The following is a 57,671-nucleotide window of genomic DNA, read 5'->3' as shown; positions in this document are numbered from 1 at the left end:
AAAGGTCATGGAGTTGCGGGGACTTGCAGAACTGGTTGCCGAAACCAAGACCGCAGGCTCGATGAGAGCAATGGCCAAAGCAGCTAATACCGTTTTCGATTACGTGCATGACGATGAAGATGATGATGAAGCGGAACGTACACGGACTGCTCCATTCGCCTTCGTGATCGCGTACAAAGCTGATTACGAAGGTTCAGCTTCTGCACATTTTGTTGAGAGCGCCGTTGCCTCCATGGGGCGACCTACCGCCATATTCGTAGTAGAGCGCGGGTATTCGGTGCGCATGCGCAACCGACAAGCGAACCACGACATCACCGTCGCAGCGCGCGCTCTCATCACCGGCCTCCCGAAAAGCATAGTCGGACAGAGTACGGAGCATTTTAACGCCCTCGAATGGGAGGTCGCGGCACCTCATCTGGACCACGAATATGTGAACTTCGAGTGCTCGGCGGATAGATGCATCCTGTCGTTCATCACGTTGGCAAGCGATGCTTGTCGCGCGCAGGTTCTCGAGGAGTACGACCTGACCAGCCTGATCGGAGGGTGGGCCAATCATGCCTCTAAGCCGAACAAGAAGTGATGAGGCGAAACAAATTGACGTGTGGAATCACGCAAGTCGTGTAGCTTCCGCTCATTGCGCCCGTTGAAGCATAGTAAAAGGGTTGCATCATGAAGCGTCGGGGACGCTGGCCGAACCTCGGCCATCTAGGTGGTGAGGGCGGAGATTGGAGTAAGGCCGCACGGACATCGGCGCAGCTCTTCGAATCCAGGATTCCTATGTCTACAAACATTGATTGAAGGCAGGGCGGTCGTGGCCATCCGTTCGGGATAGCCGGACCTCATTTTTCTATCCGCAGATCATCCGTCTTCGCGGCCTTTCGTCGAATCACGGCCGGTAAAAGCCGCTTCCAAACTCTTGTTGACAGGGTGAACCGATACGACAGGGTTGGTCGTCAGGATCATTCCCAACTTCATCTAAGGATTGCCATTGCGCGCTGTAAGCATGGAGCACTTTCGGTCGACGCTCGCCCGTATGTCGGGTACGCCGATACAGGCAGGAGATGCCGGCGAGGACCTTACCCGCCGGTTGCTTGATCAATGTGACGTCTCCTGGTTCTTCGTCGAGCAGGACCGCGCGACCAAGTCCACGAGGCTCAGGGCGCTTGGCGCAAAGCGCGTTGACCTAGTCGTGGCGTTTCAAGGTACCAGTCTGTTACTCGACTCCAAGTGTCAGCATCCAAGTAAGCGGGCGCCGGACGGCTCTCTGACGTTCGGTTTGGAGCGGACCGAAATCGCGAGACTTGAGGCAACGGCGAAAGAGTTCGGTTTACCTCTCGCAGTGATCTTCTGGGATCGCGGAGTGCAGTCCGCAACATACGTCATCGAATACCTGGATCGTCTCGATCGCGAGGTCGAGATCGCCGGAAAGCCTGGGTTGGCGGCTTGCTTCGAACGTCATGAGACTTGCGACGTCATGTTGTTCGACTGACGTCAACGTGGTCCCGGGGACTTCCTTGAGCGCTAACCGTCCCGGCGAATGATTTCGAAATGTATTCTTCCTTCGATCGCGTCGACCGGCTCTCTTGCTGTGATGATGTATGTCGCATCGAACGGCGCGATATCGGCGGCGGTTACGAATGACAGCAGAACGGGGTCCAGCGCGGCGCTGTGGTGGTGCTTGAGCAAATCCGTCGAGAAGTGGATCCGCCGCTCCCCAGAATGCACGTGCGTCGATCGAGGGAGCCACATGCGGGCGGCAGGGCTTTCAAACTCGACGGGCAGTTGTCGGACGATGGCAGTCCCTGGAGCCAACGGCCGCAAGGGCGGCGCCTCAGGGGGTGTCGGAACCAAAGGCGCCTCGTCGTTCTCGTAAAGGATAATCCCAGCTGGGAAGGTCACGTCCACATCGATCGCCGTTGCTGGCAACGATCCCGTGTTCTCGACCTTCAACTGTACCTGAAAGCTCCGGAGTAGCAGGCGCGCGTAGTCCTCACGGAGTTCCAGATAACGCTCGTAAGACGAATGATAATGCCGGACAAACGAGTTGTAGCCCTCGGTCTCCTCGATGGTCCATTGGCTGACAGGCTTCGCGCGTGCAAGTCCGGCGAGTATGCTCGACTGTCCCATTCGCGGCGACGTCGCAGTTCCCAATATCCCGTTTCGGGACCTCGGAAGAGGAAGGATCGGCGTATCCGAGCGGATTTGGTCGAGCGTCTTCACTCCAAGTGACACTACCGTTTGCGACACCTCACGTGGTGCGTCACCCTCGCCATCGATGGTGACGCTTAGCTCCGGAGCCCTGTTCCTACTGCGGTCATCCTCGCGCTGAGCGGCTTCGGCAATCCTGAGACCGGGCGCGATCCGTGTGCGAAGCGCGGACTTCAGTTCGCTCGCTACCTCGCGCCTCTGTTCATCCGTCGCGTCCTTGTGCAACTTATAGACGATCGGTGCCCTCCAATGACGGAGATCGAAGGGCAGGTGTCGCAGCGCGGCATCCTGCGCCCCATTCATGAGCAGAACGATCCGCTCATTGCCGAGAACGTGCACCGCATAGCCAAGTTCGAGCATGACGTTGGGGTTCGGGACGCGCTTTCCCGCAGGGGTGCTGATGATCGGGGTGACATCCGCGACGAGCACGGCGCAGTCGCGGATTTTTCGGAGAATGGTCTCGGCGATCGGAGGCGATCCGCCGACACCTCGCGTGTCATGGTCAACCTCGATGCTTCCATCGTCGGCGAACGGCGGGTCTCCTTCGTCCTCCTCGCTGTCCGGACGCTCGGCGTCCTCCGTTCCATCGATACCGTTCAGGTCTCTTGCGAGTTCGGCTAGAACGTCACGGACAAAATGGCGTCCGGCAGACTGCGGCGTGTCGCTTTGCCAAGACCAGAATATCTTCATTCATCGGCGATAGGCGTTTCGGCGAATGTTCGGAAGGCGTGTTCACCACGAATCGCAGGTTGAGGACCATCTTCCGTCGGCTCCGATGATCGGCATCGTCTACATTCGGATCAAAACCTCGGCGGGGCGTTCCCTGCCCGGGCCGGCGAGCACCAGTACGCATGGACCGCCGTGCGGTCGCATCTCGCATCCTATCGTTCGCTGACCGGAGGCAGTCGTCGGCAACGGGTTCAACAATTCCGTCCGCTGTCGAACTCCGACAATAGCGGAGGCGCCTTCCGACATCGATCGGGGACGATCCAAACGTTCAGTCGCCAATCTGCAAGGCAGCGCGTCGTGTGGCCTTCGGATCTGCATTGTACGTTGCGCACTCCAACGGTAAGCAACAACGTCACATCCCCCAAACAGCGATGGTCGTCATGCAACGCTCCAGGATGCGCCTACCAAACGGATTCGCAGCGCTGCGGGATGATCTGGGCGACATCGTCGCGGCACGACGGCGCATTCGCTTTGGGGGGCAGCAGGCCCTCGCCGACCGTATCGGGATCGCGCGGGAGACCCTGTGCAGGATCGAGCGAGGCCGGGCGTGGCCTCAGCCGGGGACGATGGATCAGCTTCTCGGCGCCCTAGACCTCGGATGGGACGATGTTGCCATCCGGGGCCGATCGCCAAACCGCTGCCGAACCGGCGGCGCGATGCGTGACGGCGATCCGCGGATGGAGCTTTGCCGCGCGCTTCGGATCGGGCGTCTTCATGCTGGCCTTCGCCTCCGCGCGCTTGCAGCGACCTGTGGCGCATCAGCGTCGCAGCTCTCCCGCGTGGAGCGAGGAGAGGTCCTGTGTAGCAGCCTCTTCGTGGAGGATTCCGACGCCAGCGGTTGCCGCAGGGTGACCTTCTCGCATCCGCACTTGGCCGAGCTCGCCAAGCTAGGTTTTGGAGAGAGCGTGGACGGACTGCATGTCCGCACCGTTTTCGAAGATAGATTTCTCGAGCCCGTCGGGCGGTTGAACCGCTTGGAAGGGAAAAACGATGAGTAACAGTTACAGCTTCGCCGCCATCCGCGGCGTGCAGGCGGGCCGCGCCTACTACGTGGCGATGGTCCCGCTCAGGATGGTCGAGCGGCTCTTCCGCTTCGACGAGGAGGAGCTGCCGACGGCGCTTCGCGCGCAACGGGGATTGAACAAGGGCCGCGTACCCGCGATCGCACGCTACATCGCGACGAACGCCGGCGAGTACGTCCTGTCGGCACTGTCGGCCACGGTCGATGGCGGCATGAAGTTCGAAGCCGCCGTCGGCGAGAGGTCGATCGGAACGCTCGTCGTCGAAATGACCGCGACCATCGTCATCAACGATGGCCAGCACCGTCGCGCCGGCATTGTCGAGGCTTTGAAGGAGCGTCCCCATCTCGGCGACGAGACGATCGCCGTCACTCTGTTTCCAGACGGCGGGCTCGCCAGGTCGCAGCAGATGTTCGTCGATCTGAATCAGCATGGGGTGAAGCCGTCCAGATCGCTACGGCTCTTCTACGATGCCCGTGACGACGCGGCGCGGCTCACCAGGGCGGTCGTCGAGGCCATACCGCTCTTCCGTGATCTAACCGATCTCACGCGCACCAATCTCTCCGGAACCTCGCGAAAGCTGTTCGCCTTCAGCAACCTGCACACGGCGACGGCTACGCTGGTCGACGAGGCCGGATTGGAAGCGACCGCCGAGCAACCCGGGCCAGCCATCGAGTTCTGGCGGCATGTCGTTGGCGCGATGCCGGAATGGAGACTGGCCGGCGAGGGGAAGGTCTCGGCGGGCGAGTTGCGGCGAGACCGGGTACATGCGCATGGGGTCGCGATGGAGGCGATGGCGATCGCGGGCGCCCGGATGATCGCCGAGCGCCCCGCCTCCTGGCAGGATGCACTTCTCGCCCTCGGCACGATCGACTGGTCCCGTGGGAACACGGGCCTCTGGGAGGGTAGGGCGCTTCTGGGTGGCCGGGTCAACCGGTCGCGCACCAGCGTCATGCTCACCGCGGACGTCATCCACAGGGCGCTACGCGGATGCGACGAAAAGTGAACAAATCGACTGACTGTCGCCGGTACTTGGACTAGGATTCAGACGTGCAAAAAGACAACAAGCAAACCGCCAAGCCGCAGCTCACGGGTCCCGAATCGATCGCCCGCCTGATGGAGGACGTGCGTGAGATCTATCTCTCCGATAGCCGTCCGTGGGTGGTGGGCTACTCCGGTGGCAAGGATTCCACCACCGCGCTTCAGATCATCTGGACCGCGATCACCGCACTGCCGAAGGAGCAGCGGACCAAGACGATCTACGTGATCAGCTCCGATACGCTGGTCGAAACGCCGGTCGTATCCCGCTACATCGACGTCACGCTTGAACGGATCGCCGCCGCGGCCATCGAACAGGGCATGCCGATCATCACGCAGAAGGTGGTCCCCGACGTCGACCGCAGCTTCTGGGTGAACCTCATCGGTCGAGGCTATCCCGCCCCATCGCGCCGGTTCCGCTGGTGCACGGAGCGGCTGAAGATCGAGCCGGCCAACGAGTTCATCAAAAGCCGCGTCGCGGAGTTCGGCGAGGTGGTGATGGTTCTCGGCGTACGATCGCAGGAGTCGTCGACCCGCGCACAGGTGATGTCGCTTCACAAGATCGAAGGATCGCGGCTGTCGCGGCACTCGTCACTCCTGAACGCCTTCGTATACGCGCCGATCGCCGCCTTCTCGACCGACGACGTATGGACCTACCTGCTCCAGAACCCGTCACCTTGGGGCAACGACAACCGCGACCTCGTCGCGATGTATCGCAACGCCTCTTCCGGAGAGTGCCCTCTGGTGGTCGACACGACCACCCCGTCCTGCGGCAACTCGCGCTTCGGATGCTGGGTCTGCACCGTCGTGGAACGCGACAGGGCGATGGAGGCCATGATCGATTCCGGTGAGGAATGGCTGACGCCTCTGCTGGAGTTCCGTGATCTGCTCTCAGGTACACAGGTGCCCGAACGCAAGCGCGAGTTCCGGGACTTCCGGCGCCGGACCGGACAGATCAACTTCATTCCCAATACTGACCGGGTCATGCCCGGGCCGTACACCCTCGACTTCTGCCGTACGCTTCTTCGTCGGCTGCTCGAGACGCAGAACGAGGTGGCGCGCGAAGCCCCGATCGGGGAGGCTCCCACGCTGATCGGTGAGAACGAGCTTCACGAGATCCGGCGCCTATGGCGCACCGAGCGCGGGGATTGGCCCGACAGCGTGCCCCGCATCGTCCGCGAGACGCTGGGCAAGGATCTGGACTGGGTCGCGGAGGACACCGTCTCGTTCACGGCCGACGACGGAGATCTGCTCGACGAGATCTGCGCGGGAAACGATGTGCCGACCGACCTCGTCATGCGTCTTCTCGACATCGAGCGTGCATCGCATGGCCTCAAACGGCGGCACGCGGTCCACACGCGCATCGAGGACGCGTTCCGTCTCGAGTGGCGGGACCTGGACATCGTGGTCGACGAGCAGCGTCGGAAGCTCGGTCTTTCCGACGACGTGCTCGTCGCGGATGATGAAGCCGAAGTCGAGGAGGCCTTCGACGCTGAGGGCGGCGCGCGATGATCCTTCGGGCAATCGAGCTCGAGAACTTCGGGCTATATGCGGGTCGCCAGCGCATCGACCTCGTTCCAACACGGGGTCGACCGGTCGTTCTCATCGGCGGACGCAATGGCGCCGGCAAGACGACGCTCCTCGAGGCGGTTCGTCTGGCACTGTACGGACGACGCGCCCTCGGGCTGCGCGTCGCCCAATCCGAGTACGAGGTCCATCTACGGAACCGCGTGCACGTCGGCGCCCAAGGCGAGCCCGCGAAGGTCGCGTCCGTCGGGTTGGAGTTCGACTACGCCGAAGCGGGTGTGGTGCAGCGGTACCGCGTGTCACGCCGATGGACGGTTCGGGGCGCCAAGGCCGTGGAGACGCTAACCCTCGAAAAGGACGGAGCCCCGGTCGACACCGTGCCTCGTGACGAGTGGCACGCGTTCCTTCAGGAACTCATTCCACCCGGCGTCTCGCAGCTCTTCTTCTTCGACGGCGAGAAGATCGCGGACATCGCGAGGGATGATCCCGATGAGGGCCTCGCCGATGCGGTCCGCGGCCTGCTCGGCATCGAACTAGTCGGACGTCTGCGGACCGACATCGGCCTGTATCTCGCCCGACGCAGCCGCCGGGAGGACGGTGCGGCCGCCGGCCGCCTGGAGACCGTCGTCCGCGACATAGCGGCTCTGGAGCGACGGATCGGAGACATGTCGGAGGACGTCGCGGAGCTGAGCACACGTCATCTCTCCCAGACCGGCGCCGCCAACAAGGTCCGACAGCGATTCATCGCCGAGGGAGGCGACGCGGCCAACCAGCGCGCGTCGCTCGAAGCGAGCCGGAAGGAAGTAAAGGAGCAGATCGGCAGGCGGGAGCACGAGCTGCGCGATCTCGCCGGTAGCCTGCTGCCATTCGCCATGGCCCCGAAGCTACTGGCAAGGTACTCGGCTGCCCTTTCGAAATCCGGGAGCGCTGGCGCGGCAGAGGAGGCCGACGCACTTCGGCGCCGCCTGCTCGCGTGGCGCGACGGCGGCGATCCGCAGCGGGGCGCTACTTGGAAGGATGCGCACTGGAAGGATCTGGAAGGCTTCCTCAAGGCCGACGCCGACAGTCCCGGTGTCGCCGATCCCACGCTGGACGGCCTCGATGCCGCCGAACGGCGGAGGCTCACGGCCCGGATCGCGGAAGCGCGGGACACGGTGCCCGCCAAGGCGTCGGTGCTCGTGTCCGACCTCGATGCCCTGACGAAGCGCCTTCGGAGCTTCGATGCGGAGATCGTGCGGGCATCCGGTCACGCGGCGGGCGTCGTGCTCGACGAACTTCTGCTCGCGGAGAAGGACGTTGGGGTAATCGAGGCCCAGTTCAAAGCCCGGACCGAGGAACTCCGCAGTCTCGAGTACCAGCGCGCAACCCTGATCCGCGAGAAGGAGCGGGCGATCGAGGCACAGACCGAGGCTGCCGCCACCGAGGAGCGCGCCGCGCTGGCGGGTCGGGTCGGCCGAGCCCTGCAGCAGTACGAGGAAAGGCTACTGGATCTCAAGATCGAGCAGCTGCGCAAGGAGTTCGTGGAGCGGTTCAACCATCTCGCGCGTAAGGGCGATTTCGTGGCCGACGTTCGCATCGATCGCTCGACGTTCGATGCGACGCTTATCGACAAGTCCGGTGGCGAGATCCGAAAGTCCAGCCTGTCGGCCGGGGAGAAGCAGGTCTACGCGATCGCCATGCTGTGGGCCCTGGCCCGCACGAGTGGACGCGCACTGCCCATGATCATCGACACGCCGTTGGCGCGACTGGACTCGGAACATCGATCGACCATCGTCGAACGCTACTTCCCGGAGGCGAGCCACCAAGTGATCGTCCTCTCGACCGACACGGAGGTCGACGGACGCCTGCTCGAGCAGTTGTCGCCCAGCATCAGCCATTCCTACCGCCTCGAATACGACCACGAGCTGCGTTCTACGCATGCGATACCGGGTTACTTCGGGGACGGCGACACGGAGGTCGTTCATGCGCTACAGCAAGCTTAAGATCTCGGCGGACGCGACGAGCCGCCTACGATCGATCAGGCAGAGGACGGGGGTCACCCCCAACCTGCTCTGCAGAGCCGCGCTCATGCTATCTCTGGAAGAGGGCCCCGTCACCTCACTCGCGCCCGATGACAAGGGGCAGGAGTTCAACGCCTACACTCTAACCGGCGAGCATACGGGCATGGTGGGCGCACTGCTCCGCTTCGTCGAACAGGAGGACGGCGGTCCCGAACTCGCGGACGAGGAACTGCTCGATCGTCTCCGCGCCCATATTCATAGGGGCGTGGGCACGCTTGCGGTACGCGCCAAGTCTCCGGCCGATCTCGGCCGTCTGGCCATGACCTCGTGACGAACGGCGCGAAGGGGCCGGTCTATCTGGACAACAACGCGACCACCGCGGTCGACCCGCGCGTCGTCGCCGCCATGACGCCCTACCTGACGGAGATCTTCGGCAATCCGTCCAGCGTCGAGCATGTGCACGGCAACCGCGCCCAGGCGGCCGTAGCGAAGGCCCGACAGCAGATCGCCGCCTCGCTTAACGCTCGCGACAACGAGATCATCCTCACTGGGAGCTGCACCGAAGCCGACAACATCGCGATCCTCGGAGCCGCACGCGCACGTCCGGAACGCAAGCATCTGGTGACGACCGCCATCGAGCACCCCGGCGTCATGGAGCCGTTCCGGCAACTGGAACGTGAAGGCTTCGAGCTGACCGTCCTCGGGGTCGATGAGCATGGTCGCGTTGACCCCGCCGCCGTTGAGTCCGCCCTTAGGGAGGACACCGGTCTCGTCTCGGTCATGGGTGCGAACAACGAGGTCGGCACCATCCAGCCGATCGGTGAGATCGGTGAGATCTGCGAGCGTCGCGGCGTGCTCTTCCACACCGACCTCGCTCAGCTGATGGCGCACCGGAAGGTGGACGTCGCCGCCGAGCACATCCACCTCGCCAGCGTATCGGGCCACAAGGCCTACGGGCCGAAGGGCGTGGGCGCGCTGTATGTGCGTTCCCGTTCGCCGCGGGCGCGCGTTCAGCCGATCATGTTCGGCGGTGGGCAGGAAAAGGGGCTTCGACCGGGCACCGTGGCTGTCCATCTCGTCGTCGGGCTCGGCGAGGCGCTTGAGGTAGCTGGACGGCAGGCGGCAGCTGACGACCAGCGGCTCCGCGCGATGACGGCGAAGTTCCTGGAGGTCGCCCGGGGCGCGATCGACGGCGTCGAACTCAACGGCCACCCCACCGAACGGATCGCGACCAACATCTCGCTCTCGATCCCAGGGGTCGAACCGCTTGCGTTGATGCACAGGTTGAATCCCTTCTTCAGCTTCTCTGCATCGAGCGCCTGCGCGACGGAGAAGGTGCAAACTAGTTCCGTCCTTCTTGCGATGTTCGGCGACACGGCCCGAGCGCGGCAGGCGTTCCGGGTATCGCCGGGTAGGTTCACGGAAGCGGAGGACATGAGGAACTTCGCTCACCTTCTGGTTGAAACCGCAGCGGATCTGCGGCGCTACGCAGCCTGAGCGCCGTCGCGACGAGGCAACCACAGGACATTCGTGACGATGCCAAATGATAGCCGTAAGGGGAACGACTTCACCGAAAAGACGAGAGCGATCATCGGCCATCGGGCAGGTTTTCGTTGTTCGCATCCGGCATGCCGCGCGCCAACGGCTGGCCCTTCCGCCGAAAGCGAAGCAGCACGGTCCGATACCGCGACGGCGAGTCACATCATTTCGGCGTCGCCCAATCCCCCGGCCAGACGTCGTCGTCCAGTCGGTGATAAAACGGAACTTCACGGTCCGGACAACGGCATCTGGATGTGTGGCACCGACGGCAGACTCATCGATACCGACGAATCGACGTATACTGTCGAGACCCTCCGACACTGGAAGCGGCTGGCAGAGCGGAGGGCGCATCTCGCTCAGATCCTGAAGAGGGATAGTGTCGTTCTCGCTGACGACGACACAATCAGCCATCCCCTGGCCCCTCTGTATCTTCCCGTCGGTCCAACTCGCGATCTGGTCGATCGCATCGATACGGTACTCATCGAAGCGTGCAGCTATGAGGTATGGGGAGCCGCGCCCACGCATGTGATCCGCGAGCTTCTGGCCGAAATCGTCCGCAATGCAGCTTCGTACGGGGGTGCGACCGAGGCCCTGCTCACGGTGGAGCCCACTCGAATACACCTGACGGACAACGGCGCGGCGTTCGACCTGCTGAGTCTTGTCGGGCACCAAAACGGAAGAGGGGGGCAGGCGGCACTCTCGACAGTCCTCCGCGACTGGTCGGGTTCAATCTTCGTTGAATCAGAGGTAACGAGCGAAGGGAATCGCTACACCGTCGCGCTCATTAGAACCATCAAGCAGCTCCAGGCGGTAACGCCCTGCACATTCACGCTCAACTACGAGGCCGTGATGGGACATGCAGAGCCTGTACCGTCCGACTACGATCAATGCAGCGTCGTTCATCTCATTTGGGACATCGGGATCACCTATTCCGATGTCGACGAAGCTCATGCATGGGTGGCCTGGCTCAGAGAGCTTGGTAAGGCGGTCGTGCTAGTTGCCCCGCCGATGTCCGACGGACTTCAAGAGTTTATTCGGGCGAAATTTCCTGAGGAGCGGCTGCTCATTCTACGGAGGGATGTCGCCTAGCTTCGTTCTCGGTGCATCCTGCTAGGCGGAAATCCGCCGTCGGTGGCATGCCGGCTTCGATAATCTTAGTTTACGCTGACAGTTCCGACTTGGAAGGTCCGAGGGCTCTCATAGGCAAGGTGTTTCCAGATGTTCAACGTCGATGCCCCCGCCGAGAACATCGGTGCACTCACCGCGTGGCTCAAGAAGGAACATCGGTCCGACTTCCTCTATCGCGGGCAGACGAAGGACTATCCGGTGATGGTGCCGTCCGTTTATCGGCATCTCGTCCCCGACATGTCTGATCCCTCGCCCATGGCGAAGGTGGATCCCGACCGACTCGACGGATTGTCCCTGCAGGCTCTCGCCCGTCTGGACATGCTGCAGCTTCTGATCAGGCTGGCCGGCGTCGGTCTCGGAAACATCATCGCCCAGCAGTACGGCCTAACCTCAGAGTCGCTCGACGTGACAGAGAGTATCGATGTCGCGAGCTTCTTCGCAACCAGGCGCTACCCACACTATGATCAGGTTGTAGACGGCATCGGCGTCATCTACCGGTTCGACTCCAGTGCGGATCGACGCCTTTCCCCTCCCTTCCGGATGCGCGACCTCGATGATCTCTTCGAGCGTGGAAAATCCGATATCGGGTTCTTCGACTTCTTCGTTCAAAAGCGCAGCCTCGATCGCGTATTCGATCGCGACCGATGGTTCGGCTTGGAGGAAGCAGAGGAAAGGGTGGTCTCTACGATACCCTTCGCGACCAGTTGGAGAGACCTTCGTGAATCCCTCGATGCACAGCGGGCCGAGCGCCCCCTTCAGCCTCGCGGGAAGCATGATCGCCTTGCGAAGGCCATCGACGGGCTCGATTGGGGGAAGACCCGCTTTGCGGAGCAGCACGGCGGTTTCCTGCGCCCGGCGATCTTCTGGAATTCGGCGGTGCCGAAGAGACATAGCGTCGTTCGTACACGTACGGATATGGCGCTTGCATACGGCGGAGTTGGCCTGCCGGGCGATCTAGATCTTCCGGACGATCCCGGACCGATCCGTGCGCTTCCGCTGGTCATTCCCTCGTCCGCGATCAAGCAGACGGCGATCGGTGTCGAAAACATTCGAGCCCGGCCAGACTGCCAACCGTTCTTCTTTCGGCATGGGCCAACCCGCGCCGCACCTATCTTGCGGCGCAGTCTCTGGCCTGAGCCCTCCGAGGATTCACTCTACGGCGCGCTTTGGCATGAGGCCATCGAGGCGTTGGCCCGCCGGCACTATCCCAATCACATCCCGCCTGTCGATGATCCGGAACAGGGGCTGCTCGATCGCGGCTATCGGGTCGTCGGCGAAGCGAAGACCAGGGATGCACGGAACCTTGACGATCTGTACCGGGGGCAGCTCGAGGACGTGGACGAGGTCATTTGCGCCTTCGGCGCCACTCCCGACCTCCTGGCGGCGAAGGGCGACGCTCTGGCGGAACTGGGGCGATCGCGGGCCGCGCTGGGCACCTTCGCTAACGGCTTGCGTACAGACCGGACGAACGTGAACCTGCTGGTGGGGCTTGTAGGTCTGCTCCGCGGACGGGGCCGGAAGAGGTGGGAACGACGGCTCGTCGACTACGCTCGCACCATTCACGCCGACGATCTGCGATTGATCGAGGCGGATACCGCCCTTTGTCTCGATGCCTTCGATCTCGAGCGCGCCGTTCCTGTCGTGGACCGAGGGTTGACGCTGACGGTCGAAGGGTCGCGCGAATGGGGTAGGCTCGTCTTCTACCGGATCATTGTCGCCGAGCTCCTCGGTGATCGGGTGCTGTCGACGGAGTTGCGCGCTGCTGCGGAAAGATTCGAGGTCGGCTATGCGGAACTCGACCACGTGGTAGAGACAGTTCGACATCGCTACGAGCGGCAGCGCTGATCACTTCGAAGTGCCCGGGACCGAACCCGTCGAGCGTCCGATATCCGTACCCTTGACAGGGATCAGATCGCGACCGATCGCAAGGGATCGATCACCGCAGGATCCCAGTCTTCGGGCGTTTGGATCAAAGAGGAGAGGGCTGCCATTGGGGTGCCGGAGCGCATGTAGGCGCAGAGAGTGCGGCCCGCCTCGCCCCGATTATCTTTGGGGGGACGTCAACGGTACTACCCGCCTCATTCCAAATCATCTGTTTGATCCGAACTTAGGAAATCTGACTGTGTTGCTGCCAGCCGGGCGGCCGTTCCGGAACACCATGCTTCGCCGACGAAGTCATCACGCTTTGCGAGCGTATCCGACCATCCTATGAGCACAAGGGGGCTTTGAGTTCCTCCTTGACGGAGGCTGCCCAAATGACTGTTGCCGATTTAACCTCTTACCATTCTTTCGCAGCGAGGGAGCGTCGAATAGCGGCGCTGATCGAATGTCGTCTGGCAACGCTCCGTTCCGGCGACTTCCCTAGGTTCGCCGGAGCCACGGCATCCATGCTAAAGGAGTGCACCGAGGACGCAGACTACGTCATCGAGATAGCACTGAGAGTTACGATGCTCGCGGACTTGTTTCCAACGATAGGGGACCATCAAGTCGCCGGGAATGAGAGCCGCGTCGCGAACCGTGTATGCGACTACGCGATGCGGGCCTCGTACGTCGCGGCAGACCTCGCTCCCCGCTTCCAGTCCATGGCAAAGAGCGCGCAACTGCTAGTTGAGAATGGCGAGCGGCGCGGGCTGCCAGTTAAGCTGGTCAGCGTACACCTCGCACAGTTCGGATTCTGGGAACAACCTGATGATGCGCAGTTCGTGGTCACGATTGAGACGCTGGGGCAGAACCTGCGGAGTCGTCACATGCCCATGACGACCGGAAGCGAAGAGGCTCTGGGAAGACTGTTCGTCACGGCGATGGAAACACTTGAACGGCGTGCTGTCGCCCGGGCCCGTTTGGACGATGCGAACGCCGACGGAACGATCGATCTCCTGTCGCTCAATGCGATTGCCCGAGTGGGGAACGCCATGGCGATCCTACAGACGATGATGACGCGGAACGATTTGACCCTCGGAAACGATTTCGAGCTCTGCTGGGAGGAAGGCGCGATATATTCGATCGCTGATGGCACCGACCGTGTGGCCTGGACGGGCTCCATTCTGACCGTCAGTGACTACGTTCTTCCGGAGACTACCTGCATCAACGCCATCGGACGTCCTGTTACTGACGTGATCGCCCACCCTGCGCTCGATGAACGCATTCTCGTCGGCACGGTCACGAGCCACGAGGGCGAAGGAGCCAATTTCGTGATCGCGTGTCTCGAAATCCCGGACCTCTACTTCAATGTGGAGTCGGGTCAGATCTGGTCAGCATGATAGCCGCGAAAGCCGGCCACGCTCGGGACGAAGCGCCGTCACGAGGTCAGTACCGGGTCGGCCGCAAGAACAGGCACTACCATCATGGAGCGCGCGGTCACTAAGAAGAACTGGCAACCGAGGTCATCTTCCAAGTCCGATCTCTTCCTCGATGGCGCGCCGGATGATGCTGCGACCGGAGCCCGAAGCGTTGCGGAAACGATCTTCCGTGAAATCAAGGTCCTCGGCAGGTTTCAGGATCGATCGGAAGTGGTCAACCGAGATCACCTTCGTCTCGTAGGCCGCCGGTGCCAACTTGCGCAGAATGTCGAACAGCGCTTGGACGCCAACGGTCTTGTAGATGAACGAGTCGACGGGCGCGAGCGCCCAGAACAGCTCGTTGCACGCCGTCAGGTAGTTCAGGACCATCGTATAGATAACGACGTCCTGCCCGTTGAAGTATGCCTCCCGAAGCGGCGACCTGTCCTTACGGCGGTCACGAATGTCCACTCGCCGGACCTTCCTAGGGGTCTGGAGACTATTCGCATCGCTCTTCGGGTTACTAGTAAGGAGCCTTGCGATCCCCTCGACGATGACGGCCGTCGACACCTTCCAGCCCGTCGTTCCCGTCAAGGCCGCCAACGCTGCGTCCTTCTTCGGCGCAATGACGATGCGTCCCTTCAATGGCGAGCCCTCGTCGCTTCCCAATCGGCGGGTGAGGAACACGGCCAGCTTATCCGGACTCCAGAACGATGGATCCTCGTCGTCGATGTTGTAGCCGAACATCTCGTACGTCAGACTCTTGTCGACCGGCTTCTGGTTCGAGTTGATCGTGGCGAATATCTGGGCCTGGAACGACTTGGGCAGGTCCAGGTAGATCGTGCAGATCATGTCCATGTCGAGGCGTTCAAGCACCTCGGCCTTGGTGAAACCGAACAGGCGATGCTGACCGTCGACCACTGCCGCCAACTTGCTTTCGCTGGGGATTACCAGCTCATGGCAGCCGTCATCGCCAACCTCGATCCGCCACCGCCGGTCGATGCCAGCCGGGTTGCGATCTTCCGGGCCAACTTCGGACTCTCCCGTCTCCTCCTCCTCGGCGTCCTCGTCGGCCTGATCGTCCGGAGCATCCTCGGTCGTCCCGTCGCTGGGACGTGAGTTCGCCGCCAGAATGATCGAGTTTGGAAAGGCGGTGTCATCACGATCGATGTACCTGCCGACCTCCTGGAGCCGCTTCTCGCGTTGCTCGCGCTGCGTGCCGCCGAGAACGTATGGCTTCTTCGTGTCGTCGGTGTGCTCCGCCGTCAGCACGTCGCTGAAGCAGACGTCGAGGAGCAGCCGGGCGGGCAGGGCGGCCACGAAGCATTCTGCGAGCTCCTGACGGATCCGCAGCGCCTTGGTGCGGTATGGGAACCGGGTTGCCGTCTCAGTCATGCGTCGAACCCATCCAAGTTGCCGTCCAAGGGACGGGCCGTATCACCGCCGACAGCGGCGAGGGGGAGTGTCTCATCGAAGAAGTCCGGGTTGTCGGCGTTTGCGATCCACCAGAACCAAAGCGACACGATCGTAGCCAGGATTGCGATTGTGATGGCCTTGTGCGCGGTGAGTCCGCGATCGAAGATCAGCCAGAAGCCGACCACCGCGAGCGCGATCGATGCGGGGAACGTGACGGCCTTCAGCGCCTTCAGATACCGCCCGAGGATGATCTGAAAGCATGTCGAGCCGACGAGCGCGGGGAAGAACGTCGCCAACGCGGTTCTCAGTGAGGCCAGATCGACTGGACTGTCGCCTCTGCCGAGATTGATCAATTCGACCCAGATGCCCAGCCCGCCGATGCCGACGACGCTACCGATGAAGAACGAAACAAATGTGGCGTGTCGCAGCGGGCGCTTCGTCCGCCGCCACAGGTCATGGCCGAGCTCACCCCAACCACCTTCAGTAGCCGCCATCAGTCCTCCCCCCCGGTCCATACGCCCGCATATCGGACCAACATCTCCTCCACGGTCGCCGGTGGAAGCATCACTTCGTCGAGCTTGGCGAAACCGGCCACGGCGTACCGGTTCAGAAGCTCGACCCCGATTTCGCTGAGGCCTGTGGTCTTCTGTGGATCCAGCAGCAGGATCATCTCGCGCTCGACCGATGCCTTGTCGGCCACGTTGATGCCCTTACGATCCAACTCGGCGTCAATCAGCAAGCCGGCGATGAAGTCCGCCTGGGGCTTGTAATCGTCGGGATAGATGGGATTGAACTCGGCGTCCTCGAGATCATCCTTCGCACCTAGGGTCCGCGCGCGGACGCCAACGAGCATGCATACGTACCAACTGTCGAACATCAGCCACCGTGGCGATCGTTGGTCACCGATAGTCTTAAAGAACGGCCGCGCCTTGGCGGGTAGCGTGAAGTTCACTGTACGGTCCCCGGTTCTGCTGCGTGGAAGCGCTTGAACTCGTCGAGTCCCTCCCGCATCTGCGACACGTCCCCGTCATCCTTCCAGATCGTGACGTAGCGGACATCCTGCCGCGGGTAGAACGCATCGGCAAAACCGTCCTTCTCACTCGAAATCACGAACATGATCATCTGATCGAACAGCTCCGGAATGACCTCGCCGACCTCCCGCCGCACGCGGGTGTCGAGCGAGACCGCAGGACTGTCGACGATGAAGGGTAGCTTGTGCGGAGCGGCGCTCAGCAATGACGTGATGAAGGCGTAGGCAACCGACAGGCTCTGGCCTTCGCTGACGCCGCCCTTTGCGCTCACACCGCTGGATTCAAGTTCCAAGGCTGATCCGATACGCGCGACCCGGAGGGGTTCACCCTTGACCAGCCGAGCGAGCTTCTCGTTGGTCGCCAAGCGAACACTCTCGCGCAGCTTGTCCAGCGCACTCTCCGCGACGAGATCAACCAAGGCAGTGATCTTGTCCGCCGACCGCGTGAACTCGACGGTCTTGGTGGCCGCGGCGTACTTCCGCTGGCAGGATTCTACCTCTGCACGACAGAGCGCCACGTTCGTCTTCCAGTCCAACCTCGAGAGCAGTTGGGTCTGCCGGTCGGTCGTGCTGAGATGACCGGCCTCCCGACTGATCCGTTCCAGGTCGACCTCGATCTGCTTCTGCTCGATCAGGAGGGACTTGAGCTCCTCATCGCCTGCCTCGACCTGCTCGCGTTGCAGCTGTTCGAGCTGCTGATCAAGCGAGCGCCGCTCGCGCAGTTTCGTCTGCAACTCCTTCGACGCCTCGGCGAACTCGTCACCCGTCGCGACGCTTTCGCGGACGCTGCGCTTCATCCGGTTGATGATCGTGATCTGGTCCTCGGCGAGATATTTGTCAGCGCCAGCGAGAATGGCGTCGTGCTCCTTCGGCCCAATCTTCGTCTCGCACACGCAGAATTCGGCGTGCGCCAGTTCGTGGAAGAACTCCTGCGATATGGTCTTCGGAAGCTGCAGCGTCGTGAGCCGCGTGCCCAAGCCACGGAGGCTGACGAGAAGGTCCGGACTGATCTTCGTCGGCGAGCGCATCGCCGCAAGCGATGTCGCGGAAAGTTCTGCGATCCGGCTCGATACCGAGGACAGCTCGGCGTCGAGCTTGGCCCGACGCGCCGCGAACTTCTCATCCTGCGCCGTTCGCTCGGAGATCCGACCCTTGATCTCGGCTTGGCGCGCGTCGCGCGTCTTCTTCTCCGACTGCAGGGTCTTCAGCCTCGACCGCAGCGTCGACAACGTGCGCTCCGCTTCGCTCAGCGCATTCTGCAGCCTGGTGACGCCCTTCTGCTCGCGTGCCGTCGTGATCGATGCCGCCTTTGCCTGCTCCAGGGCAACCAGCTTGGAGATGTCGCTCTTCAGCTGATCCAGCTGATCCAGTCGGTACAGGGTCCTAATGGCCCGCGTCGTGCGATCACGTCCCTCCGCTCGTATCTCCTTCGCGAATTCGCCGTCGAAGACGAAGAGTCGCGTGAACTCGGGCGTAAGCAGCTTGCGGAGGAGGGGAGGGAGGTTCCATCCTTCTTCCCTCCCGCCGGCTAGAAGGGCGGCGCGGGTCGTCCAATAGGTGGCGCGGCGGGCCACGAAGTCCAGTTCCAGCTCGACGCGGTACGGTTTGTCATCGATCGAGAGGCGCAATTCGAACAGACCGTGTTCCGTGTCGTCGTCGGCTCGCAATCCTACCACCTCGTCAGGCGTAAGATCGGCACCTGTCAGCACCGCACGAAGAAGCGTCATCGTCGTTGTCTTGCCGGTGCCGTTCGGCATCTGGACAAGCGTCCAGCGCGGCTCGCCGTCGAGTGAAACGGTGACGTCGCGGATTCCGCCGCGGACGTTTTCATAGCGCCAGCCGACGACCCTAAGCTCCACCTGGCGTGCCTCTGTTGTCGGTCGTCTCGACGCCGAGTTCGATCATGGCGAGGACGTCGCTCTGATCGTAATTGTCAGCGAGGCAATTCTCGATCAACCTCCGCAACCGGCCGAGGAGGGCTGGATCACAAGCACCCGGCACGAGGACCTCGTCCAAGGCCGCCGTGATGTTCGGATCAAGGCTGTCGTCACTGTCAACGGCCACTCTATTCCTCCCTCGTCACGGCGCTGAGCGCGCGGAACCAGTCCCGCCTGCCGATGTCAGCTGACGCCTCACCCCCAACGTCGTCATGACCCACATCGTCGGTGCGGATGAAGTCGACGACCAACGCCCGCTTTCCCGGATCGTTAGGATCGACCCGCAGGCAGCGACCTAGCCGCTGGACGGTCTCCAATTGGGCCTTCGCCGAGGCGAACAGGACGATTGCGCCGACCGAACGGATATCGATCCCCTCGGAGATGCGGTGGCACGTGATCAGACATGACAGCTCGCCACGCGCGAAGCGTCCGAGGTTCGCGCGGTCGTCGCCAGCATAGTAGGTGTGGTAGTCGATCCCGGCTCGCATCAGGGTGTCCTGGACCTCCAACCCATACTCCGCGGTCTCCACGAAGATCAGGCTGCGTTCCAGGATCTCCGGCCTCTCTGCTATCAGTGCGGCGAACGGCGGCAGCTTCTCGCGCGACAGTTTACGGATACGCGCGATCTCCTGATACAGGCTCTCGATGGGAGGCGCATCGGCCATCCGCGCCCGCGCGTGATAGCGCCGGATGGCCTGCCTCACCGCGTCCTTGTCGACGGCGGAGAACTCATACTCGAGCTCGAGATAATCGAACTCGCACAGAATGCCGCGTCGGATCGCCTTCTCCAATCCGAACTTGAAGATGGTCGGACCGATCTCCTCTTCGATGAACGTGTTTCCGTCAGCGTCGTATTCCCGTTCCGGTGTCGCGCTGAGACCGAGGCGCCAGCCGAAGGGCTTGATCTGCCCGGGTAGGTCGCGGACCATTGCCGGAGCCCCCATGCCATGGACCTCGTCGCAGACGATCAGACCGTTGGCGGTCAGCCGTTTCGCAAGACGAGGTAGGACCGCACCGAGATTCGTCCGGGAGGTGAGCAGCACGGAACCCTCAGCGTCGTTCAGATAGCCCTGCGCCTCGTGATACCGCTCGAAGGCCCGGTAGACCGGCCGTCCCTCCGCCGCGAGGACAGCATACCATTGGTCTAGCAGATCCGTGCCCGCCGCGGCTACGATCGCGGTCTTCGCCACGTTGCGCTCGAACAGTTCGTTCATGATGTTGACGGCCGTCCTGGTCTTGCCGGTGCCGGTGGCCATCTCCAGGACGCCGTTCCGCTCCTCGAGAAACCGCGCCAGTGCCTGCTTCTGATGGCGCCAGCGGCTATCCTGAGGCTTCGTCTTCTGTGCCTGGTACGGACGCGGCGTCCGATCGCGGAACTCGATGAGGTTGCGTCTGATCGCTTCCGGCATGTCGTAGATCCGGACGTTCGGGTCGGCATTCTCCCAGAGAAGCTCGAACCGTCGTGTCTCAGCGGCGACACGCTGCGCTTCGCGCTCATCCACCCACGAGTAAAAGGCGCTCACGGACTCGTAGTTGCGGAATGCATGGGCGCTGTCGTTTGGTGATCCGTGGAACGCCACGGCGTTGCCTGTTGCGTCCGAGAATATTCCGAACTTGTCGTGAAAGTCGCCGTCGAGCGCGTTGGCTGGCGTCGCGACCCTGAATTCTAGGATGCCGTCGGCGACCATCCACGCGATCGCGGCGAGCGTCTCCGTTTCCAGCGCTCCCTCCAATTCGTCCAGGCTTCGCTGCAGCGTGGCGCGGAGGGCTTCGTCCCGGATCGCATCGCTTCCCTCGGCGAGTGCGGCGACATCCCCCGGCTCGAGCTTCGGGCTGGCGATGATCCTGGCCTTGCCGCCGTTCTCTGCGAGACCCGCCAGGCCCGCGGCAGCCATCCGCATCCATCCGGACGTGAAGAAGCCCACGCCTCGGTCATATGTGACCGACCGGGCGAGGGCGGGGACGTAGAACAGCTCCATGACCTTATGGGTCGAGGTGTCGAACTTCGTTGAGGTCGAAAGCTCGCGGAGGGATCTCGCCTCCGGCGTGCTGTTGTTCTGCGTAGGCAAACTGCTCCCCTTGCATCGAGACTGCTACGTCTGCCGTCCCGACGCAACCGGCTTCTCTGCCGAGAAGTGTTAACGATCCGCGTCGTGCGCGACAGATAATGGCCCGCGATGATCCGAAGCGGAGGTTGAAGCGAACCTGTCTCCTTTGAATTGTCATTCTGCATGTCGAACCGGCTGTCGGTAAATTGAGGTAAAACGTGCCGCCGCTTCAGGGCCGGCACTAATTCCCGTTAACGGTTGGAAGGATAGGTTCTCGCATGGTGCGGAAAAGACCTGACTAAAGGTTCAAGGATAGACAGATGGATGATGAAACTGCCCAGCAGGTGATCGAACTCATTTCGTCGATGCTCCGGTGGGAGATGCGCAAGCGTGCGCTGAGTTGGGATTGCGACGTCCATTCGCTTTCCATTCGAAGCGGACAGCAGCTTGTCTGGGCTGCACAGCCCAGCGCCGGCGGGCCGGTCTGCGTTAGTCACGAACTGAAATGGTCTGACTGCTCGACCCTCGCAGATCTCACGGCTGCAGCCGAGCTTCTATGTGACACGGCGGAACAGATCGAGCGAGGGGCGGCAGAACGTACGGCATCCGCAGCGGTATGCACGGCGGCCATCAACGGACTCCTACCCTCGAGCGCCAACGCAAGCTTCCGAACTGACGCACTTCTGTTCCGAACGTGCAGGGTGCGCAGCGGATACGAGGCCGCGGCGAAGGTAGAGCTGCACTTCGAGGACGGCAGCACCGTGCAGCGGGGCTAGGTGACGTCAAGTAGTGCCCGTCGAGCGCTATGAGTTCTTAAAGTTCACGAGGGCATCCACGCGGCTCCGACCCATCTCGGGCAGGTGACCTCCATCACGTCACGACGCTTGATCACAGCTCGAGAGCTTCCGTCTGTCACCTTGCATCCTGCGTCATTCTTGCAGCCGGTCCGCACTAGCTGCCGGAGCTCCCGGCGCAGGGAGATAGTTGGCGGGTGGAGGTCCGCGATGTCGGAAAATCTCAGTTCGAAATCCAATAGATAGGAAGCTACAATGGAAGACACGAAGTTCCAGCACGCATTCGAAGTACTGTCTGTCCTGCTCAAATGGGAGATGAAGGACCGTCCGCTCGATTGGGATCATAGCGTCGAAACCCTGTCGCATAGCGGTGAAGGATGCGTCATCTGGCGCGCCAATCCCGCTGTAGGTGGCTCCGTCCGGATCGTTCGTGACTCACGATTTCTCGAGTGCGCCGGCGGTTATGAGTTGGCCGACATCGCGAAGGACCTTTGCGACACGGGCGAGCAGATCGTCGATCACAGCTTCGAACGTGCCGAGGGCGAGCGCGAGATGACCGCGACGGCGAAGACGCTTCTGCGTCGGAAAGTCGCTCGTGGCATTCGCCTAGCACGCGTCGAGTGCGCCCCGATCCCTGTGGACTATTACTACAACATCGGTACCGAAGTGACGTTCGAATACGAACTAGGGGGCGACAGCCAGCAGTACATGATCACGGCCGACTGCGTGGAGGACCTGAAAGATCGGTTCGAAAGGATGATCATCGAGCTACATTCGCAGTCATTCCGGATCGCGGCTTAGGGGGACATGGAAGTCGTGCGAACCGGTCGGGCAGTGACACCAGCGAAGCGCATCGTCGCGTAAGGTGGCGGGTGCGCGACAACATTTGCACCGCACTTCCACCATCCTCTTCGACGACTACGCGCCGCGTTGCGCTTCCACGCGCTACCTCGGCGACATTGAGATCGAAGACCGGAGCGATCCGGTTGAGGAGAAAAAGAATGTTTATGCAGAATGACATTACCGCCCCATCGAAGGCACCGCATTTTCGAAAGGCTCACATCGATTCCGTCAAAAGGGCAGACCAGCTGAATGCCGTCGTTAATGGTGCGAATGCCTCGCGTACCGGGATCAAGCGTTTGTCAGAATTCTCGATTGCGCCCGTGCGGGACGATGACGACTTCAAGTATTTTACCCAGATCCGCGCGAAACCCATATTCGGTTTTGGCGGCTGCGAATTTCGATCCGACGTGCCGGTACGCGACAGTCATGATCTAGACGTCGATGAGGTTGCGGAAAGGATACTCGAAGAAGCACGGATGTTTATGGGCCTCCGCGGTTTGGGAGGCGCCATGAAACGGATGCGCGGCATGATCGACGGCATCCTCGCGCCGGCGACGACGGGACTTTGTCCAATGCGCTTCGTCGCGCTCGGGTTAACGGTCGCGGACGGCCGGTTCGTCGTCGACGTCGAAACGCTAGGCCACGATCTCATGAGCGGAATCGAGCGCGTTCATCACCATGACTATGATGGCCTTCGGAAATGCCTCGAATCGCTCGTAGCGACCCATGTCATCAGGCAGGGGCTAAAGATCGCAGCAATGGCTTCACGCGCGATTGGTTGGATCGACGAGGCCGCGCTTCGAATTCTGGATGGGTCGGGCATGGAGCGCAGCGACGCCATCGCACGCCTCCGTAACGCGCGCTCACTGGAATTTGATTTCGGTGGGGACAAGGGGCTCGATCTGAATGCCGAACTTTTCTGGGAAGACGGCGTCATCAAAGGCTACGTGGGCTGCTTCGCGGAAGATTGGCGATTCTCGACGAACAGGCTCATCGCTCGCGCGAAGGATGTTCCCGAGACCGTATTGGCCGCGTGGGTCGGCCGTAGGTTCGGCGATCTGATGGAACATTCCTTCGTGCCGGCTGACGCAGTCGTCACCGGCGTCGACAGCACGGCGGAGGAATTGCTCTACGTCGACTTGGTGATCGGCACCCTGCTTGTCGATGAGCGCACCGGCGTACACCTTGATATGCGCATCAGCTGATCGGCGAACCGCACGCAGAGGCATCTCGGCGGCGAGCCAAGGCCGGAAGGACCGGGGGATTTTCGGCGTTCCGACGTGCCCGGAGCCTTCTAGCGATGCGAGGTTCCTCACCGGAGGAATCCGTCACCGAATATAACTGCGAAATCCAGTTCGAGCGCCCTCCGCTCGTCCCCCTCGATCGCGATGGCGACCTTCTCAGTAAATCTCGCGGCCACAGACCCTCCCTGTTCCAGGGTGTGGAAATCGCTGTGAGAGATCGGCCGCGCAACGCGCGTGACTTCAGCGCATGGCCGGAGGCCACGCTAGTTCCCATGCACAAGGGTTTCCACACCCTCCCGCCGGCCGGCGCCGGTAGGTCTGCGAAGGTGACTCAGGATGCCGCGGAGAGCAAGTGTCGGAGAGGACGGCCAGTGCCCCAGCTCGAGAAGGGAGGGAGCGGGTGTTGGAACCTCTGTGCAAGGTCCGCTAGTTGCGCCAAGCCCACGTCGACACTCGATCGAGCATCCCCCGACACCAAGGACATGGCCCTATTTCACGGCACCCGCCTCCCGTTGATAGCGGATCGGTCGGTACTGACAATCGCTACCCGCGCGCTTCGCACTCAATTCCGCATCCGATCCTCTCGAAGCCTCAGAAGGGCTCTCCGCTCGGCCGTGCCACGCTCATCCGCGGTGCAAGCGACGTCGACCTCCTCGTGCTCGGAGGCGTGTATAGGTACGATCCCGGTGGCGCACCTGCTTTGGCTGGGCAATACACCCCCTGGTACGGCTCGGTCGTCGTTGACGTGGGCGAGCTGCGCGAGGAGTGCGAAGGCATTCTCGAACGCCGTTACTACGCAGCGACCGTCGATACCTCGAAGCCCAAGTCCATCGGGCTGAGCGAGGGCTCGCTGGCACGCGACATTGACCTCGTGCCGGCGCACTGGTCGGAAAACGTCACATACCAGTCCACGCTGTGCCAACGCGACCGTGGCGTCTGCATCCTTGACCGTTCGGTGCCGAAGACGCTCATGAACCTGTCGTTCCTGCACATCGACCGGCTCGACGTGGGGGACCGTCCCACCTTCGGCGGCCTGAAGATGTCGATCGCCTGCTGAAGAACCTGAAGGCCGACAGCACCTGCGAAATCGGGCTCTCCAGCTATGACATGGCCGGCGTGATGTGGAACTGCGATGCCGCCATGCTGCGGTATCGGACGGGCCACGAGCTGTCGGTCCTGCTCGGCACCGACCAGTGGCTCGAATGGGTAGTCGCGGATCCAATGCACGCCGCCGGCTTGATGACACCTGATGGCATCCGGCACGTGCTCGACGAACCGAGCAAGTTCGCCGCGCTGGCCGTTTTGGCGAGCGAAGTGGCGGCGTTGCGGGCCACCGTCGCATCGGAATGGCTGCCGATGCTCAAGTCGCACACGACGAACTTCGCTGCGGACCGGCGGTCGCTGCTCGAAGATGTCCTGATATCAGGATGAGCCTGCTTTGCCGGTCGGCTTGCACATCGTGGCCGACCGGCACAGCTACTTTCAGTCGTTTGCAGCCCGTTTGGGCGGCGGCGCTGCAGACCGTTGAGATGGACAGATGTCTGACGGTGGCACTCTCGGAAGGTCCGGTGAGTGTCGGCTTTGGGTTATGCCTGCGGCGGTAATCGACCAGAGCCGGTCGTCCAGTTTCGCTCTAGTGAACGTCCGGTGCTGACGATACCTGCCGATCAGTTTGTGCGAAGCGGACCATCGGCAACGCGGTCGAACGACCCCATTGAGTTGCTACTCTCCGGACGCAAGCCGCCTTTCGTTCATCGCCTCGTAAAGGCGCATACTATACACTTTTCAGCCCTATAGACTTTCTATCAGTCAATTAAAACCGAAAGAAACCAGCTACATAATAGTGCCTATGAGCGACCTATGAGAGTCTCTCATAGGCGGGCAACAAACCTCTATTGAAAAGGTAGGGATTAACCGGGCAACTGATGGCGATCCGAACGGCGGGTCGCAGGAAGGGCGCTCATGGCATCGACGCAGTTTCCAAGCTGGCTTAAGCGATTGAAGCGTGCGCGCTGGGTGTCGCCGGTCATATTGATCCTGATATGGGAGGCGGCGTCGCGCAGCGGGCTGATCCCGGACCGCACGCTGGCCGCGCCGTCGCTGGTGATCGGAACCCTCTGGAGCATGCTCGTATCGGGCGAGCTGGCGGGCAATCTGCTCGTGTCGCTCGGTCGCGCCGCCTGCGGGCTGGCGATCGGCGTCAGCCTGGGCGTGGCGCTCGCGCTGATCGCCGGGCTGACGCGCGAGGGTGAGGCGGCGGTCGATTCGCCGGTACAAATGCTGCGGACGCTGCCCGCGCTGGCGCTGTCGCCGCTGTTCATCGTCTGGTTCGGGATCGGCGAGACCCCAAAGATCGCGCTGATAGCGTTCGCGACGCTGTTTCCCGTCTACCTCAACCTCTACAACGGCATCCGCGCGGTCGATGTCCGCCTGATCGACGCCGGGCGCAGCTTCGGGCTGAGCCGGCTGCAGATCGTCACCGAGATCGTCCTGCCGAGCGCACTGCCGCAGCTGCTGGTCGGCCTGCGCTACGCCTTCTCGGTCGCGGTGCTGATCCTGGTGGTGGCCGAACAGATCAACGCCTCGGCCGGGCTCGGCTTCCTGATCAACAACGCCCGCGATTTCATGCGCACCGACATCATCGTCGTGTGCCTGCTGGTCTATGCCGGGCTCGGCCTCGCCGCCGACCAGACCGTGCGCTTCATCGAGACCCGCGCGCTCGCCTGGCGTCCCAAACTGGTGGAGGGCTGATCATGACATTCCAGGTGATTTCGAAGTATCGCGCGGGGGAGGTGCCGGTGCCAGTGCCAGTGTCCCGGGTCCGTACAGCGCCGGTAGTCCGGCTGCACGGGTTCGATCGCCGGTTTGGCCAGACCAGCGTCATCGAGAACCTCGATCTGGAGATCGACGACGGCGAGTTCGTTGCGCTGCTCGGGCGCTCTGGTTCGGGCAAGACGACGCTGCTGCGCACGCTGGCAGGGCTCGACGATGCAGGCGACCAGGACGTGACGATCCCCAATGCCCGCGCGGTGGTGTTCCAGGACGCGCGGCTGCTGCCGTGGAAGCGGGTGTGGGCCAATGTGGGGCTGGGCCTGCGCGGCCCCGACGTCCGCGCCCGCGCCGAAGCGGCGCTGCACGAGGTCGGGCTCGGCCACCGGCTGGACGCGTGGCCGCTGACGCTGTCGGGTGGCGAGGCGCAGCGGGTCGCGCTGGCGCGTGCGCTGGTGCGTGCGCCGAAATTGCTGCTGCTCGACGAGCCGTTCGCGGCGCTGGACGCGCTGACGCGGATGCGGATGCATGGGCTGGTGATGGCGTTGTGGCGCGCGCATGGCCCTGCCGTCCTGCTCGTCACGCACGATGTCGACGAGGCGATGGCGCTCGCCGACCGCGTGCTGGTGCTCGATCATGGCCGCATCGTCGCCGAGGAGGTCATCACCGCCGAACGCGGCGAGCGTACGCAAGTGATCCGCCCGCTGCGCCGCAGGCTGCTCGCGGCGCTGGGGGTCGAGGCGGTCGAGGGCGCCTATGCCGACAGCATCGATTTCGGGGCCGCACGGTGAGCGCGCCCGCCAATACGGCACGGTTGCGCGACTTCGTCACGGGTTTCAGCAGCCTGCTCGCGCGCGTGACCGATGAGCGGCTGATCCTGGAAGAAGGCGGCGCGCTGCTGGAAAGACTGGTGGCGCACGACGACTGGCTGCCCGATGCCTATGCCGCGCCCGATCCGACCCGGTACCGCCAGTACCTGCTCCACTGCGACAGCCGCGAGCGCTTCTCGGTGGTGAGCTTCGTGTGGGGTCCGGGCCAGGCGACGCCGATCCACGATCACCGCGTCTGGGGTCTGGTCGGCGTGCTGCGCGGCGCCGAGACGTCCGAACCGTTCGCGCACGACGCTGGCGGCGCGGTCCGCAGCGCCGGGCCACCCGAGCTGTTGTCGGCGGGCAAGGTCGAGGCGGTCTCGCCCAGCATCGGCGACATTCACCGCGTCGCCAATGCGCACGCGGACGCGGTGTCGATCAGCATCCATGTCTACGGCGCCAATATCGGCGCGGTCGAGCGCGCGACCTACGGCGTCGACGGCACCGCGAAACGCTTCGTGTCGGGCTATGCCAACGCGACGCTGCCGAACCTCTGGGACCGATCGGGAGCGACCCAATGACGACACCGCAAGCCATCCGCCGCGCGCTGCTGCTGGGGGACGAGATCGCGCTGCTCGATGTCCGCCACGAAGCGGACTTCGCGACCGGTCATCCGCTGTTCGCGTCCAACCTGGCGCATGACCGGATCGCGGTCGAGGCGGAGGTCCGGTTGCCGCGCAACGATGTGGCGGTGGTCCTCTACGACGATGGCGAGGGTCTTGCCGCACCTGCCGCGGCCGCGCTCGCGGCGATCGGCTACACCCGGGTCTCGTTGCTCGACGGCGGGCTGAGGGGGTGGGCGGATGCCGGCTACGAGCTGTTCGAGGACGTCAATTCCTACTCGAAGGCGTTCGGCGAGCTGGTCGAGGCGCAGCGGCATACGCCGTCGCTGGCCGCCGAGGACGTCGCTGCGCTGATCGAGGAAAAGGCGGATATCGCGATCCTCGACGCCCGCCGGTTCGAGGAATACGCGACCATGAGCCTGCCCGGCGGCACCAGCGTGCCCGGCGCCGAGCTGGTGCTGCGCGCGCGCGACGTCGCGCCCGATCCGGACACGACGATTATCGTCAATTGTGCCGGCCGCACGCGGTCGATCATCGGCACGCAGTCGCTGATCAATGCCGGTGTTCCGAACAAGGTCGTCGCGCTGCGTAACGGCACGATTGGCTGGACGCTCGCCGGGCAGACGCTCGCGCATGGCAGCGCTAAGGTCGCGCCCGATGTCGCGAACGACACCGAAGCGCGAGCGAAGGCCCGCGCGGTCGCCTACCGCGCCGGAGTCAGGCGGATCACGCCGGACGATCTCGCCGCGCTGGTCGCCGACACGACGCGCACGCTCTACCGCTTCGATGTGCGGCGGCCGCAGGAGTATGCCGCGAGGCATATCCCCGGCTTCCGCTCCTATCCGGGTGGGCAGCTGGTCCAGGAAACCGACATGGCGGCCCCCGTCCGAGGTGCGCGCATCGTGCTCGCCGACGATATCGGTGCGCGTGCCGACATGACCGGGTCGTGGCTCGCGCAGATGGGCTGGGCGGTGTTCGTGCTCGACGGCGGTTTCGACAGCATACTCGAGACCGGCGCAGGACCGACCGTCCCGCCGCTCGATCCGGCGCATCGCTACAAGCGGCCGTACGAGGGCACCGACAACGCCGCGGCGGCGATGCAGGCCTATCTCGACTGGGAATACGGTCTGGTCGACCAGCTCGCGCGCGACGGCACGCACGGCTTCCGCGTCCTTTGAATTCCACCCGAGGAGACAGTTCATGCCCGTCAAGTTCATCGGCTATATCGGCTTCAACGACCGCTCCGAGATCCACGACAGTTCGAAGTCGCGCGCGCTCGACCGCGACTATGTCGAGGCTGCGGCGATCGCGCAGGAGAAGGGCGGCTTCGATCGTGTCCTGATCCCGTTCGGATCGGACAGCCCCGAGAGCCAGATCGTAGCTGCGCACGCCGCTGCCCGAACGACCACGCTCGGCTTCCTGATCGCGCATCGCCCCGGCTTTACCCAGCCGACGCTCGCCGCGCGGCAGCTGGCGACGCTCGACCAGTTGTCGGGCGGGCGCATCGCGGTCCACATCATCACCGGCGGCGCGGACAGCGAAATGGCGCGCGACGGCGATCGCTCGACCAAGGACGAGCGCTATGCCCGCACCGACGAGTATCTCGGGATCCTGAAGGCCGAATGGTCGTCAACGACGCCGTTCGACCATGACGGCCGGTTCTACAATGTCCGCCAGGCGTTCAGCCAGATCAAGCCGACCAACCTCCCGGTGTTCTTCGGTGGATCGTCGCCGGCCGCGATCGACGTCGCCGGGCGCCACGCCGATGTCTATGCGCTGTGGGGCGAAACCCAGGCGCAGGTGCGCGAGGCGGTCTCGACAATCCGCACCGCGGCGGCGAAATATGGCCGGCGGCCCGGCTTCTCGCTGTCGCTGCGCCCGGTGATCGCCGATACCGAGGAAGCGGCGTGGAAGAAGGCGGATCAGATCGTCGAGCGCGTCCGCGACCTGCGCAGCGCGGCGGGCGCACCGCTGACCGGCCACGCGCCGGTCAATGCCGGATCACAGCGGCTGCTAGACGCGGCGAACCAGGGTTATCGCATCGACAAGCGGCTTTGGACCGGCGTCGCTGCGCTCGGTGGTGCGGCGGGCAACTCGACCGGGCTGGTCGGCACCCCCGAACAGGTCGCCGACGCGATGCTCGATTACTACGACCTCGGCATCGACCATTTCCTGATTCGCGGGTTCGAGCCGCTGCAGGACGCGATCGACTATGGCCGCGACCTGTTGCCGCACGTCCATGCGCTGGTCGCGGCCCGGGATGCCGAACCGTTGCGGGCGGCGGGCTGATGGCCGATTACTGGGCAGAGACCGGCGGGGAGGCACCCGTCGTGCCGCCGCCAGCCGAGCCCCGGCGGCGTTGGTGGCCGCTGGCTGTGGTCGTGCTGCTGCTCGTGGCGGGACTCTGGGTCTGGCTCAACCGGACGGTGGCGCAGGGCGACGTGCTCCATGTCGGCAGCCAGCGCGGCGGGACCAAGGCCCTGATGCTGGCATCGGGTGCGCTCGACGGCGCGCCCTACCGCATCGAATGGTCCGAATTCCCGGCCGCGCAGACCTTGCTCGAAGCAATCGGTGCCGGGGCGGTCGATGTCGGCGTGGTTGGCGATGCGCCGTTCCAGTTCGCCTATCAGTCGGGTAGCTCGATCAAGGCTGTCGGAGCGCAGGCCGCGCGGGTGCGCCCCACCGGCGGGCTCGCGCTGCTGGTGCCGGCGAAGTCCGGGATCCGCACGGTGCAGGAACTGCGCGGCAGGTCGATCGCGACCACGCGCGGCTCCATCGGCCACTATCTCGTGCTGCGCGCGCTGGAGGCGAAGGGGCTGAAGGTCGCCGACGTGAAGCTGCTGTTCCTGTCGCCGGGGGACGCCAAGGCGGCGTTCGATTCGGGATCGATCGATGCCTGGTCGATCTGGTCGCCCTATACCGCCACCGCGTTTGCAGAGGGCGCGCGGTCGATCGCCGACGGTCGCGATTATCTGACCGGCTATGGCTTCGATGCGGCCAATGCGGACGCAGCTACCGCCAAGCGCACGGTCCTGGCCGACTATCTGCAACGCGAAGCGCGCGCGCAGGTCTGGGCGAAGACGCATCCGCAGGCGTTTGCCAAGGCGCTGGCCAAGGACACCGGGTTGCCGCTCGCGATCGCGCTGTCGCACGTCCTGCACCAGCCATCCGTGCGGGTGCCGATCGATGCCGCGCTGCGCGCCGAGGAACGCGAGGTCGTCGCACAGTTTCGCAACAGCGGCGTGCTCGCCGGCAACCGGCCGCTCGACGGCGCGTATCTGCAGCTCGATCCCGGGCCACCGCATGGCGACTGATTGCCGAATGCGGGCCTGACCCGCCGCGGTTTCGCGCCGCTTTACCCATACCATCCCGTGACAGCCGCCACGTCCCTTCGGGGCGATCGACGGCGCATGTCCAGCTCAGGGACTTTCCATGACGACTTTCCGCCTGCTCTCCGGCGTTGCCTTCGCCGCCCTCGCCACCACGGCCAGCGCGCAGCAGCTACCAGTGCAACTCGCCGCCGTCGATCGCGCGCCGCCGATCCCCACAGCCGCGAATCCCGGCGCCGCGGCGCTCGCGGAAGGCGACGACATCATCGTCACCGGGGTGCGCGGTACGCAGCCCCGCACCGTCGCGAACAGCCCGGTGCCGATCGACGTCATCGGCAGGCAGGAACTGCAGGCGACGGGGCGCACCGGCCTGAAAGAAATACTCGGCGCGCTCGTCCCCTCGCTGACGATGCCTGCGCTGGGCGGCGGCGGTACCTCGGCCAGCGTCAAGCCGATCGCGATCCGTGGCCTGTCGGGCGACTATCTGCTCGTCCTCGTCAACGGCAAGCGCCGCCACACCACCGCGCTGATCAACAACCTGTCGCGGGTGTCGGGGGGATCGACGCCGGTCGATATCGACCTGATCCCGACCAACGCAGTCGCCCATATCGAGGTGATGCGCGACGGTGCCGCCGCACAATATGGATCGGACGCGATCTCGGGCGTGATCAACATCATACTCGACGACACCAAGCAGGGCGGCGCGTTGTCGCTGACCGGCAGCCAGCTCTATTCGAAGGGCGCGCCGCTGGCGCAGGCGAACCTCGGTTATGGTACGCGGATCGGCGACCAGGGCGGCTTCGTGCGCCTGTCCGTCGAAGCCAAGTTCCACGATCGTGCCGACCCCTCGGCCGAAGCGGTTCCGCGCATCCTGCCGCTGGTGAACGGCCAGCCCGATCCGCGCGAGGCGGAGCTGAACCATGTCTATGCTGGCGGCTATGGCCGATCGAACCGCGACGCGGTGGCGGTCGGCTCGCTCAACGCCGAGCTGCCGGTCGGCGCGGTGACGGCCTACAGCTTCGGCACGCTCAGTCACCGCGACATCAAGGACGCGCGCGGCGCCTATATCCCGTCGAACACCGGCTATGGCGGCCAGACCAACACCAGCGCTTTCGCGGTGTTGCCACAGATCTACCCGACCGGCTTCCAGGCCTATCGCCGGATCAAGGAGACCGATTTCCAGGCCACGGTCGGCCTGCGCGGCGACCTTTCCGGCTGGGCGTGGGATTTGAGTTCCAGCTATGGCCGCGACCATGTCTGGCTCGGTGCGGAGAACACGCTGAACCCGTCGATCGGGCCGACCAGCAAGCATGATTTTTACCTTGGCACGCAGAACCAGGACCTGTGGGCGAACACCGTCGATGTCACCCGCGACTATGATATCGGCCTCGCCAAGCCACTGACCGTCTCGCTCGGTGCGGAACATCGCTGGGAGCGGTTCCAGAGCCAGGCGGGCGAACCCGACAGCTATCGCAACGGGGGCTATCAGATTCCGAAGGACTCGACCCCGTTCGGCCAGCTGTACGGCGGGCTGTTCCCGTCGCCGGGACTGGTGTCGTTCACCGGGACCTCACCCGCCGATGCGACCTCGCTCAACCGCAGCAACGTGGCCGGCTATATCGACCTGTCGACCAACCCGACCGACGCGTGGTTTATCGGTGCGGCCGGACGGTTCGAGCATTACAGCGACAGTGCGGGGGACACCGCAAGCTGGAAGGTCACCAGCCGCTACGAGATCGCCCGCGGCCTCGCGATCCGCGGCGGCGTCAACACCGGCTTCCGCGCACCTTCGCTGGCGCAGACCGGCTTCTCAACGACGCAGAACACCACGACAGTGATCGGCAGCGCACCGGTCTCGACGATCTCGAAGTTCCTGCCGGTCGACAGCGCCGCGGCGATCGCGCTCGGTGCGAAGCCGCTCACGCCCGAAAAGTCGCTCAACTACACCGCCGGCATCACCTATGAAGCCGGCTCGCTGCATCTCACGCTCGATGCCTATCAGATCCGCGTCGACGACCGCATCGTCAAGACCGAGTTCCTCGGCACCGCGGCGAACGGCGGCAGCGCGATCCGCACCATCCTGCTCGCGAACGGCGTCACCGGCGTCGACAGCGCTCAGTTCTTCACCAACGCGATCGACACGCGCACCCGCGGGATCGACGCCGTCGCCGACTATACGCTGAAGAGCAGCGCGCTCGGTACCTTCCGGTTGAGCGCGGCGTATAGCTACAACAAGACTCGGATCCTGGGCATCGCGGCCAATCCGTCGCAGCTCAGTACGCTCAACGTGACGCTGTTCGGCCGCCAGGCGCAGCGCGACCTGGTCGTCGCGCTGCCGCATTCGAAGGTGATCCTGACCAACGCTTGGTCGCTGGGCCGCGTCCACGCGCTCGCCCGCGCCACGCGCTACGGAAAATACACCGAATCCAGCAACGTCGCGACGGGCGACCGGACGTTCGGGGGCAAGTGGGTGGCCGATCTCGATATCGGCTATGACTTGAGCGAGCATCTCACGCTCGCGGCCGGTGCGAGCAACCTGTTCGACGCCTATCCCGATCGCCGCGGCCTGATCGCGACCGACGGCTCCGGCGCCTATGGCAATTTCGCGCCGTTCGGACTGAGCGGCGGATCCTATTATGTCCGCGCCGGGATCACGTTCTAAGCTGGGGACGATCAATCGAGCGCTTGGATGGTTTCGCGCGCGAGGTCGGCGAGCCGCCGGGTGGGGGCGTCGAGCGTGTCGGCGGTCTGCAGAATCGAGGCGACCCGCGGCAGCGGTGGCAGCAGATGCGCGTCGAGCGCCGCGACGTCGCGCAGGAACAGATGCGTCCGGCAGGTGAGGCCGAGCCCCGCCGACACCGCCGAGCGCAGGGTGGTGAGGTTGGGCGTCTCGACGGTGATGCGATACGGCCGCCCGGCCTCATCCAGCGCGCGGATCGCCGCCTCGCGGAACCGGCATGGGGTCTCGAGCACGGCGAGCGGAACGACGCTGCGCCGCGCGAGGCTCGCGTCGCCATACCAGCTCATCGGCGCGGTCGTGATCGCGCTGGGGTCGGCGCTCGCGGAGAACCCCAGGATGATGTCGAGCTGGCGCCGCTCCAGCAGACCCTGCAGTTCCGCGGTGCCGGCGACGCGAGCGTAGATCTGCGCATCCGGGTGGAGTTCGGCAAAGCGCGCGAGTAGCCCCGTCAACAGCGTCTCGGCGAAGTCCTGCACCATGCCGACGCGCGCGGGGCCGGCGAACCGCCCGGAGCTGATCGCTGCGATCGCCTCATCGTGCAGGTCGAGGACGCGCCGCGCGTAATCGAGCATCATGTCGCCGGCCGGCGTGAGGGTCAGCCGGCGACCCTCGCGGACGAACAGCGACTGTTGCAGGAGTTCTTCGAGCCGCTTGATCTGCAGGCTGAGCGCGGACTGGGTGACGAAGACCTGTTCGGACGCGCTGAGCATCGATCCCGAATCCACGATCGCCACGAAGCTTCGGAGCAGGGTCGTCGGCAGGTTGACGGGCATGCAGAATCCTTCGGGGCACGTCAGGTGCACCTCGAAGGTATCGGCCGGTCTCTAAATCCCATCCAGTCAGTATGGGTTTGGGCTGGGCAATATATTCTGGGGGCGTGCTAGGCTGCGGCGGCGAGCTCCAGCCGCGCGACCGCGGCGAGGATCACGGGGGCTTCGGTGCGGACCAGCCAGTCGGGGCTGACGTCGACGAAGCGCACGATGCGGTCCTGGTCGATGACGATCACGGTGGGTTGCGGCAGTTCGCTGGTGCCGATCCCGGTCAGCTCGCCGATCCAGCCGGGTGCGGTCTCCGCGGGCACGTCGCCGCGCGCAAAGGTAATCCCCAGGCGCCGCGCGAGCGTATTGTCGCGGTCGGCGGCGACGGCGAAGTGCAGATCATGGCGATCGCGGATCGCGCCCAGGCTGCGCTCGGGCAGATGCGGGCTGACCGCGACCAGCCGGATCCCCGCCGCGTCGAGCGCCGGTCGCAGCTGCCGGTCGTAATAGGGCAGAGCGAGATTGCAGGCCGGGCAACCTGCGAAGCGGAAGAAGACCAGCACCCCGGGCCGGTCGGCGACCAGCGTCTCCAGGGTCAGCGGGGTACCGTCCGACCCGTCGAGCGTGAAGGGGGCGACGACATCGCCGACCTGCACGACCGTCGCCGGATCGAACGCCGCGACCAGCGCCGCGCGTTGTTCGATGTTCTTGGCGAGGCGCTCGGATGGCCAGGTTGCCACGCGGTCGGCGTGGAGTTTGACGAACTGGTCGGTCAGGCTTTCGATATGGGACATGCGTCCTCCTTGGCCGCACGGGGGCGGCAACAGATCGGGAATGGCGGGAACGATCAGGCGGCGGCGCGCGCGTCCCGCGCGGCGGTGTAGCGGTTCGCCGGCACCTCTAGCCCGAGACTGTCGCGGAACGTCTCGCCCTCATACGCGTCGCGGAACAGCCCGCGCGTCTGCAGGATCGGCACGACCTTGTCGACGAACAGTTCGAGTTGTCCCGGCAAGGGTTCGAAGATCACGAAGCCGTCTGCCGCGCCGCCCTCGAACCAGGCCTGCAGCGCATCGGCGACCGTCTCGGGCGACCCGACGAAGGCACCGCGCGGCGTCGCGAGGCGTTCGACCACCTGGCGCAGCGTGAGCTGCTCGGCGCGCACCTCCGCCAGGATGCGGTTGGCGCCGCTCTGCTGGCTGTTCTGGCCGATATGCGCGACGTCGGGGAACGGGCCGTCGAGGTCGTATTGCCGGAAGTCGTGGTCGTTGAACGTCCGCGCGAGGAACCCGAAACCGGTGTCGAGCGACTCCGACGCAGCGACCTCGCGGTAGCGCGCTTCGGCGTCAGCATCGGTATCGCCGATGAACGGCGTGATGCCGGGCAACACGAACAGCGTATGGGGCGCGCGCCCGAAGCCGCGCGCGCGCTTCTTGACGTCAGCATAGTAGCTGGCGCCTTCCTCGAACGTGGCGGCGGCGGCGAAGATTGCGTCGGCGCGCTTTGAGGCGAAGTTGCGCCCTTCGTTCGACCCGCCCGCCTGGAAGATCACCGGATGGCCCTGCGGCCCACGCTTGATGTTGAGCGGCCCGCGGACCTGGAAGAACTCACCCTGATGGTCGAGCCGGTGGAGTTTGTCGGGATCGACGAAGACGCCGCTGTCTTTGTCGCCGACCAGCGCGTCGTCCTCCCAGCTGTCCCAGAGGCCCTGTACGACGTCGAGATATTCGGCGGCGATCCGGTAGCGCACGTCATGCGCGGGATGCTCGGCCTTCGAGAAATTGGCGGCGGTGTCGCCGAGCCACGAGGTGACCACGTTCCACCCGGCGCGCCCGCCGCTGATATGGTCGAGCGAGGCGAACTGGCGTGCGACGTTGAACGGCTCGGAATAGCTGACCGTCAGCGTGCCGACGATGCCGATGTGCGACGTCACGGCCGCCAGCGCGGACAGGATCGTGATCGGCTCGACGCGGTTGAGGTAATGCGGGCTCGACTTCTCGGTGATCGACAGGCTGTCGGCGACGAACACGAAATCGAACTTGCCGCGTTCGGCGAGCAGGGTCTGCTGCTTGTAATGCGCGAAATCGGTGCTGGCGGTGACGTCCCTGCCGGGATGCCGCCAATCGTTCCAGGTGCGGCCGACGCCGTGGAGGATGAAGCCGAGCTTGAGCTTGCGTGGCTGCGTCATGAACCTGTTCCTCATTGCGGAGACGATGGTTCGGGATAGGACGCGGGCGGACCCGGGACGAACGCGGATTGCTCAATCGCTGATGAGAATAGCGAATAGCGGCATCGCCAGATAGTGGCCGCTTTGCGCACTACCGCGGCAAATGCCGATCGTCTGCAGCCGGCCAATCTCTGTCGTTCTGCGGTGCCGGTCCGGCAAACGCCGGACGTCGGATCTTGGCAAGACCTGCCGCTCGACAGGTCGCTGATGAACGGCAGAAATGTCCCAGAACGCGCCGACCGGTGCCGACCAGCTCAAGACATTCAGCGTTGGCGATGGGAGCGTCGGCTTTCGCTAAAACTCGCCATTCGGCTCCAGCAAACCGGCCGGTCGGCTTTGCGCCCCAATTTCGGCCTTTCGGAGCGAGCTTACGCGATCAAAAAAGCGGTCATTTGGTCAATGCCTGTCGAACAGATTTCCGCGGACGCCGACCGGACTTTTGCAGTCCGATCACCTCCACATCATGCCTGTTTGCGCTTGTCCCTCTCCGCTTCCGCGACTTTTCGAACATCACTTCGCTGATCGCCCAGCGCTTCCGTAAGTGCGGCATTGTCCAGGTCCCCTAAAGCGATGCGCAGTTTCAGCAGCGCCTCGAGCGGACTTGGGCCCTGGACATTCTTGTCCGGCTTTTTCGCCTCATGAGCTTGCCAATCGGCGTAGGACGCCGCGGCAGGCGTCGCATCGATTACCTGACCGTCCTCGACCAAAGCTAGCCCGAGCTCCGCTGCCGCGGTTACCGTCGAGGCGTAGCGATCATCGAGGCCCAGTGCGATCGCGGCACTGAGACCTTCTGTCACTGGCGGCCTGAGGTGCTCCAGCACGCCAAAAATATACTCAGCGCCCCATGAAAGCGGTGACGAAAGGCGCTCGACAAGCACCTCAGTTGCACTCTTTGCCGAAAGTTTCGCGTGGGCGATCTCCGCCCCAGCCCAAAGCGAAGCCCCCCGCGCCCCCGCCAATATCCGGCGCGCATCATCCTGGGTAATCTCTACCGACTCCAGAAGGTTGCCCGCGACATAGGCCAGCCATTTCGACCCGTGCCGGACAGCGGTTTCGAGGTGCCCCTTCTCCATGGCCAACGCGCTCGCCTTGTCCCACTCAAGCCTTGGCATGTCGATGGTCGGGAAATGTAGCGCGTAAGGCTTCGCGATCGGGTCGAGATCGAGGAAGCGGACTACTTCGCGCGCCTCCTTCGCCAGCGTTGCACCGTCGATGGTCGAGATCGCCACCATGGCCCGCATCGCGGTTTCAACCGCGCTCTCGTCATACGGGTCGGACCACTGGCCCAAATCGCGCTCGTTCACCCGACCGAACTCCGACAAGGAATAATATCCGGCGAACTGGAGAAACCGTTCAAAAGGATAGTCGGGCTTGGGCTGAGCGCTGTCCTCGTCCAGGGCCACGGCAACCGCGAGGGCGCGCAGCGCTCTGTTATGCGCTCGGCACTCGTCCTCAGGCGGATTGAGGAACCGATCCATCAGACTTTTCCCGCCTGTTTCCAGCGCGCGTAACGCGCTGTAACTAAGCCCGTGGGCACCTAGGATACGAGCAATGCGCGACTGGGTATTCGACCCCTGGAAGGCCTCATGCCGCAGATATAGCTCTGCAAAGGCTTCCATGGCAGCGGGCGGCTGAGCTTCGAGCGCCGCGATGCCGACGGCGCCAACCAGATCTAGATCGTCCGTCGGGCGCAGTACGAACATCCCGCCTTTGCTATATCGCGAATCGGTATTGGGCAGCAGGTCCGCAAGCGCTGCCTCGAGACGATCCGCGCTGAACCCCGTCTTGTCGGCGGAGACGCTACAGGCCCAGGCGGTCAGCCGGGTGGGGAAGTCCTTGGCTTCCAGTCGCTCCGCCGCCAGCGGCAGGACAACAGCTGACCGCCGAGCCGCCAGCTTCATTACGGCAACGCCAATCGCAAACTTCTTCTTTGCCCCCGCTTCGATCGCATCGAAGGCCATGATCGCGAGCTCGCTTGCGACCGTGTCGTCGGTCCGCGCGTCCGGGTCAATCGCCACGGCAAGCGCGCGTTCCACTTGCCCGTCATATCCAGCAGAGCCGCGCGCCAGGAACTGGCGTGCAATATCGTTCCCATAGCCCAGCCCGCTGGCAAACGTCGTCACCTCGGTCCAGTCCGGCAATTCGATGATACGCGCCAGCTCGCCTGCCCGGGCCTCCGGTTCCATGCCCACGATATGACGCGCGGCTGCGAACTCGGCGAAGGTCTTATGCACGAAGGTCAGCATCTCGACGCCGTCATGGTGAACGGCCTCGATCAGCCCGGCGCGCTCCCAATAGCGAAGCGCAGCCTCGACAATGCTGGTCGCGGCGAGCTTGGTCTTGCCCAGCGCGGTGGCCAATTCCTGTGCGCCTCGATCCACCAGGCTGACCTTTGCGACAAGCGGGTCCCCGACCACCGTCCAGCCCAGCACGTCGAGCACATAGCCTGCGATCTGCGCCGACAGATCCTCCGGGCGCTCAATCCCGTCGCCGCTTTCGAACAACGCGATAAGCTGCTCGTAGAGTTTGGGCCGTGTCTCCGGAAGACACCCTTGGCGATGGAGAAGCGACGCCGCCATGCCGAGAGCCAGCGGACTTATCGCTATCGCATTCGGGTTGGATGTGCCCTCGAGTTCCTTGCGCGCGAGTTCGTGCGCTTCCCCGCGCGACGACTCATCGGACAGAGCGGCCAGCAAACTGCCGAGATTGTACGAGCCGGAACTGCTGCTCGGTGCGATGAGCCGATAATGCTGCCACTGAGAAAGCTGCGTCGATGTGTATCCGATCGGCCTCGTCGTGACGATAATTCGCGCCCTGGGATGGCCCACCGCATAGGCCTGGATTCCAGCGGCCACCGCTTCGTGCCGGGCGCCGCAATCGTCGAGACCATCCGCGATCACCACGATGTCCGAAAGGCGTGCGCGATCGAAAGCCTCGACCGTGACAGGCGATCCATCCAGACCGAGCTTCTTGAGCGCGGACTCAAACCCTTCGCCGCGCAGCATTGCCGCAGCCACCTGCTTCAAAGAGACGAGCAGGACCGGATAACCGTCCGACGCGTACTCATATGCCAATTTTGTCGCGAGGGTCGATTTGCCGAGACCGGGTCCGGCCTGGATCACAGCCCGGCGACGAAAGCGTCCCGTCCACTCAGCGTCATATTCCCGGTCGGAACGCGGACCGCCCAGTGATCCGTCGTGATAACGAGCCAGGGCTTTGTGGGCGCTTTCGGCGGGTGGCAGCTCGAACGGTATCTTGACCATCAGCATGTCGATCAGCGCTGACAGTGGCAGCCGTTTGCGCGTCGCCGAAAGCGTGAACCCGTCGCGGGTCTCCATGACCCAACGCGCTAGACGTGAGGCAATTCCCGCCGCACCGTCACTGTCGCTCAGCACAATGCCGTTCGATGTCAGCAGACGGATCAGGCGCGGCATGTCGGCACGGCCGCGCTGCTCCATCATAGTCACGGCATCTTCGTACAAAACCTGCCAGACGTGATCCGCGTCCGCCGCAGTTTTGCACGTCGCGGCGAGCAAAGTGCTGGCCAGCCGTCGGTCCACGTCATCTGCGGCCAGCCCGTGCACGACCTGCACCCGCAGCCGGGAGCATACCAGCTGAGGATCGAGCCCGTCCTTTAGAAGCCGTGCGAGCCAGTCCTTGCCGATCCCGGACAGCATGTCAGTACGCCCCTGGCTAATCCGCTCGATGTCTCGGGCCAATTCTCCGCGAACCGTCCCGCTGCTGTCGGGAGCCACAGCCAGCACACCATAACCGAGGCTGCCGCTCGCCAAGGCCAATGCAAGGGCGTCGAGGGCTTCCCAAAGCGCTGCGCCTTTCTGCAGGCCCTTCTTGGCCTGGACCTCCACGACGCGACCGTCTGCGAGCTCGAGACGAAGATCATCTCCCGGGCCCTCGGATTCAGCCCAGATCGCGATAGGCGTGTCATCGACTACGCCCCGCAGCCAGCCAAGCGGCTTGCCCGCCAGAAGATGGGCCGCCGCGACTGCGGTGAGGGTCGCCTGGAAATTGGTGCCGCCCGCGGCGGCAATTCCACCGCCCGGCTTCTTCGCCTTGGACGCAGTCTTCTTTACAGGGACGGATGCGCCGGATTTCTTTGGTAGGGCCATGGTGAATTCTCGATAACGACGTGACCGCGCACGGTCACCGCAGTGCAGGGTGGCCGGCCGACATACTAGGCAGGCGGTGGGCCGGATTTTGATTTGGGTGAACGGCCTGCGCGCTTGGGCGCCGGCGCCTTGGTGTTCGCCTTGCCGGTCATTCCAGCCTTTGGCTTGGCCTTCACCTTGACGTTGCGCTGACCGTCAGGCGAGCCGGTGACGTTGATCACGTAGACGTCGATCTGGGATCTCCGACCTTCAGGAATACGATCGATCAGCATCCGTCTGAGTTCGCCAGGGCTCGTCGGCATGGTCTCCCCGGCCGGGTGCGCCGGGAGGTTTTTTCCGGGCACGTCTCCGAACCACAACACGATATAGACGCCGCGCCCGGATGCCCGCCAATCATGCGTGTAGCGCGCGTCGAGCTGCTCGACCGGCGCATCCCAGACATCCTTGTGCCACTGCCCCTTGATCTCGACAGGGAGCCCGAGCGAATCCTTGGCAACAGAAATGTCGGCGCGGGTTTGCCCGGGCATCTGCTCCTCGGGTCCGAAGCGCACCGATTTGGGAAGCTCGCCCGAAATCTGCTCGATCAAGCGGTTCCGGCAGTAGTTCTCGATATGCGGCTTGTCATCTTTCCAATAGACAACCCAGCTGTCGAGGCCACTTCCCTCCAGCTTCCTGCTCAGCAGCGCGATCCTATCCCCGAGGAACGCGCGCAGATCGTCCACGCTCTGCGGATCGTCCTGGATCGCGACCGCGCGCAAAAGGACCACGTCGCTTGGCCTGTAGTCATGATCGCTACGCACGCGCAGCTGAAGCTTCGCAGCGTGCCGAAGCGACTCTTCATGACCATTTGCCACCGTCTGACCGAGATGCGCTAACATATCAGTGGCAGCTGCCTCGGGCATCGCGCCCAGCTGATAGATACAGGCGTCGATGAAGCGGCTGGCGTCCCATTTGTTCGTATCGCCCGACGTGATCCCATCGGGGCGAGACGTATAGGGCCAGAGCGGCGCTAAGCTGGTGACCAAAAACCCGAGCTGCGCGATGGACAGCCGCGAGAGATTGAGATTTCCCCAGCGCGTCAGGGCTCGCCTCACGCCCCAGAGCAGTTCCCGATTGTCGCCAATCGCTTCGCGCAACACGTCGGCCCGTGCCTCGAAATCGAGGACGAACTCGGCGCATAGCCAGAGATCGACGGCATCCCGGTCGGCGCAGATCAGGTCGCGGGATGCAACGACCACCTTGCTGGCAGCAAGGTAATCGGCGGAGGCAAGGATGGCCAGCAGAAGATCTGCGAGTGCAAAGCTTGGAACCTGCGGAAACCGCAGTAACCATTCGCCGGCCAACTTGGCGGCCAGTTCGGTGAAGTCCGGCGTGTGTGTCAGCAGGTAAAGGTCCATCACATGGGCTGCGCTGACCTCAAGCTGCGGCTCGATACTGTCCCTGAAGAATTGCTCGGTCGCCGCCTCATCCGGTAGTGCTGCGGCCTGCAACGGTTCGCCGATGCCGAAATGGTCGGTACCATTCGACTCCGGATCGCGGCGCCAGCCCATCCAGGCCGATGCAAGCGTTGCGTACGGTAAATCAGCGATATCCTCACCGCGGCGGAGCATTTCGATCACTCCGACGACTAACGGAAGCTCGACATAGTACCGACCGTTTCCAGCATGCTCCGTGGCGATCTCGCGCGCCGTTGGAAGGTCGGTGCGGTGAGCCGCCGCGACGAAGCCGTCCAGGACATTGCCCGCTAGTGCCTCGCCCAACAGAACTGCTATGCGCTTCGGCCCGTCGTCCCCGTCCTCGTTCAATTCGTGGAAGCGCCCGAAATAGGCTCGGGCCGGCGTGTCCAGCGTGCCACCATGCCCTTTGGCGATGTCGTCAAGATGGTCAGCGAGAAAGGTGCGGTGTGAGGCGAAGACCTCCGACCGCCGCGCTTCCTCCTCGGCCTCCCATTCGAGATCCTCGGGATCCTCCTCCTCCATTGCGGGCGCGTAGGCCTCAATCAGCGCTAAACGCGCAGCGTCTCCATGCGCGCCAGCGATCGCAGCTGCCCTGACCTTCTCGGGTAGCCCGTCTCGCTGCCGCGCAATGCGCAAAAGGTCTTCCCAGACTTTGTCATTTCGCCCCTCAGTCGCGTCCGTAGCGTGCCACTGCTTCAGCAGGAACACTATGTCATCCTCGCTGGGCAGCAGACCGAGGCTCGAATCGGCGAGCCTGAAATAAGCCCGCCATGCATCCTGGTCCTTTGCCTTGAGCAGTAGCTCCGCGAGTACCTCGCGACGCAAATCCAGCTGCTCGCTGAAATATTCACGAAGCCTCGTGCGGCGCTTTTGATCATAGCCCTGCCTGCCGTCGAGCCAGCCCAGCCAGCGAATGCACTGGCTTGCGCTCGGCGGCGGCGCATGGCCAATCCGTGCGATCGCCAGCGCGCGCACCAGATCGCCCAACAGCCCCGCGGATTGCCCGGCGCCGCGAATGAACGGCTGTGCCTGCGCGGCGATCTCGTCCAGCCACGCATCCAGGACTGCGGGTCTCCGCTTCGCCAGCGCGCGGGTCGAGAAATGGACGCTGCGAATCTGCCGGGCCTCCGCTCGGCTCATCGGCTTCAACGTAAGCTGTGCTCGCGCAAGGACGACTGCGACCGCCTCCGCGATAGGCACGTCCTCGGTGCTGTCGTTCACCAACTCGTCAGCGGCAAGCCGGATGGAGTTCTGATCACCCAATTGCCAGAGCGCCCGGACTAGGTCCGCCCAGCTCTCGATCAGCCCAGCCGCCTTAATCGCGTCGAGAGCGGCATCACGCTGGTTGAAGCTGCGCGCAGGGTCGAGCAGCAGTGCGGTCAGCTCAGCCTTCATGTCCGCCGCTAGGGCACTTCCCGCCAAGGCTTCGAGGAGTAGCGCGCCGAGCGCGACGTGCCGGTCCCGGACCGCGAGCAGGCCAAGTATCTCGGACTTCAATTCGGGGCGCATCAGCGCGCTGGCGGGATGACGAGACCAATCTTCCGACCGGAAATAGGGATCCTCGTGCGACAACGCGGCCAGCGCCTTCAACAACGCGCGCGCATTCGCGAGCGGCATGCTATCGCCATCGCCGTAGCGCAGCACCCCATACGGATCGGCTGCGATGCATCGCTCCGCCAGCTCGGCGCTGAAATGGGCCGTCCAGGCGTGCAGCCCGCGAAGCGAGGTGGGCACATTCGCGCCCTGCAGCATCAGCGCGTGCAAACGGGCTGCCGATGCACCTCGCCCGGCGCAACCGGCAATCCATCTGGCGGCCAGGAATTCGGCGATCACCCGGTGCACGGGTACGAACAGGCCCTCGCCATCACGCTGGAAGAGGCGCGTCTTCAGCGCATCCTCTATTGCCTCGCCCATCGGCAGGGTTCGGATACCGGACGCCGCCGCATACCCCGCGGGCGCCTTGGCAGGCGGACCGACGAAGACGCCGAGCTTGTCGCCCAGCAGGATCGCGGCACACGCGGCACCGGCCGCCTGGAGCAATTCCTCCGGATCGCGCAGCGCATGCGCCCGATCCTGATGCCGCGCATTTTCCTCGCTTAGCAGCAACCTCGATGCGGCATCGAGCAATCCTGCCCGGCTGGCCGGCAATTGCTGCTCGGACTCCGCGATCTCGCCGATCAGTCGCAATGTGAGAGGGTTGCCGTAAATGTCCCGCAGACCATGCGTTACCAGATGCTCAAGCACCGCGTCGGCGTCGACCGACGGGAAACGCGTCTGCAAATAGTCGCGTGCCTGGTCGACGTGGAACGCCTCGAGCACCAGCACAACCGCATCGCGTCCATAGTCGTCGCTGATCCTGGCGCGGTCGGTGGCTCCTCGCCAATCCGCCGCTCTGCACGACAGGATGAAAGCGGGATTGCCGAGCTCGGACAATTTGGTGAGCACCGCTTCGACGCCCCCGCCAGCGACATTCGCACCGATTTCGTCAACCCCGTCGATGACCAGCGTGGTGGCGTCACCAACCAGCAGCTGCGGATTGGCATTCCGAACAAAGCTGCCCGCGCGCAGAAGCACATGGCCCGTGGTATCGCCGAGCGTCTTCATCAGCACACTCTTCCCGGCGCCCGGATCTCCGACGATCACGATCGGAGCGGGCAGCGCCGCGATCTGGTCTTCGCCGAGATCGCTTATGCCGTCTGCACCCCGGTCCCAGGATAGTCGGCGCGCCAGAGGGGGAAGGTCGGACATGGATGAATCTTTACCGGGCCAACCTCGGATACGAAACCTGTTCGGTTGCTTCGTCCACAGCTTTCACCGCCGATTCCGATTACTTCTCGTGTAGCTCTACGTTTCAGCGCGTGCTCGGGGCGGGGGCTTCCTCTGAGGCCGAGCCCCGTGGTCTCGGCACACCTTATCTGCGGGGAGCGTCCCGCAGCAACGCGCACGGTCCGTTTTGGCAGTCTGGCGACTATGAGCAGTCAGGCCGCATCGGCCCATCTCCAGTCGATTTCCGATGGCCGTTCGGGGAAGCACTGGACGTCCGCTACTAGCGCGACCTGCCGTTCGAGGCATCACCTCGTAAGGGCAGGAAAGTCCCAAATCCCGCCGTTTAGCGTCGGGAGCGGCGTGGGCCCTGGAGACCAATCCCAAACATGAATGAATGGCGGAAGTCGGGGAGCCGGGATGGCGGCCTGAACGACCGGGTTTGGGTCTGACGCCCGCAGTGCTGCTCAGGCCGCCGCGCCGAGCGATGCTGCGAGGTGATCCACAATCGCTCGCACCTTCGCAGAAAGTCTCGGGCCGGCCGGGAAGATTGCAAATACCTCAGCCGGGTCGAGCTCGTACCCTTCGAGCAGCTGCACGAGCTGGCCGGAGCGCAGCTCCTCTCCCGCCATGACGCGGGTGCCGAGGGAAAGGCCGAGGCCGGCCACTGTGGCCGCCAAGACACCCGGGGCCGAGTTGATCCAAAGCCTCGCATGCACATCGACCGACGTGACGGTCTTGTTGTGCCGGAAACGCCAACTCTCGCTCCCGAACGAGCCATGCTGAAGGATACAGTCGTGACTGATCAGATCCGTCGGCGTAGCGGGCGTGCCATGGGTGGCGAGGTAAGCGGGCGCCGCGATCACCACTCGCTCGATCAGCGCGAGTTTACGCGCGCCGAAGGCAGAGTCGTCCAAGGGGCCTACGTTGATGCGGATAGCGAGGTCGACGCCGTCCGTGATGAGGTTCTGGCGCGCGTCACTCATGGACAGCTCGACTTTCAGGTCGGAATGGCGGGCCAGGAACGGCGCCAGCACCGGGATGATCGCGCGCGTGCCGTACATGAGTGGCATCGCGAGCCGGATCACACCGTGAAGTGAGTCCAAGCCTCGCGTCGCCTGCTCTGCCTCTTCCATCTCGGCGAGAAGGCGTCTGGCGCGCTCCAGATAAAGGGCACCGGCGTCGGTCAGCGAAAGACTGCGGGTGGTGCGCAGCAGCAGCGTCGTGCCGAGCCGCGCCTCCAGCATGCCGACGATCCGCGATACAGAGGGCTGAGACAGCTTCAGTTCGCGCGCAGCGCGCGAAAGGCTGCCGCTGTCCGCTACGCGGACAAAAACGGTCATCTCCTGCCAGCGATCACTCATTCGAATCTCAGATAAATGTTGTTCGATCTGAATAGATACACTGCATCTCGCTGACGACCTATTTTCCGGGTCACGGCTCCCATTCCCAACCCCATCGAAGAGAAAGCGTCCCTGCAATGGCTATCAAAATCTACGGCGACCCCGGTTCGGGCAGCCGCCGCCGCGTGACCGCAGCCGCGGCCGCGATGGGCATCAACATCGAGATCGTGAACATCGATCTCTTCAAGGGCGAGAGTCACACGCCGGAGTTTCTGGAACTGAACCCACATGGCTTATCCCCCGTCATGGTGGACGGCGACTTCGTCCTCTACGAGTCTGCGGCGATCAATCTCTACCTCGCCGAGAAGGCGGGCAGCGATCTGGCGGGCCGCACCACCGAGGAGCGGTTTCAGGTCCTGCAGTGGATGTTCTGGTCGGGTGAGCAGTGGCGCATTTATGCGACGCTCACCTTCGACGAGGTGCTCGGCAAGAAGTTCATGGGCCAGTCCGCGGACGAGACGATCATCAAGCTGGCGGCCGACAAGATCCGCGCAGCCGCCGCGGTGCTCGACGCTCATCTCGCCAAGCACGACTACATCGTGGGTGACCGGCTCACACTGGCCGACTTCGACATCGCCGGACCGTTCTCGCAGAACGAGCGGACCAAGATCCCGCTCAACGACTTCCCAAACTTGGTCGCCTGGCAGCAGCGCCTGCTTACCGACGTTGCAAGTTGGGCGGCGACGAAGCGCGAGGTCGACGAGCGCATCGACGGTGCGCTGGCCGCGGCCGGCGTCAAGCTTTGAAAGCGTGGCGCGGGCGTCCTTGAACGACGACTGTCGCCATGCTTTAGCCACTGCTGCAGGGAACGTCGTAGTTCGGTAGCCGCGCCTACATTTTTAGATGAACGATCGTCCGGTTTCAGGAAGCGGAAATCTGGCCATGAGCGGCAAGTTCTGGGTCTATGCGGTTAGGGCCGCGATCTTAAACTGTTCGATTGTGCTCTAAGTCGCCGTGCCCGTCGGCCACGTGTGCAGCGCCTGTTGTACAACCTTAAGTAGCACCTCGTGCGAGAAGCCGGCTTTCGCCTGCACCGCAATGCCGTGTGCGACCGCTAAGAGATAGGCTGCAAGCGTGGCGGGTTCTGCGTCGACGGGCAGATCGCCCTCAGCCTTCGCTTTCTCGAACCGTTTGATTAACGCTGTTTCGCCCTCAGCGCGCCACGCGATCAGCGCTTGCCGGGCAGGCTCGGCGTCATCCGACCCAGCGAGGGCGCCGTTGAGGCCGAGGCAGCCGGTGCGATCGGGGAAGCGCGTGCTGAGCTCCGCCGCGCCTTCCAAAACCTGCGCCGCAACCTGCCGCGAAGTCGGCTGGCCGAGCGCCTCCCATACGTAGCTGCCATAGTTGCTGCCGTAGCGCTTTAGCGCCTGAAGGAAGAGCGCCTCCTTATTGCCGAAAGCTGCATAGAGTGCGGGTCGCTCGGCCCCGGTCGCCGCGACGAGGTCGGCGTAGGACGTGCCCTCGTAGCCTTTGCGCCAGAAGACGCCGAGCGCGGCCTCGAGCGCGGCTTCGACGTCAATCTTACGCGGTCTCGGCATTGCTGCCTCCGGTCTGTTTCATAACAGCCGTTATAAAACCGCTTGACCCCCAAAGTCGAGGATCATAACGGGCGTTACGTAACGTCCGTTATGATATCCAGTGGTGCTTCACCGAAGGAGGCTGAATGCCGAAGTTCAATCGCCAACACACTCTCGCGGTCCGCCCGCAGGGGCCTGCCAAGCTGAGCGACTTTAAGCTCGTGGAAAGCGCGGTGCCATCGCTTGACGATGGACAGGTGGTGTTCCGCAACACGCTGTTCTCGATCGACCCATACCAGCGCAACCTGATGGGCAACGGCTCGTCCGAGTGGCCGACGATCGACATCGGCGATCCGATGGGCGGCCCTACGGTGGGGATCGTCGAGGAGAGCCGGAATCCCGAATTCGCCATCGGCGACCATGTTCAGTCCTGGGTGGGCTGGCAGGATTACGGCCTTTCGGACGGCTCCGACCTGCGTAAGCTCGATCCCACGGTTGCGCCGCTCTCCACCGCGCTCGGCCCGCTCGGCCTGACCGGCTTCACCGCCTGGTACGGGATGACCAAGTTGCATGACTTCAAGCCCAGCGGGACGCTCGTAGTGACCGGGGCTGCCGGCTCAGTCGGCTCGTTCGCCGCTCAGCTCGGCAAGCTGCGCGGCCTCCGCGTCGTCGGCGTCGCGGGCGGCGCCGACAAGGTCGCGTACCTCAAGAACAAGCTCGGGCTCGATGACGCGATCGATTACAAGGCGTCGGACTTCAAGGAGCAGGTCGCGCGTGCGCTGCCGGGCGGGATCGACGCGTTCTTCGAGAATGTCGGCGGGCCGGTGTTCCCAGTGCTGATGGAGCATTTCAACCCGCACGCGAAGATGACGCTCTGCGGCACCATCTCGGACTATAGCGATACCGAGCTGCCGACCGGCACCAACTACCTGCCTCGCCTCATCACAATCATCCACTATCGCTTTCTCGACATCAAGGCGTTCGCGACGCCCTACGTCATGGACACCTTCCCCGAGTTCCTGGCGGAGGCGACGCCGTTGGTGACGGACGGCCGCATCAAGTACGGCGAGGAGTTCGTCGACGGCTTCGACACGCTGCCCGAGACCTTCCTCAGGCTGTTCGATGGCAGCCACAGCGGTAGGAAGCTGATCGTCCGGAACGACCGAACGTGAGCACCGCGCGCAACAAGGAGGTCGTGCAGGCCTACATGGACCTGTTCGGCCGTGCCGACATCGACGGCCTGCTGGCGATGATGACCGAGGACGCAACCTGGACGATCGTCGGTAAGCCCCACCTGTTCGCAGGCGTCGGAGAGAAGTCCAGGGGGGAAATCGAGAACATCTGGCGCAAGCTCTACGCCGGGATTGACGGCGGCCTCGATATGGCGGTGACCGGGATGATCGCCGAAGGCGACCAGGTGGCGGTGGAGGTCGTTTCGCACGCCCAGCTGACGAACGGCACGGTGTACGAGAACGCCTACCACTTCCTCGTCACGGTGCGGGACGGCCGGATCGCCGCGGTCAAGGAATACACGGACCTCATGCACGCAGCCGAAATCTTCGGCTGATCCCACACGGCGCACCTGGGCAGCTGCCCTACGGAGCCGTGCGCGCACGATCAAAAGGAACATCGACATGACTGACCTGACCGGAAAGCGTGCCCTGGTAACGGGCGGCTCACGTGGCATCGGCGCCGCGATCGCGGTAGCCCTTGCGAAGGCCGGCGCGGACGTCGCCATCAGCTACGAACGTGCGGCCGACCGCGCCCGTGAGGTCGTGGAGCGGATAGAGGCCACGGGACGGCGCGGCATCGCGATTCAGGCAAGCGCGGCCGATCCCGAGGCGATCGAGGCGATGGTGGCGCAGGCGGCCGAGGCGTTCGGCGGGCTCGACATCCTCGTCAACAACGTCGGCATCGCGCGCGTCGGCGCTATCGCCGACATGAGCCTAGAGGATATCGATGCGCTGCTGCACGTCAACGTCCGCGGCACGATCCTGACCACGCAGGCGGCGATCCCGCACTTGAGCGAGGGCGGCCGCGTTATCACCATCGGCTCGAACGTCGCGGAGCGCGTGCCTTTCCCGAACCTCACCATGTACGCGTTGACCAAGTCGGCGCAGCTGTCGTTCACACGCGGGCTGGCGCACGAGCTTGCGGAGCGCAAGATCACCGTAAACGTGGTGCAGCCCGGCCCGGTCGATACCGACCTCAACCCAGCAGAATCGGACACGGCGGAGTTCACCCGCAGCTTCACCGCGCTAAAGCGCTACGGCACTGTCGAGGAGATCGCCGCCGTCGTGACGTTCGTCGCAAGCCCCGCCGCGAGCTTTATCACGGGAACAGCCCTCACCGCCGACGGCGGCTTCAACGCCTAAAGGGCGGGTCGCGAGTGCGTCGGAGAACCTATGGTTCTCCGACGTCGCCACAACCATCGGAAACCGCAGCAAAAAGAATGAACGAATGACCAGAGATGGAGAGCCGGCGACGGTCCGCGAATGACCGGGTATGGGTCCTCAAGGTCGCAGAGTTGCCAAGCGGCTTGCGCCCAGTTGTGGACATTCCAGGGTACAAAATTGATTCTGAAATCGCAGCCTGAGGGGATCAAAGCCCCCTAAACCCACCCCCGCTAATCAGCACTTTTGGACTCGCGACCTTCTCGCTTGCGTCGACCCTGAACGTCACAAGGATTTGGTGAGCATCCCTCGCTCCCCACCACCGCCTCAAAATGATCTGCTTACGGAACAGGAATGTCGGCGCATCACGGTAGGCATTGCCCAACGACGATGATTCATTGGAGAAGCCGGCGTTCTTCAAATACGACAAGGCTGCGCTCGCGGGAGCGCCCGTAGGAAGTTGATTTTTCGCGGCGTTGGCCTCTTCCTCTACCCGGCTGGTCATCCTGTCCTGCTCGCACGACGATAGAGCTCCTCCGCCCGCTACCAGCAGAAGCGAAAATAGATAGGGATTGCGACCGCTCATTACCCTGCTCCCCTCTAAAACGCCTGTTACCTACAGGGTGGCATTGGCCGCTTCTTCAACCGAAAGCCGCCAGTCCGCAATCCACCGAGGCTGTGTGAAAACGCCGTGATGTGATATAGTTGTCGGCGTCATCTGGAGACGTCGGATGGGTCGTTTTGTCGAGGGCTGTGACCGCCGGGAGCAGCTTTTCCTGCCGCCCTGCGTGGACGATTATGTTGTCGAAGACAGTGCGGTTCGGATCGTCGATGGGTTCGTAAACGAGCTCGACCTGACGACGCTGGGCTTTGCCGACGCCGCGGCGACGAGCCGGCCGGGCTATCATCCGGCGACGCTGCTCAAGCTCTATATCTACGGGTATATGAACCAGGTGCAATCGAGCCGGCGGCTGGAGCGCGAAGCAGGCCGCAACGTCGAGCCGATGTGGCTGACGGGCAAGCTCGCACCGGACTTCAAGACCATCGCCGACTTTCGACGCGAGCACGGCGCCGCGATCCAGGCGACGTGTCGCCGGTTCGTCCTGCTGTGCCGGCAACTCGGTCTCATCGCGGGTGGCACGGTAGCGGTGGATGCGCGTCCGAAGACGAACGGTCGAGCACGTCTTCGGCACCATCAAGGACTGGATGGGACGAAGCCACCTCAAGACGCGTACTCTGAAGAACGTGGCGACAGAATTGAGCCTCCATGTACTCGCCTACAACATCAAGCGGGTCATCGCCCTGGTCGGCGTGCCGGGACTGATCGCAGCAATCCAGGCCTGAGCATCCGCGTGCGCGCGCTTCACTTCAATCGCTGTCGGGCGGCCGTTTACACACAGCCTCCACCATCTATTGCCGTTCAGTCGCTTGAGTAGGGTCGCCCAAACCGGCCGTTCGGCGGACATGAACGAGCGGCGGGTTTCAGGAAGCGGAGAGGGGGCCTGAATGTCGTGTATTGGGTCTTGATGACAAACAATAGGCCAGTCGAGAGTCCGCGATCATATTCGCGACCGTCAGAACTTGACGGTCGCGCCGATGAAGAACTCGGTACCCATGACGTCATAGGTAGCCGACCAGGTGTTAGAGTTCGGGCCCTGTGTCGTGATCGGCGGGTTGTTGTTGAAGACGTTGTTGGCACCGCCGAACAGTTCGAGCGACTTGGCCGCTTTCAGCGAAAAGGACAAATCGATGTAATTTTGATCATCGAGCACGGGATAGGCAATGCTCGACAGCGTCGGCGCGGTGGCTGCGCCTGACCGGATGTGGACGACGAAGCGGTCCGTGGTGACGGCACCGATATACCGATGACGCGCGCTCAGGCTGAGATCGCCGATGTTCCAAGTGATTCGCGACGTGCCGCGCCAGCGCGGGAGCGGCTGGCCGCAAGTCGCACCGTGCGATCCGGCACAGTAATTCTTGATCTCGTCGAACGCCGCAACCGGCGTCGACGTGAACTCCGCGAGCCAGGTATAGTTCGTCCCAAAATCGACCGTGCTCGTCTCGCCGAACAGGGGCAGACCGAAGCCCAGATTTAGCCGATACTGCACGGCGAAGTCGATACCGGACGTTTTCAGCGATCCTGTGTTCGCGTTGCGGATCTGTGCCACATACGGATCGTTGATCGCTCCGGAATTGGGATCGCGGCTTATCGCGCGGCAGTATTCGCTATTCACATCCTGCAGCACGTTAAAACACAGGTTCATCGTGTTCTGCAGGCCGCCGCCCAGCGCGGAGATCGCGCCGTCGAGGGTGATGTTGAAATAGTCGATGCTTATGAACATACGCGGCGCGAAACTCGGAGTGATGACCGCGCCGACCGTGAACGTGTCCGACTTTTCCTCACCGACATTGGGGTTGCCGCCGAAATCAGCAGGAATGATGTTGTTGGGCTGTACTCCTGCGGTAAAGACGGCGGCTGCCGGCACGCCGTTGGCGATGCAGATCGCGCGTACCGCTTCGGTTCGCGCGGATGCCGGCCCACGGTCGCCGCAAGGGTCGGTCGCGGCCCCCACCACCCGGTTGAGGCCACCGAACACTTCGGCAACGTTCGGCGCACGGATAGCCCTTTGATACTGTCCACGAAACGCAAGATCGCGACTCACCCGCCAGTCGAGCCCACCAAGATAAGTCCAGACGATGCCAATGCCGCCAAGGTTGTAATCGGATCGGCGGAACGCTGCGTTCGCGGTCAGATCTTCTACGAACGGCGTGTTGTGGATGAGCGGGACACGGACCTCGCCGAACACGTCCTTGACTGAGATGCTGCCGCTCGTCGGCAACCCAGGATTGAACCCAGCGACGTCGCCCGACGCCAGGAAGGAATCTGGATTGAACGTGGCACTGGTCTTGCGCCATTCGCCGCCGAACGAGAAGCCAAGCGGCCCTGCGGGAAGCGAGAACAGCTTACCCGTGATGTTGCCCGCTGCCACCTGCAGCGTCGTCTTGGTAATATTCGTCGCGCTGATCGAAATCGCGGCCGAACATGCCGTTGAAATGTTCTGCCCAAAGATGTTGCAGACCGGCGCCGCACCGCCGACCGAAAGCAGCGACGCTTGCAGCCGGCTCCGGGAAACGGCGTTGCGTAGCTCTACGGTCTCATCGCTTTTCGCGTAGCTGTAATAGGCATCGTATTTGAGATCGGTCAGGAAGCCTTCGCTTACGTCGCCGATATCGCCGCGAAGCCCCCAAGCGCCACGAAAGACCTTCCGCTGCGAATCGCTCTGCCGCGGTCCGACTTCGAGATAGCGACGACCTGCGGTCAGCACGGCCAGTCCGTCACCCCGAGTCGTCGTCTGGCGCGTCGTGCCGCTGACAATAGTCTGCGGACCGGTTTCGGCGAAATCCAGCTGCTGCAACACGCCTTGCAGCTGAGGGGTCAGATAGGGATTGTTGACGTTGAAGAGCGTCGGCGCACCGACGTTCGTGGGCGCGAGCTGAGCGTTGCTGCGCACGTCGGAGTAATGCAACTCCATGTACCCGGTCAGGGCTTTGGCGAAATCGAAATGGCTGAAACTGTTGACCATCCGCCGTTCCAGGGGCTGGATCAGATAGTTGTCGGGCGCGAGATTGAAATCGTCCTGCGGCGTGATCTGCGGGCGCGCAGCCGTTCCGGCATCGTTGAAGGTAAAGCCGCGGGACCCGACTGCGCTGAGGCCGGCGGCGGCATAGGCTGCGTTGAGCGCCGCGTTGCTGCCGCCGGCCGATGGGATGCCCGAAAAGCGGCCATTGGGGATGTCGCCGCTGCCGCCGCGCACAAAGCCGAGTTCGCCGCCGCCCGACTGACAGGTCTGGCCAGCAGGGATGGGGAACGGCATCCCGGCACCGCGCGAGCTGCCGGTTCCGGGCACGACGCAGCCATCCTGCAGTGCGTCGTACGCGAAGCCGCCGCGTTCACCGCGGGTGATCGAATTTCGCTTCTGGTAGTTGCCCGAGACGACGACATTGCCGCGATCGTCGGCGAAATTGCTGCCGACCGTCAGGTCGAAATTGTAGACCGGCGTTCCGGTCGGGCGATCGATGTTCAACTGCGAGCGCCCTTCGACGCCGCTGAAATCTTCACGCATGATAAAGTTGACCACGCCGGTGATCGCATCCGATCCATAAACCGCTGACGAGCCGCCGGTGACGATCTCGGTCCGGGCGATAAGCGCCGCGGGAATGGTGTTGAGATCAGTGACCTGATCGGGACCGTAGATGGCGAAGCGACGGCCGTTCACGAGCACGAGGTTGCGGCTCGGGCCGAACCCACGCAGGTTGACGCTGGCGGTGCCGTTTAGCGTGTTGGATGTCGATCCGCCTTCTTGCGAAGCGACGAACTGCGGCGACGCTTCCAGAAGATTCTCGACGTTGACCGTACCGGACAATTTCAGGTCGGTCTCGCCCAGAACCGCGACAGGCGTCGAGGCGTTGAAGCCGTTACGGGCAATGCGCGAGCCGGTCACGACGATGTCGGGGGCTTCCGCCTGCTGACCTTCGGCATCAATGGATGGCGAGACTGCCACAGTCGCCTCAGACACATCGCCCGACGCTGCTGGGGCAGGGGTTGTTTGCGCATGAAGAGGGGCAAGACTGAAAGAACAGGCTGCTAGGACAATCGCCGAGCCGCATAGAAACCGTACACGGTGCTTAGTGACGATGCGCTTCATACTTCATCCCCTCAAGTCGCCGCGAACGAGATCGTCGATCGATTCATCCGGACGCGTGATTTCCACGACGGCGCGCCGGATTTCCCGATCGCGTTATTTTCCGACTCTAAGCCGACACTTGTAATGATCGGCACTATCGTCTGAATGCGGTTTGACGGTAGCGGTACCATATGTCAACAGGTGGCGGCCCATCTCATATTGCGAGATTTTGTCCGACAATTGATTAGCTGGGCGGTACGGTACGATACCGGAATTGACGGCGATCCGCGGCAATGCGGACGCATGACCGGAGAGGATGTTTGGTATGCGCTGTGCAAAGCTGTTCGTGCTTGCTGCCTTGGCAACCCCAACGGCCCTGGCCGCACAAATCCTAGACCCGGTCTTCGCGGACCATGCCGTGTTGCAGCGGGATCGGCCGATCCGGCTGTGGGGCAGGGTTGCGCCACAGGAACAGGTCGACATCACGCTGCAGGGCCGCCACCGGACCGTCCATGCTGGCCCGGATGGCCGATGGTCGGTCGTTCTGCCGGCGCTCCGCGCGGGTGGCCCGTACAGGCTCGAAGCGCGTCGCGGCTCCGGTGGCAGCCAGTCGCTTGAGGATATCGCGATCGGCGACGTGTTTCTGTGTTCCGGCCAATCGAACATGGAATTCCCGCTGTCGAAGAGTCGCGGTGGCGCGACCGAGATCGCAAGCGCCGCCGACTCCAATCTGAGGCTCGCGACGATGCCGGCGGTTTCCGCCGCGTTGCCGGTCCGGAGGCTCGCGCAACCCCTGGACTGGCGACCGGCATCGCCCGCGTCGGCGGCGGAATTCTCTGCAGTCTGTTGGTACATGGCGCGGGCCCTCCGGCGCACCGTTCGGGTGCCGATCGGGTTGATCGACGCCTCGTGGGGCGGATCGACGCTTCAGGCGTGGCTTAGTCCCGCCGCGCTTGCCGCCGGTGGGGGCGACCGCGACATGATCGATCTGCTCGCCGCGTACAATCGCGATCCCGCATCCGCGAACCTCACTTGGGGAGAGCGGTGGCGGCAATGGTGGCTGTCCGAGATATCGCCGACCGACGAACCGTGGAGGCAGACCGGAACGACTGGCTGGGCACGCGTGCCTTTGCTCGACCTTTGGGAGAAATGGCCTGCGCCGGTGCTCGCCGACTTCAACGGCATGGTCTGGTACCGTACGCACGTCACGCTGACGGCGGAACAGGCGCTGCAGGCGGCGACACTCGATGTCGGCGGCGTTGACGAGATCGACCAGAGCTGGGTGAACGGGCGTCCGGTCGGCACCGGAGCGGGTGACGAACCGCGGCGCTATCCGGTGCCGGCCGGAACGTTGAAGGCCGGCGACAACGTGGTCACGGTCAACATATTGGATACCTGGGATACGGGCGGATTTTACGGGCCCACCGAACGGCGCGCGCTCGCGCTTGCCAACGGTCGGCGCATTCCGTTGTCCGGGCCCTGGTTCTACCGCAAGGTCGACCACGCGCGACCACGGCCACCCCGCGCGCCGTGGCATCCGGCCTCGGGTCAGGGAACGTTGTACAACGGGATGATCGCGCCGCTCGGTGCCTACGGCCTGCGGGCGATGGCGTGGTACCAGGGGGAGTCGAACACCGCCGATCGTCTCGCCTATGGCGACCGGCTGACTGCGCTGTATCGCGATCGGCGCGCGACGTTCGGCCCGACGCTGCCGATACTGATCGTGCAGCTCGCGAATTTCGGTCCCAAGGCCAACCGGCCCGTCGACAGCGATTGGGCCGCTGTGCGCGAGGCGCAACGCCGACACGTGCTCAATGACGCGAACTCCGGCCTGGTCGTCACGATCGATGTCGGCGATCCTTCGGACATTCATCCGACCGACAAGCGAACCGTTGGCGAGCGGCTGGCGCAATCCGCTTTATCGGTCGTTTATGGCCGGCATGGGCCCCGCGCTGGTCCGCAACCGATGACCGCCCACGAAGGGAACGGACGCGTGATCGTCCAGTTCGGCGACATTACGGGTCGGCTCTCGGCGTCGACCGCACCGCAATCGTTCGAGCTGTGCGGCGCGACCCAGTCATCATGCCGCCGCGTACCTGCAAGTGTTGGCGCCAAATCGGTTGGCCTGCCCTCCCAGCCCGGCGCGACGCGCGTCCGGTATTGCTGGGGCGACAGCCCGGCATGCGACGTGCGCGATGCCGCCGGACCGGTAAGCCCGTTCGAGATTTCGCTGACACAAGCGCGCCGCCCCACGGCCGCGTCGCGATGATTGATAAGCTATTGGAGACCACGACAT

46 protein-coding genes and 2 pseudogenes (2 of these 48 cut by a window edge) are annotated in these 57,671 nt (G+C 63.7%); 31 read left to right on the top strand and 17 right to left on the bottom strand.

Going from position 1 to position 57,671, the window contains the following annotated elements; all coding sequences use genetic code 11:
• Together FSB78_RS10555 and FSB78_RS10550 are read left to right on the top strand one after the other, a co-directional pair.
• A protein-coding gene (locus tag FSB78_RS10555; protein WP_338419968.1) for a DUF6602 domain-containing protein crosses the window boundary here: on the top strand, nt 1–580 show its 3' portion. Its footprint begins 428 nt before the window's first position; only the last 580 of its 1,008 coding nucleotides appear in the window; its start codon lies beyond the left edge, outside the window; the stop codon is at nt 578–580.
• A 408-nt stretch (nt 581–988) separates the two neighbouring features.
• Nucleotides 989–1,489 (top strand): hypothetical protein, encoded by a 501-nt coding sequence (locus FSB78_RS10550; protein WP_147082510.1) that lies wholly within the window; start codon nt 989–991, stop codon nt 1,487–1,489.
• Nucleotides 1,490–1,521: 32 nt separating this feature from the next.
• Here the strand turns inward: FSB78_RS10550 and FSB78_RS10545 are convergent, their stop codons facing one another.
• Entirely contained in the window at nt 1,522–2,898 is a 1,377-nt protein-coding gene (locus FSB78_RS10545) for a hypothetical protein (RefSeq protein WP_147082509.1), read from the bottom strand.
• A gap of 410 nt (nt 2,899–3,308) precedes the next feature.
• Between FSB78_RS10545 and FSB78_RS19780 the strand changes: the two are divergent.
• A pseudogene (locus FSB78_RS19780) lies at nt 3,309–3,482 on the top strand (hypothetical protein); the annotation flags it as partial.
• A 42-nt stretch (nt 3,483–3,524) separates the two neighbouring features.
• On the opposite strand, the gene FSB78_RS19650 reads toward FSB78_RS19780, so the two are convergent.
• The gene (locus FSB78_RS19650) at nt 3,525–3,653 is read right to left on the bottom strand and encodes a hypothetical protein (RefSeq protein ID WP_277872710.1); all 129 of its coding nucleotides are present in this window, start codon (nt 3,651–3,653) and stop codon (nt 3,525–3,527) included.
• Here FSB78_RS19650 and FSB78_RS19775 point away from each other — a divergent pair.
• The 9 genes from FSB78_RS19775 (at nt 3,594) to FSB78_RS10500 (ending at nt 14,448) form a co-directional block, all read left to right on the top strand.
• Nucleotides 3,594–3,935, top strand: a complete 342-nt coding sequence (locus FSB78_RS19775; RefSeq protein WP_422396727.1) for a helix-turn-helix domain-containing protein — start codon at nt 3,594–3,596, stop codon at nt 3,933–3,935. The two genes, FSB78_RS19650 and FSB78_RS19775, sit on opposite strands and share 60 nt — an antisense overlap.
• Entirely contained in the window at nt 3,928–4,962 is a 1,035-nt protein-coding gene (dndB, locus tag FSB78_RS10535) for a DNA sulfur modification protein DndB (RefSeq protein ID WP_147082504.1), read from the top strand. Before FSB78_RS19775 ends, dndB begins: the two co-directional genes overlap by 8 nt.
• Before the next feature lie 44 nt (nt 4,963–5,006).
• Nucleotides 5,007–6,506 (top strand): DNA phosphorothioation system sulfurtransferase DndC, encoded by a 1,500-nt coding sequence (gene dndC / locus FSB78_RS10530; protein ID WP_199743165.1) that lies wholly within the window; start codon nt 5,007–5,009, stop codon nt 6,504–6,506.
• The gene (gene dndD / locus FSB78_RS10525) at nt 6,503–8,503 is read left to right on the top strand and encodes a DNA sulfur modification protein DndD (protein ID WP_147082502.1); all 2,001 of its coding nucleotides are present in this window, start codon (nt 6,503–6,505) and stop codon (nt 8,501–8,503) included. The genes dndC and dndD overlap by 4 nt, the downstream gene beginning before the upstream one ends.
• A complete protein-coding gene (gene dndE, locus FSB78_RS10520) occupies nt 8,484–8,852 on the top strand; it encodes a DNA sulfur modification protein DndE (protein ID WP_147082500.1) in 369 nt (122 codons plus the stop codon). The genes dndD and dndE overlap by 20 nt, the downstream gene beginning before the upstream one ends.
• Nucleotides 8,849–10,018, top strand: a complete 1,170-nt coding sequence (locus tag FSB78_RS10515) for a cysteine desulfurase family protein (RefSeq protein WP_147082498.1) — start codon at nt 8,849–8,851, stop codon at nt 10,016–10,018. Before dndE ends, FSB78_RS10515 begins: the two co-directional genes overlap by 4 nt.
• 33 nt (nt 10,019–10,051) lie before the next feature.
• A complete protein-coding gene (locus FSB78_RS10510; RefSeq protein ID WP_147082496.1) occupies nt 10,052–11,149 on the top strand; it encodes a hypothetical protein in 1,098 nt (365 codons plus the stop codon).
• Between the two features lie 129 nt (nt 11,150–11,278).
• Nucleotides 11,279–13,033: an FRG domain-containing protein gene (locus tag FSB78_RS10505; protein ID WP_147082494.1), complete on the top strand. Its 1,755-nt coding sequence runs from the start codon at nt 11,279–11,281 to the stop codon at nt 13,031–13,033.
• A gap of 410 nt (nt 13,034–13,443) precedes the next feature.
• Nucleotides 13,444–14,448, top strand: coding sequence for a hypothetical protein (locus FSB78_RS10500; protein WP_147082492.1), 1,005 nt, complete (start codon nt 13,444–13,446; stop codon nt 14,446–14,448).
• A 123-nt stretch (nt 14,449–14,571) separates the two neighbouring features.
• Here the strand turns inward: FSB78_RS10500 and FSB78_RS10495 are convergent, their stop codons facing one another.
• Genes FSB78_RS10495 through FSB78_RS10470 form a run of 6 tightly spaced genes read right to left on the bottom strand, consistent with a single transcriptional unit; the run spans nt 14,572 to nt 20,918 of the window.
• Nucleotides 14,572–15,861, bottom strand: coding sequence for a DGQHR domain-containing protein (locus tag FSB78_RS10495; RefSeq protein ID WP_147082490.1), 1,290 nt, complete (start codon nt 15,859–15,861; stop codon nt 14,572–14,574).
• The gene (locus FSB78_RS10490; RefSeq protein WP_147082488.1) at nt 15,858–16,376 is read right to left on the bottom strand and encodes a hypothetical protein; all 519 of its coding nucleotides are present in this window, start codon (nt 16,374–16,376) and stop codon (nt 15,858–15,860) included. Before FSB78_RS10490 ends, FSB78_RS10495 begins: the two co-directional genes overlap by 4 nt.
• Nucleotides 16,376–16,834, bottom strand: coding sequence for a hypothetical protein (locus FSB78_RS10485; RefSeq protein ID WP_199743164.1), 459 nt, complete (start codon nt 16,832–16,834; stop codon nt 16,376–16,378). Before FSB78_RS10485 ends, FSB78_RS10490 begins: the two co-directional genes overlap by 1 nt.
• Nucleotides 16,831–18,771, bottom strand: a complete 1,941-nt coding sequence (locus FSB78_RS10480) for an AAA family ATPase (RefSeq protein ID WP_147082485.1) — start codon at nt 18,769–18,771, stop codon at nt 16,831–16,833. The genes FSB78_RS10485 and FSB78_RS10480 overlap by 4 nt, the downstream gene beginning before the upstream one ends.
• Nucleotides 18,761–18,976, bottom strand: coding sequence for a hypothetical protein (locus tag FSB78_RS10475; protein ID WP_147082483.1), 216 nt, complete (start codon nt 18,974–18,976; stop codon nt 18,761–18,763). Before FSB78_RS10475 ends, FSB78_RS10480 begins: the two co-directional genes overlap by 11 nt.
• Before the next feature lies 1 nt (nt 18,977).
• Nucleotides 18,978–20,918: a DEAD/DEAH box helicase family protein gene (locus FSB78_RS10470; protein WP_199743163.1), complete on the bottom strand. Its 1,941-nt coding sequence runs from the start codon at nt 20,916–20,918 to the stop codon at nt 18,978–18,980.
• A 299-nt stretch (nt 20,919–21,217) separates the two neighbouring features.
• Here FSB78_RS10470 and FSB78_RS10465 point away from each other — a divergent pair, with 299 nt between their 5' ends.
• The 12 genes from FSB78_RS10465 (at nt 21,218) to FSB78_RS10410 (ending at nt 33,970) form a co-directional block, all read left to right on the top strand.
• Nucleotides 21,218–21,673, top strand: coding sequence for a hypothetical protein (locus FSB78_RS10465; protein WP_147082481.1), 456 nt, complete (start codon nt 21,218–21,220; stop codon nt 21,671–21,673).
• A gap of 273 nt (nt 21,674–21,946) precedes the next feature.
• Nucleotides 21,947–22,492: a hypothetical protein gene (locus tag FSB78_RS10460; protein WP_147082480.1), complete on the top strand. Its 546-nt coding sequence runs from the start codon at nt 21,947–21,949 to the stop codon at nt 22,490–22,492.
• Nucleotides 22,493–22,692: 200 nt separating this feature from the next.
• On the top strand, nt 22,693–23,739 hold the full coding sequence (locus FSB78_RS10455; RefSeq protein WP_147082478.1) for a hypothetical protein: 1,047 nt from the start codon (nt 22,693–22,695) through the stop codon (nt 23,737–23,739).
• Nucleotides 23,740–24,523: 784 nt separating this feature from the next.
• Nucleotides 24,524–24,835 carry a hypothetical protein gene (locus FSB78_RS10450; RefSeq protein WP_147082476.1) on the top strand — a complete coding sequence of 104 codons (312 nt, stop codon included), beginning with the start codon at nt 24,524–24,526 and terminating at the stop codon, nt 24,833–24,835.
• 50 nt (nt 24,836–24,885) lie between these two features.
• Nucleotides 24,886–25,209, top strand: coding sequence for a hypothetical protein (locus FSB78_RS10445; protein WP_147082474.1), 324 nt, complete (start codon nt 24,886–24,888; stop codon nt 25,207–25,209).
• 531 nt (nt 25,210–25,740) lie between these two features.
• Complete coding sequence (locus FSB78_RS10440; protein ID WP_147082472.1) at nt 25,741–26,529, top strand: ABC transporter permease; 789 nt, start codon at nt 25,741–25,743, stop codon at nt 26,527–26,529.
• Between the two features lie 2 nt (nt 26,530–26,531).
• Complete coding sequence (locus FSB78_RS10435; RefSeq protein ID WP_147082470.1) at nt 26,532–27,338, top strand: ABC transporter ATP-binding protein; 807 nt, start codon at nt 26,532–26,534, stop codon at nt 27,336–27,338.
• Nucleotides 27,335–27,937 carry a cysteine dioxygenase family protein gene (locus tag FSB78_RS10430; protein ID WP_147082468.1) on the top strand — a complete coding sequence of 201 codons (603 nt, stop codon included), beginning with the start codon at nt 27,335–27,337 and terminating at the stop codon, nt 27,935–27,937. The genes FSB78_RS10435 and FSB78_RS10430 overlap by 4 nt, the downstream gene beginning before the upstream one ends.
• Nucleotides 27,934–29,157 (top strand): rhodanese-like domain-containing protein, encoded by a 1,224-nt coding sequence (locus FSB78_RS10425; RefSeq protein ID WP_147082466.1) that lies wholly within the window; start codon nt 27,934–27,936, stop codon nt 29,155–29,157. Before FSB78_RS10430 ends, FSB78_RS10425 begins: the two co-directional genes overlap by 4 nt.
• 22 nt (nt 29,158–29,179) lie before the next feature.
• Nucleotides 29,180–30,268 (top strand): LLM class flavin-dependent oxidoreductase, encoded by a 1,089-nt coding sequence (locus FSB78_RS10420; protein ID WP_147082464.1) that lies wholly within the window; start codon nt 29,180–29,182, stop codon nt 30,266–30,268.
• Nucleotides 30,268–31,293, top strand: coding sequence for an ABC transporter substrate-binding protein (locus FSB78_RS10415; protein WP_147082462.1), 1,026 nt, complete (start codon nt 30,268–30,270; stop codon nt 31,291–31,293). The genes FSB78_RS10420 and FSB78_RS10415 overlap by 1 nt, the downstream gene beginning before the upstream one ends.
• A 118-nt stretch (nt 31,294–31,411) precedes the next feature.
• The gene (locus tag FSB78_RS10410; RefSeq protein WP_147082460.1) at nt 31,412–33,970 is read left to right on the top strand and encodes a TonB-dependent receptor plug domain-containing protein; all 2,559 of its coding nucleotides are present in this window, start codon (nt 31,412–31,414) and stop codon (nt 33,968–33,970) included.
• 11 nt (nt 33,971–33,981) lie between these two features.
• On the opposite strand, the gene FSB78_RS10405 is transcribed toward FSB78_RS10410, so the two are convergent.
• The 6 genes from FSB78_RS10405 to FSB78_RS10380 form a co-directional block, all read right to left on the bottom strand.
• Nucleotides 33,982–34,821, bottom strand: a complete 840-nt coding sequence (locus FSB78_RS10405; protein ID WP_147082458.1) for a LysR substrate-binding domain-containing protein — start codon at nt 34,819–34,821, stop codon at nt 33,982–33,984.
• Between the two features lie 107 nt (nt 34,822–34,928).
• Nucleotides 34,929–35,600, bottom strand: a complete 672-nt coding sequence (locus FSB78_RS10400) for a peroxiredoxin-like family protein (protein WP_147082456.1) — start codon at nt 35,598–35,600, stop codon at nt 34,929–34,931.
• 53 nt (nt 35,601–35,653) lie between these two features.
• Nucleotides 35,654–36,991, bottom strand: coding sequence for an LLM class flavin-dependent oxidoreductase (locus FSB78_RS10395; protein WP_147082454.1), 1,338 nt, complete (start codon nt 36,989–36,991; stop codon nt 35,654–35,656).
• Nucleotides 36,992–37,491: 500 nt separating this feature from the next.
• The gene (locus tag FSB78_RS10390; RefSeq protein ID WP_147082452.1) at nt 37,492–41,157 is read right to left on the bottom strand and encodes an NACHT domain-containing protein; all 3,666 of its coding nucleotides are present in this window, start codon (nt 41,155–41,157) and stop codon (nt 37,492–37,494) included.
• A 65-nt stretch (nt 41,158–41,222) separates the two neighbouring features.
• On the bottom strand, nt 41,223–45,362 hold the full coding sequence (locus FSB78_RS10385) for an NACHT domain-containing protein (protein ID WP_147082450.1): 4,140 nt from the start codon (nt 45,360–45,362) through the stop codon (nt 41,223–41,225).
• Nucleotides 45,363–45,844: 482 nt separating this feature from the next.
• Entirely contained in the window at nt 45,845–46,741 is an 897-nt protein-coding gene (locus FSB78_RS10380; RefSeq protein ID WP_242008186.1) for a LysR family transcriptional regulator, read from the bottom strand.
• 116 nt (nt 46,742–46,857) lie between these two features.
• Between FSB78_RS10380 and FSB78_RS10375 the strand changes: the two genes are divergently transcribed.
• Entirely contained in the window at nt 46,858–47,526 is a 669-nt protein-coding gene (locus FSB78_RS10375) for a glutathione S-transferase family protein (protein WP_147082448.1), read from the top strand.
• 198 nt (nt 47,527–47,724) lie between these two features.
• On the opposite strand, the gene FSB78_RS10370 is transcribed toward FSB78_RS10375, so the two are convergent.
• A complete protein-coding gene (locus tag FSB78_RS10370; RefSeq protein WP_147082446.1) occupies nt 47,725–48,318 on the bottom strand; it encodes a TetR/AcrR family transcriptional regulator in 594 nt (197 codons plus the stop codon).
• A gap of 125 nt (nt 48,319–48,443) precedes the next feature.
• On the opposite strand from FSB78_RS10370, the gene FSB78_RS10365 reads away from it, so the two are divergent.
• The 3 genes from FSB78_RS10365 to FSB78_RS10355 all read left to right on the top strand — a co-directional run bounded on the left by FSB78_RS10365 (nt 48,444) and on the right by FSB78_RS10355 (nt 50,672).
• The gene (locus FSB78_RS10365; RefSeq protein ID WP_147082444.1) at nt 48,444–49,469 is read left to right on the top strand and encodes an NADP-dependent oxidoreductase; all 1,026 of its coding nucleotides are present in this window, start codon (nt 48,444–48,446) and stop codon (nt 49,467–49,469) included.
• The gene (locus FSB78_RS10360; protein WP_147082443.1) at nt 49,466–49,864 is read left to right on the top strand and encodes a nuclear transport factor 2 family protein; all 399 of its coding nucleotides are present in this window, start codon (nt 49,466–49,468) and stop codon (nt 49,862–49,864) included. The genes FSB78_RS10365 and FSB78_RS10360 overlap by 4 nt, the downstream gene beginning before the upstream one ends.
• 67 nt (nt 49,865–49,931) lie before the next feature.
• The gene (locus FSB78_RS10355) at nt 49,932–50,672 is read left to right on the top strand and encodes an SDR family NAD(P)-dependent oxidoreductase (RefSeq protein WP_147082441.1); all 741 of its coding nucleotides are present in this window, start codon (nt 49,932–49,934) and stop codon (nt 50,670–50,672) included.
• 226 nt (nt 50,673–50,898) lie between these two features.
• Here FSB78_RS10355 and FSB78_RS10350 read toward each other — a convergent pair whose 3' ends face one another.
• Nucleotides 50,899–51,276, bottom strand: coding sequence for a hypothetical protein (locus FSB78_RS10350; protein WP_147082439.1), 378 nt, complete (start codon nt 51,274–51,276; stop codon nt 50,899–50,901).
• Between the two features lie 145 nt (nt 51,277–51,421).
• On the opposite strand from FSB78_RS10350, the pseudogene FSB78_RS10345 reads away from it, so the two are divergent.
• Nucleotides 51,422–51,844: pseudogene (locus FSB78_RS10345) on the top strand (transposase); the annotation flags it as partial.
• Between the two features lie 420 nt (nt 51,845–52,264).
• Here the strand turns inward: FSB78_RS10345 and FSB78_RS10335 are convergent.
• Entirely contained in the window at nt 52,265–55,396 is a 3,132-nt protein-coding gene (locus FSB78_RS10335; RefSeq protein WP_147082437.1) for a TonB-dependent receptor domain-containing protein, read from the bottom strand.
• Between the two features lie 295 nt (nt 55,397–55,691).
• Between FSB78_RS10335 and FSB78_RS10330 the strand changes: the two genes are divergently transcribed.
• Both FSB78_RS10330 and FSB78_RS10325 read left to right on the top strand, forming a co-directional pair.
• Nucleotides 55,692–57,644: a sialate O-acetylesterase gene (locus FSB78_RS10330; RefSeq protein WP_147082435.1), complete on the top strand. Its 1,953-nt coding sequence runs from the start codon at nt 55,692–55,694 to the stop codon at nt 57,642–57,644.
• A 25-nt stretch (nt 57,645–57,669) separates the two neighbouring features.
• Nucleotides 57,670–57,671: a 2-nt sliver of an endo-1,4-beta-xylanase gene (locus tag FSB78_RS10325; protein WP_242008185.1), read on the top strand. The gene runs 1,135 nt beyond the window's last position; just 2 of its 1,137 coding nucleotides fall inside the window; its start codon straddles the right edge of the window (only 2 of its three bases are visible, at nt 57,670–57,671); its stop codon lies beyond the right edge, outside the window.

It is taken from the genome of Sphingomonas ginsenosidivorax (assembly GCF_007995065.1).
Classification (GTDB): Bacteria; Pseudomonadota; Alphaproteobacteria; order Sphingomonadales; family Sphingomonadaceae; genus Sphingomonas; species Sphingomonas ginsenosidivorax.
This window is presented reverse-complemented; position numbering and strand designations above follow the sequence as displayed.

Coding starts and splice junctions, on each gene's coding strand:
- FSB78_RS10350 (WP_147082439.1), bottom strand. CDS start 51,276: ATGAGCGGTCGCAATCCCTATCTATTTTCGCTTCTGCTGGTAGCGGGC.
- FSB78_RS10420 (WP_147082464.1), top strand. CDS start 29,180: ATGCCCGTCAAGTTCATCGGCTATATCGGCTTCAACGACCGCTCCGAG.
- FSB78_RS10335 (WP_147082437.1), bottom strand. CDS start 55,396: ATGAAGCGCATCGTCACTAAGCACCGTGTACGGTTTCTATGCGGCTCG.
- FSB78_RS10410 (WP_147082460.1), top strand. CDS start 31,412: ATGACGACTTTCCGCCTGCTCTCCGGCGTTGCCTTCGCCGCCCTCGCC.
- FSB78_RS10375 (WP_147082448.1), top strand. CDS start 46,858: ATGGCTATCAAAATCTACGGCGACCCCGGTTCGGGCAGCCGCCGCCGC.
- FSB78_RS10380 (WP_242008186.1), bottom strand. CDS start 46,741: ATGAGTGATCGCTGGCAGGAGATGACCGTTTTTGTCCGCGTAGCGGAC.
- FSB78_RS10495 (WP_147082490.1), bottom strand. CDS start 15,861: ATGACTGAGACGGCAACCCGGTTCCCATACCGCACCAAGGCGCTGCGG.
- FSB78_RS10370 (WP_147082446.1), bottom strand. CDS start 48,318: ATGCCGAGACCGCGTAAGATTGACGTCGAAGCCGCGCTCGAGGCCGCG.
- FSB78_RS10415 (WP_147082462.1), top strand. CDS start 30,268: ATGGCCGATTACTGGGCAGAGACCGGCGGGGAGGCACCCGTCGTGCCG.
- FSB78_RS10440 (WP_147082472.1), top strand. CDS start 25,741: ATGGCATCGACGCAGTTTCCAAGCTGGCTTAAGCGATTGAAGCGTGCG.
- dndB (WP_147082504.1), top strand. CDS start 3,928: ATGAGTAACAGTTACAGCTTCGCCGCCATCCGCGGCGTGCAGGCGGGC.
- FSB78_RS10390 (WP_147082452.1), bottom strand. CDS start 41,157: ATGGCCCTACCAAAGAAATCCGGCGCATCCGTCCCTGTAAAGAAGACT.
- FSB78_RS10385 (WP_147082450.1), bottom strand. CDS start 45,362: ATGTCCGACCTTCCCCCTCTGGCGCGCCGACTATCCTGGGACCGGGGT.
- FSB78_RS10435 (WP_147082470.1), top strand. CDS start 26,532: ATGACATTCCAGGTGATTTCGAAGTATCGCGCGGGGGAGGTGCCGGTG.
- FSB78_RS10505 (WP_147082494.1), top strand. CDS start 11,279: ATGTTCAACGTCGATGCCCCCGCCGAGAACATCGGTGCACTCACCGCG.
- FSB78_RS19775 (WP_422396727.1), top strand. CDS start 3,594: ATGCGTGACGGCGATCCGCGGATGGAGCTTTGCCGCGCGCTTCGGATC.
- FSB78_RS10500 (WP_147082492.1), top strand. CDS start 13,444: ATGACTGTTGCCGATTTAACCTCTTACCATTCTTTCGCAGCGAGGGAG.
- FSB78_RS10455 (WP_147082478.1), top strand. CDS start 22,693: ATGTTTATGCAGAATGACATTACCGCCCCATCGAAGGCACCGCATTTT.
- FSB78_RS10465 (WP_147082481.1), top strand. CDS start 21,218: ATGGATGATGAAACTGCCCAGCAGGTGATCGAACTCATTTCGTCGATG.
- FSB78_RS10365 (WP_147082444.1), top strand. CDS start 48,444: ATGCCGAAGTTCAATCGCCAACACACTCTCGCGGTCCGCCCGCAGGGG.
- FSB78_RS10355 (WP_147082441.1), top strand. CDS start 49,932: ATGACTGACCTGACCGGAAAGCGTGCCCTGGTAACGGGCGGCTCACGT.
- FSB78_RS10405 (WP_147082458.1), bottom strand. CDS start 34,821: ATGCCCGTCAACCTGCCGACGACCCTGCTCCGAAGCTTCGTGGCGATC.
- FSB78_RS10445 (WP_147082474.1), top strand. CDS start 24,886: ATGGCCGGCGTGATGTGGAACTGCGATGCCGCCATGCTGCGGTATCGG.
- FSB78_RS10400 (WP_147082456.1), bottom strand. CDS start 35,600: ATGTCCCATATCGAAAGCCTGACCGACCAGTTCGTCAAACTCCACGCC.
- FSB78_RS10460 (WP_147082480.1), top strand. CDS start 21,947: ATGGAAGACACGAAGTTCCAGCACGCATTCGAAGTACTGTCTGTCCTG.
- dndD (WP_147082502.1), top strand. CDS start 6,503: ATGATCCTTCGGGCAATCGAGCTCGAGAACTTCGGGCTATATGCGGGT.
- dndE (WP_147082500.1), top strand. CDS start 8,484: ATGCGCTACAGCAAGCTTAAGATCTCGGCGGACGCGACGAGCCGCCTA.
- FSB78_RS10395 (WP_147082454.1), bottom strand. CDS start 36,991: ATGACGCAGCCACGCAAGCTCAAGCTCGGCTTCATCCTCCACGGCGTC.
- FSB78_RS10425 (WP_147082466.1), top strand. CDS start 27,934: ATGACGACACCGCAAGCCATCCGCCGCGCGCTGCTGCTGGGGGACGAG.
- FSB78_RS10490 (WP_147082488.1), bottom strand. CDS start 16,376: ATGGCGGCTACTGAAGGTGGTTGGGGTGAGCTCGGCCATGACCTGTGG.
- FSB78_RS19650 (WP_277872710.1), bottom strand. CDS start 3,653: ATGAAGACGCCCGATCCGAAGCGCGCGGCAAAGCTCCATCCGCGGATC.
- FSB78_RS10330 (WP_147082435.1), top strand. CDS start 55,692: ATGTTTGGTATGCGCTGTGCAAAGCTGTTCGTGCTTGCTGCCTTGGCA.
- FSB78_RS10545 (WP_147082509.1), bottom strand. CDS start 2,898: ATGAAGATATTCTGGTCTTGGCAAAGCGACACGCCGCAGTCTGCCGGA.